The organism is Parabacteroides caeci, from assembly GCF_023656795.1.
GTDB lineage: Bacteria > Bacteroidota > Bacteroidia > Bacteroidales > Tannerellaceae > Parabacteroides > Parabacteroides segnis.
In genome coordinates, this window is the sequence record NZ_JAMOKT010000010.1 from 57,672 (window position 1) to 115,342 (window position 57,671).

The following is a 57,671-nucleotide window of genomic DNA, read 5'->3' on the forward strand; positions in this document are numbered from 1 at the left end:
CCGAACTGTCTACCGAATGAACTACTTCGGCACCGCCACGCATCGCATAGAACGAAAATCCACCGGTGTAGCAAAACATGTTCAGCACCGAATGACCTTTGGCGTACCGTTCCAGCAAAGAACGGTTTTCGCGCTGGTCCACAAAGAAACCGGTCTTTTGTCCTTTCTGCCAGTCCACACAGAATTTCAGTCCGTTTTCAGTCGCAATATCCTCTACTTCTCCGCCATACAGGTAACCGTCTTCACTGCCGAGATTGGCTTTATAAGGAAGAGTCGCTTCCGATTTATAATAAATGTTCTGTAAAGTATCTCCCAGTACCGTTTTTAACGCTTCGGCAATTTCGTGGCGGGCATAATGCATACCGACTGAATGCGCCTGCATAACAGCCGTATGGGCATACATGTCGATAACGAGTCCCGGAAGATTATCTCCTTCCCCATGAATCAGGCGAAAAGTATTATTGTTTTCCACACCTGCCAGTCCCAGTTCGCGGCGAATAGCATAAGCCACGCGGATACGTTCTACCCAGAAATCCGCATCGATCGTAATCGGTTTGAACGATAAGATACGTACGGCGATGCTGCCTATCTGATAATGGCCGATAGCCAGAAAACGCTGGTTCGTTCCGTACACCTCTACCAGGTCGCCCTCTTCAGGATTCCCTTCAATGCTTTGGATAGCTCCGGAGAACACCCACGGATGGAAGCGCAACAACGATTCTTCCTTTTTCGGTTTGAGAAAGATTTTACAATAGTTCATTCTTATTTATCTTGATTCAATTGGTTGTAAATTTTCAGACAAGCCCAGGCGTCCAGGGCTGCATATTTCTTTTGTTGTTCGGTCAGCACATCAGCTTCCCAGTTGCTCAGGCGCTGGCCTTTCGATATTTTCTTGTCGAAAAGGATCGCATAGATCTTTTGCAGGCTGGCATCCTCGATGCCGAACTGTCCCACATAATTCTGCAAATCCAGAAAGTTAGCCGGTTTGATATCCGTCCGCTTCCGCATGGCACCGAAATCATCGCGCAGGGATAACCCGATTTTTAATATTTTATCGTTAACCAGAAAATCTTCAAGCGATTGCGGAATACCGATTCTGTTCAACCGGAACAGGAAGCAAGCCTCGTCTGTCGAAATCTGCATCAACGAAATCTTATAGCGTGTTCCCTTTTTAAAACTGGGACGTGTTTCCGTATCGAAGCCAACCGCTTCGAACTGGGTTAAATAGCTGACGGCTTTATCGGCATCCTTTTCGGTGTCGATAACAAGGATCCGTCCCGGAAATTCTTCTATTTCAAGAAGTGATATCTCTTCTTTTGTTATTGTGTGTGTATATTGTGTCATCATTCCTCGTTCGTTTCAATAATTTCTTCATCGCTGTAACGGATAGTGTGAAGCGCTTTTAGTGCATTTAAGAGTTGCTGTCCCCAGAACTCCTGGAAATTGGCGCGGCATAAAGCAATAGCCTGAAGCATGACTTCCTCATTTCCCTGTCGGAAAAGTGAAACAAAATTTCCTGTGTCCTGGTAAACATCCGCCAGGTTCTCCGAGATAAATGCAGCGATTGGCGTGTCGCTGTATTGCATATCCGGATGAAATGTCTCCAGGTAAGAGTCTTTTTCTCCCAGCAGGGCGGCAATACGGGTCCGCACGGCTTCGTACATATCTTCCGTAACAGTCAGTTCCGGTTCGTCATCTTCATCGTCCACTTCTGCTTCCGGCAACAGTGTCGCTTTCAGATAGAGCAGAGGTAACAGCTTGATTCCTTTATCTATAAAATCAAAAAGGCCGTTTTGTCCGGCTGTTTCAACAAATGTACAAAATTCCAGCGCTACAGTTACAAACTCCAGCGTATTGCGTTCATATATGGGATTATTCTCCTTTTCCATGCTACTTCTTATAGTATACCTATGATTTCTAACTTGCAAAAGTAAGAAATATATTGCGATAATCAGAATTATTAATTCTTATTAAGGTCTAATAAGAGGATGTCGATGAGAAAATTTTCATGTGTGTTGAAGATAATACGCGGGAAACAATAAAATATAAGCGTTCAGGAGGATAATTTCTCCCTTTCTGTTGTATCTTTGATGCTAATGGATTTAGCGGCTGATAATTGTCGGCCGTTTGGTTGATAATTATGTGCCAATCGGTCGATAATTGTGAGCCAAACGGCCGAGGATTATCAACCATTGATTACCTGCCGTACTAATTCAAATTAGTAAGGCATATAGATGAAAAGAGTATGTAACCAAATAAATAATACCATGTCAATAAAATTTAAAGCTTACTACACGCCGAAGCCGAATGGACGTAAAGGCATGCGGTTGACACATGCCCGTGCGATCAGCAGGGGAACTTATAATCTGGAAAAAGTTTGCAGGTTGATAAGCGAACGTTCTGCTGTATCGTCGGCAGAAGTCAAAAGTGTCTTGGATTCATTTGCCTGGGTGGTCGAACTGGCCCTGGAGGACGGCTGCCATATCGAGTTGGATGATCTGGGGTATTTCTCGCCATCATTGAAAACTACTCCGAATAAAGAAAACGGAAACAAGGGAACGGTTTACGTAGATGGAATTAATTACCGTTGTTCCACTTCTCTACGAAAAAAGTTAAGGAAAATCGATCTGGAGTTTGAAAAAGATAAAAAGATACTTGATAACAGGGAGACACTAAAAGATAAATTGTTGAAATACATGAAACATTGGGAAAGTGTGACTCCGCGTGCTTATGCTAAAGAATTTGGTTGTAGCCGTTACCGGGCGGAAATAGATCTGAAGAAGTTCGTGGAGGAAGGCGTACTCGTCAAGGTGGGCTATCGGAATAAGGTGATGTATTTGCTGGCGGCGGATAAGCAGGAAGAATAGTATGTATAAACAGCGCATAACAAACAATCGGATACAGGACTTGAAGCCGGATGAGATTTTTGTATTTGGTAGTAATTTGGCAGGAGCTCATGGTGGAGGTGCCGCTCTCCTGGCTTATCGTAAATGGGGAGCCGTATGGGGACAAGGTGTCGGTTTACAGGGACAAACGTATGCTATACCAACGATGCATGGCGGTGTGGATAAAATCGATCCTTATGTAAAGGATTTTATCTGTTTTGCAAAGCAACATCCGGAAATGACTTTTCTGGTAACAGAAATCGGTTGTGGAATTGCTGGCTTTCTTCCGGAAGAAATTGCTCCTTTGTTTAATGAGGCTATTTGGGTCGGGAACATTTATCTTCCGGAAAGGTTTTGGAAGGTTTTGATGAGTTAGTAGATTGATTAACATAGTAAAAACAAATAATATACCATTGGTTGTGCTCGTTTTCCGAATTGTGGCTATCCGGATTGGAAGTATTAACTGCATATGGAGTATTTGTTTGTTATGAGGTAAGTATTATATGCTTTTTGCTCAATAAAAAAGCATATAATAAAAAAATGGCTATATTTGGAAGCTGAAGTTAACCAGGTGCAGGTAGACACAGGTTAGTCTATTAATGCTTTTATGAATGTAGCTGAAGAAGATATTATAAAAAAATTAGTTCAGGGAGATCGAGAGAGTTTTGACTATATTTATACTTGTTATGTGAATAATTTGTATGCTTATGGGAAAGGGTTCGGTCTTTCGGACGATGAATTGTATGATGTTCTTCATGATCTTTTCCTGTCATTGTTATCTAATACGAAAATTTTTGAAGGCGTTAGAAATATAAAATCTTTTTTGTTTACTTGTTTTAAGAACAGACTTTTGAATGTCTTAAAAATCCCCTATGAATATAGTGACGTAGAACAGTGTGAACATTTATTTGTTGTTGAGGTCGATTTACTGGATGAACTGATAGACCGTGAACAAGCTGCTATGAGAGTACAGAAAGTAAAATCTCTGCTGGATACTTTAACGGATCGGCAACGGGAAGCCATCTATTTAAGGTATATGCAAAAACTTTCCTATGATGAGATTGCAGATATGTTAGACCTGACCCAGAAAGGTGCACGAAAGTTGGTGGCGAGGGGAATTGAACATATGCGTGAGGAGGCAACCTCATCTGTTATTCCGCTATTTTTGATAATCTTTCCTTCTGATTGGATATAAAAAATCATTTTTTTTAATTATTTGAATTTTTGTGGGGGCAAAAAATGAGTGAGGTTGTCTTAATAGTAACAACACTTGTTTTCTTATATGAAAAAGAAAGTAAAAAATGATTTTTGGCAAGATGAGCGCTTTGTCCGTAACAGACTGTTGTCGGATGAAGAATCTACTGCATATTGGGAAGCCTATTTGAAGGAACATCCTGATAAACAGGAACTTTATGAAGAAGCGTGCCATGATTTTGAAAAAATACAATTGAACAATTATTCTTTATCGGAGGAAAAGCAAAAGGAATTATTGGACAAGGTTTATAGAAGCCATAATGCACAAAAGAAAAAACAACATAACCTTTATTTATATGGGGCACTGGTTGCAGCCTGCCTGATCGGAGTTTTGTTTTTGATTCCGGTTTATATGAGTCATGATTCATCTGTCGGTCAAGATAGTTTGGCTGTTCTCCCGGTAAGCGATACTGTTCATACGGAAGTTACTTTAATCACAGATCGAGCGGAAACAATTGAGATTGAAGATAATGCTATTATTGCCTACGATTCTACTGTTTATGTACAGAATGCCAAAGGGCAGAAAAATTATTTATCAGAATCGAAAGTGGACCCGAAGGAAAAAATGGTTTATAATACCTTAGTCGTTCCCCGTGGAAAACGTTCCTCATTGCAATTGCCGGACGGATCGAAAGTATGGGTTAATGCCGGATCTGTTTTACGTTTCCCCTCGACATTTTCTTCTGAAAAGCGAATGATTCAAGTGCAGGGTGAAATTTATATAGAGGTGGTCAGAGACGAGTCGAAACCTTTTTATGTGCAAACTCCTAAATTTACAGTCAATGTGCTAGGGACGAGTTTTAATGTCTCTGCTTATTCTGATGAAGAACTTCAGTCTGTCGTTTTGGTTAAAGGGCAGGTCGCTGTAAAAACAGAGATGAATGAAGAAATAAAATTAATTCCTAATCAGAAACTAGAGATGAACGATCACAAGAATAAAGTCGTACCAGTCGATGTGTACGACTACACTTCATGGAAAGATGGAATTCTTCAGTTTAAGGGAGAAACTGTAGCCGAAGTATTGAAACGGTTGAGCCGTTATTATAATGTAGAGATAAAGTGTGATCCATCAGTGGCCGGTAGGCGATGTGGTGGTGAGTTGATTCTTTTTGATGATGTAAATCAGGTGATGAAGTCTCTTTCTTTGTTATATGAATTTACTTATCGGTTTGAATCGGAGACTATTATAATTGAATAATAACTAAAAATGAAAAGCCTATGTAAAATGTAAAGAGAGTCATTGTTAATCAGTAAAGAATAAGCCCGGATAACGGCAATTATCCAGGCTTGATTGAATTTAAATTTTCCAGTAGTAAATTGAAAAACCTAAAATGTATACAAATGTATGAAAAAAGTAAGTCGTAACAATACAAATCGGTTACGTTCTCTTCTTAAAATGTTTGAAAGTGTGGGATTTATTGTAGTTCTATTATTAGGAGCTACTAATATTCATGCTCACACGGATCATGTTTTCGTATCGATAGAACAACTAGTTAAAGCTAGAAAAACAACCATGTTGGATGTCTTTAAAACGATAAAAGAAAAGACCGGGTATATATTCTTTTATTCGGAAGACATAAAAGCTGAGTTAGAGAAAGAAGTTACTCTAAAGACTACCTCCGGTTCTATAGAGGATATTTTAAAGCCTCTTTTTGTAAATTCTAATCTGACTTTTGAAATTAACGAAAAGCAGGTTATTATTAAACAGAAAATGGATAGATCCGTAACTCCTTCCATACAACAACAACCGATTGAATTGACGGGTGTTGTGGTGGATGAGACAGGAGTACCTGTTATCGGAGCCAATGTGTTGGTTAAAGGAACGACAATGGGTATAATAACGGATGTCGATGGTAAATTTATATTGAAAGTGCCTGCTAACAGTACGTTGGTTGTTTCTTTTATCGGATATAAAACGGTAGAGATAAAACCGGGTAAAAGGAATCATGTCTCTGTAGAACTGGTAGAGGATACGGAACATCTGGAAGAAGTAGTGATCGTTGGATACGGAGTCCAAGAAAAAGAAAGTGTTGTGGGTGCGATCACACAGGTTGGAAATAAGAGTTTGGTGCAATCTGGAGTGTCTGATGTGACTGCTGCAATTGCCGGTAAACTATCCGGTGTATTAACTATGCAGCAATCTGGTCAACCGGGACAGACAACGAATGATATTATTATTCGTGGTGTTTCCAGTTGGAACAGCTCTAAACCTTTGGTTATGGTGGACGGAGTGGAACGTGATTTTGCAGATCTCGACCCGAATGAAATCAATACGATTTCTGTTTTGAAAGATGCGTCGGCAACAGCTGTTTTCGGTGCAAAAGGGGCTAATGGGGTTATCTTGGTGACGACTAAGCGCGGTGTGGAATCTAAACCGAAATTAGATTTTTCAGCTTCTTACGGTATTGAACTGCCGACCCGAATGCCTAGGCATGTTAATTCTTATACGACAATGAGTATGTATAATGTCGGATTGATGAATGCCGGGACTTTTCAGAGCCTAACCCCTCAGAATGTACTTGATGAGTACCGGAACCCTTCTACTCCGTTGAATTCAATCCGTTATCCGGATGTTGATTGGTTTGATGTACTGGCTCGTGATTTTGCGCCGGTAACGAATGCTAATTTTAATATACGCGGCGGTACAAATTTTGTGAAATACTTTGCTTCTTTAGGATATTATCATCAGGGTTCATTCTTTAATTCTTTGAATGAAGGTTATTGCGATACGAGATATAAGTATGATCGTTTTAATTTTCGTGGAAATCTGGATTTTGATTTGACTAAGTCTACTGTTCTATCCTTTAATATCGGAGGAGATATTAGTATACAGAATACTCCAGGTGAAGATCCTTGGAGGCCGGTTTATCAGGCTAGTACAACATTGTATCCAGCCTATTATCCGGCATGGGTTTTGGAGCAGGTTCCGGATCTGGATTATCCGGATGCGTCCGGAGATCGTCTGGCGGCAGCACAGAATGATGCAAGAGGAAATCCTTATTCCGCTCTTCACCAGGGGAAATTTAATGAATATACATCTTCTAAATTATTTACGGATCTTATTCTTAAACAGAATTTGGATATGGTAACGAAAGGACTGTCCGTCCAGGCAAAAGTGTCATTAAGTACGTATTATAAAAATAAATCTCTGACAGCTGATTGGTCGGTTCCTCAATATACGCTTAATTTTGATAAAATAGGGACAGGAATGAATCCTTGGTTCAGGGAAGGTGAAGGAAACGAAAGTTGGACGCAGCCTCCGTTGGATATTAATGTGGGCGGATTGGAAAATGGTTATTACAGTAATTTGTATTATGAGTTTTCATTGGATTATAAACGTTCATTTGGAAAACATAATGTAACGGCACTGGCATTAATGAGCCGTCATCAGAAAAATTCAGGAACAGATTTTGCCTACTATAACGAGAGTTGGGTAGGTCGTGCTACTTATAATTTTGATAAAAGATATTTATTGGAGGTCAATATTGGGTACACTGGTTCCGAACGGTTTGCCCCTTCTAATCGTTTTGGTTTTTTCCCTTCCGGTGCTGTCGGTTGGGTTGTTTCGGAAGAAAAGTTCTTTAAAGATAATATCTCCTGGATGAACAAATTGAAATTCCGTTATTCTGATGGGAAAGTAGGTAGTGATTCCGCTAGTGAACGATGGCTTTATATTGGCGAATATAGTGCTAACGGAAATTATATTTATGAAGATAAAGTACCTAATATATACGCTCAGTGGGAGGAAGCTCGAAAAAGAGACTTGGGTATTGAAATGGCTTTTTTAGATAATATGATAACTGTAGGAGTTGATTTTTTTGATGAAAAAAGAACACATATGTTGTTAAATCCTCAAAGTAATACCATGTTGATTGGTAATAACGGGTTTAAACAATTAAACAAAGGTTCAATGAAAAAGCATGGTCTGGAAGTTGAACTGGGATTTAACAAAACAACTTCGTATGGATTAAGTTATAATTTGAAGGGAATTTTTGGTTTCAATGAAAACCGGATTGTAGATAAAGATGATTTACCCTATGCCCCGGAATATAAAAAAGCGGCTGGAAAACCTTATGGAGCTCAGTTTGATGGGGCTTTATTAACGGGTTCCGGATATTATACGTCTGTGGATGATATTCATAATAATCCGGCTCCAACAACTATAGGCAATATAAATGTAGGTGATTATAAATTTTTGGATTATACGGCTGACGGAAAAATAGATACTTATGATAAGTATGCAATTGACGGAACTCTTTATCCGCCGATAACTTTTTCTTTATCCGGAGGATTTTCCTATAAAAATTTTGATTTTAGTATTTTGTTTCAGGGAAATTCCGGTAAATATGTTGAGTATAATGAAGCATTTGAGGCAGAGTTTACCAGTGGTTCTCTTCGGGTTCATGAGTCTCAATTGGATTATTGGACGCCGATTAATCCTAATGCAAATCATTCGACTTTGCATTATGTGGGACAGGGAAATCCTCCTATGTTATCTTGGGGGGGAGGAGATGCTTATGCCGGATATGGTATAATGATTAAAGATCGTTTTTGGAGAAAAGCGGACTATATTCGGTTGAAAGAGATTTATCTGGGTTATAACATAAAACCGAAATACTTGAAGAAGTGGGTCGGTATTTCTGCCGTTACAGTATATGCTTCGGGAAATAACCTTTTTACGATTACGAGTTTGTTAGAAGGTGATCCGGAAAGAAAAGATTTTGCTCGCGGATTCTATCCTCAGATGAGTACTTATAAAGTTGGTTTGAAAGTCGCTTTTTAAAACTTAAATCAATATGAAGAAATATATATTATTATTTATTGCAGTAATTGGTTTGTCAACACAATTTTCTTGTACGGATTATTTGGATAAAGCCCCGGAGTCTGGTTTATCAGAAGAAGATGTGTTTACTAAACATGTGAATTTTAAGAAATTCTTTTATACCGTTTATGGGGGTAAAGAGAACAAGAATATTACATGTGCTCATGCATTGAGTATCGCGAATTGGGATCAACGTTATGGGCTGGAGGCATTAACAGAACTGGCTGATAATGGACGTTTACTTGGTGGTCAAAGGATAAAAGGCGGAGTGATGGGAACAGATATCAATTTTTTTACCTATCAAACTTCGGCAACCAGAAGACCTATCCTTGATGCTATGTTTAAAGTAATACGGGTCTCGAATATCGCATTGGAAAAAGTTGATCAGATCAAAGATGCTACTCAGGAAGATATTGAAGATTTGAGAGGACAAGCTTATTTCATACGGGGATATGCACATTTTGTATTAAATCGTTATTGGGGTCCGATGCCGTATCTGAATCAGTCGATCGGTGTTTATGATGAATGGGATATTCCGCGTCTTTCCAAAAATGAAAGTTTGAGGTGCGTTGCATTGGATATGGATTCAGCTTTTGTCGCTTTCGAGAAAGCGGGAAAAATACGCCGTGATCCGGGACCAGGAGAACCAGGACATTTGAATGACCCGGATTTGGAGAAACCCAATGGCGTAGCTGCTAAGGCAATGAAAGCCAGAGCGCTATTGTATGCGGCAAGTCCGTTGAATAATGCGAATGGTTCGAAAGATTGGGAAGATGCAGCTGTTGCCAGTTGGGAGGCGATCCAATTGGCACAAAAATATCAGTATGCTTTGATTGACGGAGACAGGTATACGGATAATATGTACGGTGTAAAATATACAAATGAGCAGATATGGGCCTGGCATGCGGGAAATAAAAATTATGGAAATGCTCCGACTGCATTGCAAAATGGAATATTTTCTAATAAGAAAACAATCGTGTCCGGTGAAAATCCAACACAGAATTTTGTGGACATGTTCGAAACACAGTGGGGAGATCCTTTGAATACGGAAGAGGATAGAAAAGAGGCTATCAAATTAGGACATTATAATGAACAAGATCCTTATGTAAGTCGTGATCCTCGTTTTTACCATTGTGTTATTTACAATCAGGCAAATATAATATGGGCGAAAGTGGCAGATGGAGAAGTTAAAAATAAGGCAAATATCTATTATGAGAATGATAATGGAAAATTTAAATATTCTACACTTTTAGATCAGAGTTATGTTGGTGTTAGTCATACAGGGTATTATACCCGGAAATATTTTGGCGATATGAGTGTCCAGAATCAGGTAAATACTTTGACGACAGATCCGTTGATTCGTTTGACTGAATTATATCTTAATTATGCCGAGGCAGCAAATGAAGCCTATGGTCCGTCCGGAAAAGCCCCAGGGGCTTCTATGTCTGCTATAGATGCTATCAACCTGATTAGAGAACGTGTTGATATGGTTCCGGTTAAATCAATTTATACGAAGGATACGGAAACGTTCAGAAAGCATATTAAAAATGAACGTACAATCGAATTATATGGCGAGGGTCATCATTACTTTGATATCCGACGCTGGAAGGATGCTCCGGTAATCATGTCGACAAAATTATATGGAATGGATATTGAGAAAGTGGAGAAAAGCGCTGAATATCCTACCGGATTTAAATATACACGGCAGCCGTTGGAAGAAGGACGTCAGGTCAGATGGCACGATGCTATGTATTATTTTCCGTTCCATTCGGATGATTATTATAAATTGAAAAACTTTGATACCAGTTTGAATCCAATTTGGTGATAAGAACCATAAAAAAAGAAGAATTATATGAATCTATATAAACGACTATATGTCATAACAAAATGCGTAGGTTTGATTTTACTTTTTCTGACCGGCTATGGTAATCTGTCTGCACAGGAAAAAGAAAAATCGAAAGTGTTAGAACTCACCATACGAGTTGTGGATGAGGCTGATGAGACTGTTTCTGATGCAGAAATAGTGGTTGGTGAAGGTTTTACCCATGGGGTAACAGACCAAAACGGTGAATATAAACTGAAAGCGAAACCAACCGATTTTATCACTGTTTCTAAACCGGGATTTGAAAAAGTAGTTACTTCAATGCCTCTGTTGAATAACGACCCTTCGGTTGTATTGAAACACTCCTTACTCTATCGTTCGGAAGATGATCGTATTCAGTTGCCGTACACCTATAACTTTAAAAGGAATACGACGGGCGATTATATTGTTATTACAGGCAAGGAATTGGAAAAATATCCTTCCAATGATCTCCGTAATGCGTTGGTTGGGCTGATTCCCGGCTTAATGATAACGGAAGGGGAAGGATCGACCGGTACGAGTGCGGAAGAAACACGCGGCCAGTTCGGGGTAAAGACGAAAGTTTCTGCTAATATGCGTGGTTTCAGTCCGATTTATGTCATAGACGATATGCAGATCGATATTACGGAAATGCAGTTGGATCCTTCAGAAATAGAAACGGTTACATTTGTTAAAGATGTGGTTGGTAAAGCAATGTACGGACCGCGGGCGGCAAATGGAATTATTTTTATCAAGACTAAAAAAGGACAGGCTAATGACCGGATATTGAATGTGAATGTAGAAGGCGGGGTCAGCACGGTAGATCGTTTCCCGAAATGGGCGACAGCCGGAGAATATGCCCGCTTGAATAATCAGGCACGTATCAACGATGGTTTGTCTCCTTTATATGATGACGCGGCACTTGCCAGTTATGATAGAAATGATCCGTATGATAAAATATATCCGGCTGTTAACTATCAGGATATGATGTTTAATGATCTGAAATCTTATCAGCGGGCTAATGTGTCTTCTTCGGGTGGCAATAACTTTATTAAGTATTATGCTTATCTGGGATATTCGGGTGAAGGTGATAATTTCAAGATTGGAAATAATGCGGATTATAACCGGTTGAATGCCCGGGCTAATCTGGATATGAATGTGAATGATTTTATTAATGTGGAATTCGGATTTTTCGGAGGACTGACAATTCGCCGCTCTCCCAACTATGGATATGATAAAGATTATGGGAAGGATAATAGTGATGATGCGGAACTGGATATTTTTGAATTTAATTCGGCTATAGAAGATGCGACGACAATTGCTCCCAATGCATTTCCTGTATATGCGGCTTTTGATGAAGAATCGGGTTTGCCTTGGTATGGAGTAAGTTCCACTTTTAAAAGAAATCCGATTGGTCATTTGGTAGATAATGGTTACTATAACGAAACGGGGCGTTTGGGCGTTGCCAATGTAGCTTTGAACTATGATATGAATCATTTGGTTAAGGGTCTGAAATCCAGAACGTATGTCGGGTTTAATGCTTATAACCTGACCCGTATCGGAAAGGCGGAACAATTTGCAGCTTATATTGCCACCCCGAATGCTGATAAAACAGATGTAACTTTGGAAAAAGTGTGGGATTTGACGGAAATGTCCGGACAGGCAAAATTGCATGATTATTATTTCCAACAGTTTTCCGGCTATCAGACATTTTCTTATGATCGACTATTTAATGATGTACATGGAATCAACACTGCATTGACTTATCATATTTCCAAATTGACGCGTAACCAGGTAGAGAATCCTTTATGCCAACAAAATGTGAATTGGACGGGTAGTTATACCTATGATAATAAGTATACGTTGCAAGCGGCTGTGACTTTTGCCGGAACACAGAGCCTGATTAGTTCATATCAATATCAGTTCTTCCCTTCTGTCGGTGCCAGCTGGATCATCTCGGATGAACAGTTTATGAAAAACTTGAAATTTATTGATTTTCTTAAATTGAGGGCAGAATATGGAGAACTCGGCTATCAGGCGTTGACTCCGACGCTTTTCATGTATGAAGATAAATGGGGGGTAGACAATAAAGGTACTGCATTTGGACCTCATACGAATAATCAGTGGTTTGGAAGTAATACGGATAACAATATTTACCGTTCGACCTATAACAAACTGGGTAATCCTGATTTGAATTGGGAAACACGTAAAGAGTTTAGTGTCGGTTTGGATGCTCTTATGTTGGATCGTAAATTGTCTGTCAGTGTTAGTTATTATAATACTCTTCGTACTAATGAATGGGTGAAACCGACTAACCGGTATCCGTTGGCTATCGGTTTGCTGGCAACACCTTATGTGAATTTTAATAAAACGCGTTATTACGGAGTGGAACTCTCTGCAAAATATACAGATAAAATAGGTGATTTCCGGTATTCAATCGGTGCGATGGCTACTTTACCGAGAACTGAGCGCATCCAATTCGATCAACCTGATTATCGTAATGAATACCAAAGTCGTATCGGAAAACCGACAGATGCTTATTTTGGATTGGTTCATCAGGGACGGTTTAGTTCGGATGAAGAAGCAAATAAAATACCTCAACTGTTCGATGAAAAATTGAAAGCTGGAGATTTTAAATATGCAGATTTGAATAATGACGGAGTTGTGGATGGTAATGATATGAAACAGATAGGGAATACATCTCCTCGTTTGTTTTATGCATTGAATATTAATCTGGCTTATAAAAATATCGAGTTAACGATTATCGGAGACGGCCGTTCTGGTTTTGATATTCCCTTGACCAGCAAATATTTCCATAACGGTTGGGGTGATAATAATTATTCAAAATATTTAGTGGAGAATGTGGGTACTGATAAGTTACCTCGGCAGACATATTATAAAGTGGAAAACAATTATCAGGCATCTACATTTTGGTTGAAAAAAGGTGATTATTTTAAAATCCAGAATATTGAAATTGCTTATAATCTACCTTTGGCAGCCTCCGCTTTCATGGGTATCCGTAAGGCTCGTTTCTTTGTTCGCGGTGCTAATCTGGCAACAATTTCCGGAATAAAAGATATTGATCCTGAATCTGCAACCTCGGGGATAGATCGTTATCCGCTGAATAGAACGTTTACGGGCGGAGTCAAATTAACCTTCTAAAATTAAGAGTAAGATGAAAAATATAGTAAAAACAAGTCTTTTTGCAGTAGTAGTTATGATGAGCACATCCTGTGCGGATTTTCTGGATCCTTATCCTTACGGCAGATTATCGGAAGAGGATTTTTGGGAGCGCCAGGATGCTGTACAAGGATTAGTCGGACAGTGCTATGACTATATGCAGCGTAATTATAACCATAATAATGGCTTTTTTCTGGATGGGGCGACCGATGATGCGGTAGTAACGAGCTCTACACATGCGATGGCAAAGTTGGCTACCGGAGCTTTAACTCCGTCAAAGGATCCTTTTGAGGCTTATTGGATAGAGGATTATAAAGGAATCGCTTTAGTCAACAAATTTTTGAAAGATCAACATGGGTTTAATACTCGTTTTATGGTAGATGCCCATTTTAACGATCTGGTACGTTATCGTTTACAGGGAGAAGCTTTTGCGTTGCGTGCCTGGTTCCAGTGGGATTTACTTCGGCGTTATGGTGGTATCGGTATAAAGAGTGGCGAGTTGCTGGGGTTCCCTATTATTACCGAACCGGTAAATGTTTTTGAGGACGATATGAACCTTGCACGAGATACGTATGCCGCGTGCGTAAAACAAATAGAGAGTGATTGCGATTCCGCATACGCTTATTTGCCGATCGCGCATCGCGATTTTTTAGTGGAAAATGCGGGCGATCTGGTTTATGCCGGTTCTCGTTATTGGGGCCGTTTAGACGGTATCACAATGACTGCCCTCAAATCGCAAATGTATCTTACATATGCCAGTCCGCTGTTTAATCCGGAGAATGATATGACACGTTGGGAGAAGGCAGCTATATATGCCAAACAGGTGATCGACTTTAAACTAAATGTGGATAATGTAAAAAACGGATTTAATCCGGTAAATAGAGTTGATTGGACTGATCCGAATTTTCCGGGTATAGTTTATGGTTCTCGCTATGATAATAATAATGATGCAATGGAACGTGCTTTGTATCCGGCTGGTTTCCAGGGGAATGGTGCGCTAGGGGGTACTCAGGACCTGGTGGATGCTTTTCCAATGAAGAACGGTTATCCGAAAGATCATCCGGAAGGAGCAAAACTATATGACCCGAAAAATCCGTATGCTAATCGCGACCCTCGTTTTTACAGTGTGATTTTTTATAATAATTCGAAAGCCAACAGAGATAATAATGAGACAAAGCCTATGTATACTTTTGAATGTTGGGAAAATCAAGATGCATTGGGAAAAGATGCCGCAGGAAATAAAGCGACCAGCCGTACGAACTATCATATAAAGAAATATATTTATATGGGACTAAACTGGAGTGATGCGACCGTAAAGAAGATGCCGCATTCCCGTTTCTATATTCGTTGGGCCCATATGGTTCTGAACTTCGCAGAAGCAGCTAATGAAATTGGAGGACCTAATCATACGATTGACGGATTGTCGGCAAAGGAGGCCATGAAATATTTGCGTACCAGAAAAACTTATGATGGGAAAGAGCTTTATACGGACGATGATCCTTATCTGGACGAGGTCGCTACAATGGGAAAAGATCAGTTCAGAAAGTTTATACAGAATGAACGGCGTCTGGAAACTTGTTTCGAGGGTATGCGTTTTTATGATCTTAGGAGATGGTCGAAAGATGGCAGCATTGAAATGTTGAATCAACCTGTCTATAAAGCAAAAATTTTGAAGAATGCGGAGAATACTTTTGATTATGATAAGGATGTTGTAGAAAATAGAATTTATACATCACCTTATCTTCCGTTACCCTATGATGATATCTTGAGAATGGATAAATTGGAACAGAATAAAGGCTGGGATAACTGGCAGTAAAATGAATTTAATAAAAACATAGAAGCATGAAAAAGATAGGAGTTTTTATATTATTGGCTGCGGCTTTGACTTCTTGCTATGACGAATATGTGAAAGATTATGATTATGATGGGGTTTATTTTCCTTATCAGGAGAATGTCAGGACTTTTGTCGTTGGCGAGGGGTTGAAGATCGATGTAGGGACTGTATTGGCCGGGGTTTTGAAAAATAATAAGGACCGTGTTGTTCGTTATCAGATAAAGAATGATCTGGTGACACCGGATGCTTTGGCACGGATGAAAAGCGGACAGAATTATATAAAGAATTCTGTCGCGGGTGTAAATGAACTGTTGCCTATGCCAGCAGATTATTATTCATTAAGTAATTCGGAAGAGATGGTGATTCGTAAGGGGTCACATGGCGGAACAGTTACTGTCTATGCGGATTCTGCTAAATTTCTTTCTGATCCGAAGACATTGAAAGCAGCTTATGCATTACCTTTTTATATAGAGTCGGCTGATGCGGATTCTATCATAGAGCCCATGCGGTATGCTGTGATCGGATTGAAATATGAAAATATGCTTTTCGGTAATTATTGGCATGGAGGAGTTCGGGTTGTAAAGGATGCGGCTGGTAATACGCTGAATACGGTTGCTTACTATACCCAGATACCACAGCCGGAATCTAAAGTCTGGACTTTATCTACAGTCGCTCCTTTCGAACTGGAGACAAACGGTCTGGCAGATGATGCGGATAAAGGTTCTATGAAGTTGACTTTAAATTCGGACGGGACTATTACGGTGGGAAAATCTTCTTCCTCTGACATAAATGTATTGCCGGACGGAGAATCCCGTTTTAATCAGGCCAAACTACTTCAGGATAGAAAAATATTCCTTAAGTATAAATACGATAATGGAGATGGTACTATCTCTTATGTAACGGATACATTAACATTCAGAAACCGTGTAAGAGATGGAGTGAATGAATGGCAGGATGAAAATCCGGGAAACTATGAGTGAGTTTTTTATTTGTGTTTTTTAAAAGAACAGTGTCTTTAAGCAAAGACACTGTTTTATAATATCTAATATCAAAAAACTATATGATTACAAGAAATGTACGAAAAGTTTGTAATACGGCTTTTCTGGCGTGTTGTTTATTAGCAGGAGGAGTGAATGCCCAACAATATAAATGGGACACGCCTCCTTATGCTGAAGATTATGCCTTTATCACAAATGATGGTGCCTGGTGTTGGTTTTCTGATCCCCGTGCGATTTATGTCAATGATAAGATGATTGGCGGATTTGTAGATAAAGAGGGAAGTATCTGGGCTTTTAGTTATGATCCTGCAACTCAGGAAAGACGGCAGTATAAACTGAAAGATAAGTTTGATTACGATGACCATGCGAATCCATCGGTTATGGCACTTCCTGACAATCGAATTGCCATTTTTTTCTCTGCTCATGGCGGAACCAAGAATTCTCCCATTTATTATGCGATATCGAAAAATCCGGCCGATATATCATCATGGAATGAATTACAGCAAGTCGATCCTGATATGCCCGGAAAATTAGGTGTTTGTTATTCCAATCCGGTAATGCTTTCTTCAGAAAATAACCGGACGTATCTCTTCTTTAGAGGACGTAATTTTAAACCGACTTTTATAGCGACAGATGATTTTAAAACCTGGAGTGATCCGGTAACGATTGTAGTCAATGATACGATTTTTGGAGAGAGTGGCCGTCCTTATATGAAAGTTACGACTAATCATAAAGATAAAATTTTCTTTGCTTTTACAGATGCCCATCCTCGTGATAGAGCAACGAATTCGATTTATTTTATGATGTATGAAAAAGGGAAACTGACTAAAGCAAACGGAGAAATTATATCGGATAGCTTTGATAAGCCAGTGATGCCAAGTCAGACCGATAAAGTCTACGATGCAACAAAAACATTCGATAAGGCCTGGATTTGGGATGTGGCTTTCGATCAGGAAGAAAAACCTGTTCTGGTCTATGCCCGTTTTTCTCATGCCAGAAGTACTCATTCTTATTGGTATGCCCGCTGGAACGGGAATGAATGGGAAAATCATAAAATAACGGATGCCGCGCAGTGTTTTATGCGTAATGATTATAATAATAAAAACTATATGGAAACCGAAGAAAATTATTCGGGAGGAGTTTATCTGGATCATCAGAATCCTTCGGTTGTTTATACCTCGCGGCCTATTAATAATGTATTTGAAATAGAGAAATGGACATTTGTTGGAGGAAAGGATAAATGGAAGACAGAGGCGGTAACCCGGGATTCGGAACGTGACAATATTCGTCCTTTTGTTGTTCGTAATTATTCTGGTGATCAACCGAATGTCTTATGGGCTTATAATTATAAATATCCTGGCTTTAAGTCTTATGAAAGTGCTATCCGTGTGAATCAAAAGGCGAAAGGATTTGATAGCAGCCTGAATAAAGAAGCGATTAAAACAGTTGCCGCTAAGGTTGCGGATTGGCAGCTTCGTGATTATAAAACAGCGCCGTTTAGTAGTGGTGTCGCCCGTGGCTGGAGGAATGGAGTTTTATATAACGGAATGTTCGACTGGGCAGAATTGAGCGGTGATAATAAATATTTTAAGTATTTGGAGAATATCTTCAATAAAGAATATTGGCAGGTAGGTAACCGTATGTATAATGCGGATGATATTTGTGTGGCTCAGGCTTATTTGGATATGTATGTAAAGTACAAGAAGGACAATATGTTAATTCCAACATTGGCACGTGCGGAATGGGTACTCGAACACCAACCAAAAGGAAATATCGATATATCGAAAGGAAAAAGTGACCGTTGGTGGTGGTGTGACGCTTTATATATGGCTCCGGCAGTTTATTCCCGTCTGTATGCGATTACCGGCAATAGGGCGTTTATGAAATTTGCCGATAAGGAATTCAAAGCGACTTACGAACATTTATATGATAAAGAAGAGAAGTTATTTTTCCGTGATGGGAATTATCTGGATAAACGTGAGGCAAACGGAAAGAAGGTTTTCTGGGGGCGTGGTAATGGTTGGGTTATGGGTGGCCTGGCTGAAATATTGAAAACCTTACCGGCAGGGGATAAAAAATATCGTCCGTATTATCTACAACTATTCCGTGAAATGAGTGACCGGGTAGCTGAGTTGCAGTGTGAAGATGGTTTTTGGCGGACAAGTATGCTGGATATGGAAACATATCCGGATCCTGAAACGAGTAGTACGGGGTTGTTTGTTTATGCATTGGCTTACGGTATAAATCAGGGATATCTGCCTAAAGATAAATTTTTACCGGTAGTAACGAAAGGTTGGAAAGCGCTTGTCGCTTCAGTAGATACGGAAGGAAAAGTCTGTTGGGTACAACCGGTAGGGCAGGCTCCGAAGAGAATTGAAAAAAGAATGACACAGGTGTATGGGACCGGAGGTTTTCTGATGGCAGCTTGTGAAATGTATAAATTGACAGAATGATAGCTACTTGTTTAGAAGTAGCTGTTACATAATTAGTAGTATGATTGTAAACCTCGAAAGTTTTTATTTACTTTCGAGGTTTATTTGGTTTATAAATAATGACTTTTGCATATTCGATGTTTTTATTTACTTTTGTTTATAGTAAGGAGTTTGTTTTGAGATATCGGATATATTGATGGATTTCGAGAATTTTTACATAACATGGTATTCGCGTGTCAAATATTTTGCACGCGACTATGTCCTTTCTGATGAGGAGGCTGAAAATATCGCACAGGATGTTTTTCTGGAGTTCTATCAAAAGAGAGAGGAACTGGGTTTCCACATAAATCTGGTTGCCTATTTATTTACCTCTGTGAAAAATAAATGTATCGATTATTTACGGCGGAGGTTGATGGAACAGGAAGCTGCTGTTAAAATGCAGGAGGAGTTCGATCTGTCTTTCCGTATGAAATTTGATTCATTGGAGGCTTTTAATATAGAAGGCCTTTCTGAAGACAATATAAAAGACATCATAGAGAAAGCACTTGATACGTTACCCGAACGGTGCCGGGAAATTTTTGTAATGAGTAAAATAGAAGGGAAAAAGCAGAAAGAAATAGCAGAAGAATTGAATGTCTCTGTGAAAACCATTGAAAGCCAAATGACTATAGCTTATAAGAAGTTGAGGGAGGAACTGAAAAACCACTTACCGCTACTCTTGTTCCTTTTATCTTCCTGGGAAAATTGAGATAAACAGAAAAAAAATTGATTTTATTTAGGGGGATTATTTTTCCTGTTCGTTTACTATATAAAGAATCGTACACGATGGATGAAAGAATAATAAAATATTGTCAGGGAAATTTATCAAAAGAAGAACAGGATCAGCTTCTGAAAGAAGCCTACAAAGACCCTGTGCTGAAATCCCGGATAATAGATTATCAACATTTACATAGCTTGCTCGAATTGACTCCCGAACGGATGGACAAGGAGCAGGGCCGGATAAATTATGCCTGTTTCAGAAAGCTGGTTAATGTTCAAAAACGAAAAGTAATGCTGATCTCTTTCAGCCGGTATGCTGCGATCATTGTAATTGCTTTTGTTTCTGCATGGATGCTGGCCTCTTACTATTTTTCGGGGAATCTGGCAGAACAGAAAGAATTGATCGCTTTTCAGCAGGAACTGCTTGTCCCTGCCGGACAGCGTGCGGAACTGACGTTGCCTGACGGAACGAAAGTGTGGCTGAATGCCGGTTCGAAATTATCTTATCCTTCTTTTTTTGAAAAGGAACGAAAGGTTTTTTTATCGGGGGAAGGCTTTTTCAATGTGGCTAAAAACGAAAAAGTACCTTTTATTGTTTCTACCGGAACGATCGATGTAAAGGCTTTGGGTACTCAGTTCAATGTGTTCTGTTATCCGGGGAGTGATTATACCGGTGTTTATCTTCAGCAAGGGTCTGTGAAAGCTTATTTCTCGTCTTTAGAGTCGGAAGGAGTTGTACTTTCTCCGGAACAGTATCTGGTTCAGAAAGGGAAACGGCTGGAACTGTCGACGAAGGATCCGGATGAATTGTTGTGGCGCCAAGGTATTTATACATTTAAAAGGCAAAAGTTAGGAAGCATCATAAAGAAACTCGAGTTATATTATGATGTAAAAATAATTGTGAAAGACCCGGAAATATTAAATTATGAATATGTCGGAAAGTTCCGTCAAAGGGATGGCGTGCTGGAAATACTCCGGTTGATCCAGCGGATACATAAATTTAATATTAAAAAAGATGACGAGTTGAATCAGATCGTTCTGAGTAAGTAAAAAAAAGTATTAACCTTTAAATGTAATATGTATGAGTCCATGACAAATTAAAAAAATCGGCAGATATTGGCGTATCTACCGATTTAGCGAAAAGCAAACCCATTCGTGATCAAAAAAATAGTATTTACTTAACAAAACAAAGATATGAAAATAAATCCTTTGTTAATACATTTCTTATGTCTAAAAAATATCCAAAAGGCATTCAGAATTATGAAAATATCCTTTTTTATTCTTTTTGTTTGTGCTTGTCAATTGTTCGCAGTGAATACAGAAGCGCAAAATGCTGTTATCGAATTGAACTCAAACAAAATTTCGATAGAAGAGCTTTTTAAAGAAATTGAAAAACAGACTGATTATCTGGTAATCTATAGTACAAGCGGTCTTCGTTCAAACTTTGAATTATCATTAACGAAAAAGAAAGCAAAAGTATCCGAATATTTGGAGGAAGCTTTAGCCGGACATAACTTGAAATATGAGTTTGTGAATAATTACATAATCTTGTCGAGTTTGGAAATAAAGAAATCCCAACAGGATAAAAAACAATTGCAAGGAACAGTTTATGACCAGAATGGAGAACCTGTCATTGGAGCGAATGTAATAGAAAAAGGTACTCACAATGGAACAGTCACAGATATTGATGGTAAATTCTCTCTTACCATAGGAAAAAATAGTTCTTTGGAAATTACCTTTATCGGTTATTTGGCACAATCTGTAACTCCTAAAGATAATACAATCAATATTTATCTGAAGGAAGATTTACAAACTCTTGATGAGGTAGTTGTAGTTGGTTATGGTGTACAGAAAAAGGTAAATGTAATTGGGGCTGTAGCTGCAGTTAATTCTGAATCGATCGGAAACAGACCTGTGACTAATATATCCAATGCTATTCAAGGTTTGTTGCCAGGAGTGTCGGTAACTTCTGATACAGGACAACCAGGGCGTGATAACCCCACATTGCGTGTTCGTGGAACTGGAACATTAAATAATTCGAATCCTATGTATGTTGTGGATGGAATGCCTGTAAGCGGTATCAGTGACATTGATCCGAATGATATTGAAAGTCTATCTGTCCTGAAAGATGCTTCATCTGCTGCTATTTACGGATCACGTGCTGCTAATGGTGTAATTCTTATTACCACCAAAAAAGGAACGGAAAGAGCTCCCCGTTTAAAATATGACGGATATGTTGGATGGCAGAATGCAATTAGTTTACCGGAATATCTGTCTTCTGCGGAATATGCAGAGTTGTATAATAAAGCTTTGATTTATGAAGGTAAAGCTCCGAGATATACAACGGAAGAGATCGCTCTGTTCAAAAATGGATCTGATCCGGATAATTATCCGGATACGGATTGGCATGATTTGTTTTATAAGACAGGGTTTATGCAAAATCATAGAGCAGAAATAAGCGGAGGAAATGGTGGAACGTCCTATATGTTTTCGGTAGGTTATTTAGGACAGGATGGTATCGTTAAGAATTCTGAATATGATCGTTATACAGTAAGAGGTAATGTGAATTCGAAAATAAGCAATGTGATTACAGCCGGTGTAAATTTGTCTTTTATGTATGGGGATATGAAAGAACCTATTTCTGCAAAAACAGGGTCGACAGGCTCTTTATTCACTATGATAAATACAATAGCTCCCTTTGTCCCTTATAAATATTCAAATGGCTATTATGGTTATAATTCCGATGGTAATCCGATATCCAATTTGGATATTAATAATATAAATAACGAAAAATGGTACTCGAGTCGTGCTGTAGGAAATATTACTTATGAACCGATTAAAGGATTAAAACTTCAGGAAAATGTTGGATTTGAATACAAAGCGAATGTAGCGGAATGTTTTAAAAAAGATCAGCAGTTCTATAATTGGAAAACAGGTTCTCCTAGTATGTATATTGGTCCTAATAGTCAAACGGATGAACGTAATAATCAATTACGTGTCAATTTGCAAACATTAATTAATTATAATAAGACTTTTGGGTCTCATGATATAGGTATTATGGGAGGATTCGAACAGGAGTACACTCGTTATGACTGGACAAAAGGATATCGGATCAATTTCCTGAATAATGACTTATGGGAATTGAATGCCGGTTCTCCGGATGGACAACAAGCTTCTGGTTCTGCCTATGAAATAGCTCTCCGTTCTTTCTTTGGTCGTTTAAGCTATATTTACGATAACAGATATTTATTGGAGCTCAATATCAGAAGGGACGGAACTTCCCGCATTGCTCAAAGTACACGATGGGGTAATTTCCCTTCTTTCTCTGCAGCTTGGAGAATTATTAATGAATCGTTTATGGAAGGAACCCGAGGTATTTTGTCTGATTTGAAACTTCGTGGAGGCTGGGGTAGATTAGGAAACCAGGCGATATCCAATTATCCTTATCAATCGGTTCTTGCACAGAAGAACTATGCTTTGGGTGGTTCTGTTTATCAGGGGGTTGCTCCTGTAGATGGAGCAAATAAGAACATCAAATGGGAGACAACGGAAACGATCAATTTGGGATTGGATGTTGCTTTCTTATCCAATCAGTTTGTTTTGTCAGTTGATGCTTATAAGAAAAAGACATATGATATATTAATGAAATTACCGGTTAGTCCGCTTTACGGATTATCAGCTCCTTATCAAAATGCAGGAGAGGTTCATAATACAGGGGTTGAACTTCAATTAGGATACAAATATGCACATAAAGATTGGACTGTGGATGTTACAGCGAACACTGCTTATAATAAAAATGAAATCGTTGATTTAAAAAATAACGGTGCACGCATTTGGAACGGATATAAATTCCTGCAGGAAGGGTATTCTATTGATTCCTATGGTGGATTTATTGTAGACGGTATTTTCCAAAATGAGGAAGAAGTCAAGAATAATGCTGTGATAAATAGAGCAAATGCCGGTCCGGGTGATTTTAAGTATAGAGATGTAAAAGAGGATGGCGTTATAGATGCAGAAGACCGTGTTTATCTAGGATGTAGTACTCCTAAATGGATATTTGGTTTAAATTTGTCTGCTACATGGAAAAATCTGGATGCATCGGTATTCTTCCAAGGTGCTGCCGATGTAAAAGGATTTCTTCATTCATGGGCAGTCGGTGAATTAATGGGAGATAAATCAAAGCCCTCTTCTCTGTATCGAGATGCATGGGATGCAGAGACCAATCCTGACGGAAAATTTCCAAGACCGTTGTCTTCCTGGTCGCAGAACAGTAGTGTATATTATAATTCGTCATTTTGGATGAGAAATGCTTCTTATTTGCGATTGAAAAATCTCCAGATTGGGTATACAATACCAAAAGAATGGTTGAATATCCTTAATATAGAAAAAGTACGGTTTTATTATAGTGGTCAAAATATGCTTACCATTACAAAATATCCAAAAGGATTTGATCCGGAAAGAACATATACTGACGGCGGTTCCAATCCTCTGTTAAGAGCGCATACGTTTGGTGTAAATATTGTTTTCTAATTTAATAAGATGAAAAAATGAGAAATATAATTTATTCGATAATGGGTGCGCTGTTTTTATCAGCGTGCAGCAGTGATTTTTTGGAAAGAAATCCATTGGATCAGCCTTCAAACGAAGGATTTTGGAATACGGAAAAAGATGCTGTAGCTGCGGCTATGGGATGCTACGACGGGTGGTTTTCAATGACAGAAGTGATATCTTTAGATTGTGCTTCCGATAATGCACATGATCCGTTCCCTTGGGAAGGATGGTCGGTTCAGGCTTCTGGGTATGCAACTCCTTCTGATCCGGGAACAGATTATTTTGGATATAGCAAAATGGTCCGTTACAATAATTTTCTGGAAAATATTCATCGTCCAGAAATGGATGATGCATTGAGAGCCAGACTGACTGCGGAAGTCCGATTTTTGCGTGCATGGGATTACTTTTGGAAAGTTCTGTTTTATGGTGATGTTCCTTTAGTAAAAGAAGTTTTACCTATAACAGATGCGAATAAACCGCGTAATCCGAAAGAAGAAGTTATTCAGTTTATTTTGGACGAACTTACCGAGATAACACCTCAACTGGAAATTAAATATACAGGAAATGATGTGGGGCGTGTTACTCGTGGAGCTGCATTGACATTGAAAGCGAGGATGTTGTTGTACAATAATCAATATGCAGATTGCCTGAAAGCATGTGAAGAAATTATGAAACTGGGATATTCCTTGTTTCCTAATTACAGAGGCTTGTTTCGAATTTCGAACAAGAATAATCAGGAGATAATCATGGATGTTCAGTATGTTGAAAATTTATATTCTAATGGGACATTGGGAATATTGCCTCCTGCCAGTTGCGGGGGGTGGTGCTCTATCAATCCGACACAAAGTTTGGTGGATATATATGAATGTATAGACGGAAAAACAATAGAAGAATCTCCTCTTTATGATCCTGACCAACCTTATCAGAATCGTGATCCTCGACTTAGTGCCAGTATTTTATGTCCGGGTGACCTGTACGAGGGAAAATACTATGATCCGATAGATCAGAACGATCCCAATGGGGATTATTATGCTCCTTACGGACGTTCAAAAACAGGTTATCTGGTTCGTAAATATGTGGATGATTTGAGTGATTATGCAGATATGTGGAATACGGCAATGAATGCTATTGTAATGCGTTATGCGGAAGTCTTATTAATGTATGCAGAATGTAAAGTAGAGTTAGGGGAAATTGATGCTTCTGTTTATGATGTACTTAATGAACTTCGCAGTCGTGCCGGTATGTGTGAAGTAGATAAAACTGTTTATATAACTCAAGCCAAAATGAGAGAACTCGTGAGACGTGAACGTCGGGTAGAATTGGCTTTGGAAGGATTACGCTGGTTTGATGTTTGTCGCTGGAAAATCGGTGAGGAGGTGATGCCTGGGCAGGTTTACGGATGTCGTTTAGGAACAGTGGATCCTGTAACTGGTAAATTGGCTTTAACAAAGGAACGGATCAAGACGGAAGTTCGGATTTTTGATCCAGCCAAGCATTACCTGTGGCCAATTCCGCAAACAACGATTGATGCAGCTTCTGAGATAAAACAAAATCCGGGGTACTGATAAAATATCCGGTATAACTAATCAAGGCAAAACTGATTGTCTGTTTTGCCTTGACTTTTATAAAAGATCACTATAATGAAAAAAATAATCTGTTGTATTTTTCTACTTTTTTCTTTACATCAGTTTTTAATGTCCCAAACTACCGGACGGATATCGTTAGCCGGAGATTGGCGGTTTGAACTGGATTCGGCTGACATTGGCGAAGAAGAATTATGGTATACAAAAACATTAATCAATAGTATAAAACTGCCGGGTATTACGGATGAAGGTGGTTATGGTCCAGAAGTTATTGAGACAGGAAAACTGTCCCGGTTGCATAAATATATAGGGAAAGCATGGTACCAGATGGATATAAGCATACCTGAAAACTGGAAAAATAAAAATGTATCCCTTTGTTTCGAGCGGATAATGTGGAAAAGTAAGTTGTGGTTAAATGATCAATATATTGATGCGCAGGAATCGTTATTGACACCTCATTATTATTTTTTAGGTAAGTTATCTCCTGGTACTTATAGGTTAACTCTATGTATTGATAATCGGGAAATCTATCCGATAGGAAATGAATGGGGACATAGTTATGGCGAACAGACACAAATTATCTGGAACGGAATAATCGGAGAAATGATCATGTCGTCACATCCGGATGTACAAATCAGCCAGATACGTACTTTTCCGGATGATACGGGACAATTAGATATTGAAATTTCAGTTTTGAATCGATCCCAAAAGGAACAGAAAGCAAAACTGTGTTTTGAATTAAGGGACAGGAAAACTGGCAAGGTGGTTAATACAATGGAGTCGAATTGTCGGATAACTTCCGGAAGAAACAGGATCGTTGAATCTCTTAAAGTCTCTGATGTAAAACTTTGGGATGAGTTTTCTCCTTCTTTATACGAACTGAACTGTTCTTTGATGAGTAAATTGGGAAATGATGTTTATGAACCTGTTATATTCGGATTTCGTTCGATTGGAAAAACAGAGGATTATATAACGGTTAATGGTTTGGAACGTTACTTGAGAGGAAATCTGGATTGTGCCGTTTTTCCATTGACAGGATACCCGGCCACAGACAAAAAGAGTTGGCTTCATATTCTTCGGTCCTATAAAGATTTTGGTTTAAACCATGTCCGTTTTCATTCATGGACTCCCCCTAAAGCTGCTTTTGAAGCAGCAGATGAACTCGGCTTATATATATTGAGTGAAATATTTTGGCGGGATGGATGGATGGGTAAAGAATTGGATATCGAAAAGGTGGAACCTTTTTTACATGCGGAGTTAAGGAGGATAGCTGATTCTTATGGAAATCATCCCTCTTTGGTCATGCTGGCAATGGGGAATGAACTGGGGGGATTTGATCGTAATAAGTTGGACCCCTGGATAAAGGACGTTAAAGAACATGATCCGCGGCATTTTTATACAGCATCGGTCAGACGACCTGTTACAGCGAATTCGGATATCAATTTTCAAGGGGATCTTTCATCTCCTTATCCGTTACTTTTTATTAATGAAGGACGATTATCCACGGATTGGGATTATTCCAGGTGGTATGGAGATGCCTCTCCGTTACCATCTATTCAACATGAAGTCGGGCAATGGGTGTTTTATCCTGACTGGAATGAAGTAAATAAATATACAGGAAATTTGAGAGCGCGATCGATGGAATCATATAAAAAACTAGCCTTGAAGCATGGTGTATATGAGCAAAATAAAGAATTTACACAATCTTCCGGACTCCAATCTCTTACTTTGTATAAGGAGAATGTGGAATCTTTATTGAGAACTCCTTATTGTGGAGGTTTTCAATTGTTAAGTATTCAGGATTTTCCGGGACAAGGAGTGGCTTTGGTCGGCTGGTTGGATTCATTTTATGATAACAAAGGGATTGTTACACCTAAAAAGGTTAGAAATTGGTGTAATACGACAGTTCCGCTTATGCGAGTACCATCTTATATATATATGTCAGTCGATACATTGAAAGTTGGAATAGAAGTTTTTCATTTTGCCAATAAAGATATAGAAGATGCAAGGATCGATTGGCAATTAAGGAATGATAATGGTTATGTATGGGATAAAGGGACTTTCGATCATTATGATATTAAAAATGCGGTATTGAATAAAATAGGATTTTTATCAGTACCATTGAATAAAATAGATCGTTCACAGAAACTGGTTCTGGAGGTCTCAATACGTGATACGGAGTATAAGAATAACTGGAATTTATGGGTATTCACCGAACAGAAGGATTTAAAAGATAATTCAGTGAAAGAAACAACTTCTGTTACAGAAGCTATTGATTATCTTAAAGCCGGAAAGAAGGTCGTTTTGTGGGCACATCGGTTGGGAGGTAATAAAAATGCCGGATATGCTCATTGGAAACCTACTTTCTGGCAGGCGGGAGATCAGGGAAATGAAGGGTTCACGAACGGAGCGGTTATTCGAAACACACATCCGGCATTCAATAATTTTCCGACCGACAACTATTTGGATTTTCAGTGGTTTGAGATTTGTCAGGGTGGACGTGGTTTTGATTTAGAAGGATTTCCGTCCACTATACGTCCTATTGTACAACCGATTCATGATTTTCATTTTAATCGTAAATTAGGTTCCATCATGGAATTTGTAAGTAAAGAAGGAGGACGTATTTTAATATGTGGGTATAATTTGGTGGATTCGTTGGAGAAGAGACCGGCAGCGCGGGCTTTGAAGAACAGCTTGCTACGATATGTCGCTTCCTCTGGTTTTCAACCAAGTGACATTATTGATTATGATTGGATGAAACGTGAATTGTATGATATAAACACATCTTATTTAGCCTCTGGTGAATTTGAAAAGGCGTATCTCTATGTAAAGGCCGGAGGCCGTTGGGAGCAAAACGGAGTAACGGAATGGGCACTTGAAAAGGATGCTTCTACATTTTATGAAACAGATAAATATGGTTATCGTGTTCATTGCGATAATATAATAGTAGATAAATCATTTTCGGCATGGCAGGGAAAGAAGATTGAATTGGACTTGAAATTGCCATTTGATTTTGATGGTGTAATTAAATTATTCCTCTGTAATCCTGATAATAAGGTTAGAAAAGGAACTGTTTTTTTCAATGGAAGAGAAACAATTGTCGATCATATTCCGCGTGAAGGGAAATGGGTTACATTTAAGTTGAATCCGGGAGAAACCTTGTTAGGTAATATCGGTATTACGCTTACAGGCCTTGACGGTAGATCTTTGTTGGTTGGTGAAATAGCCTTGATGCCTAAACAATAATATTTTATGAAGAGCGTGAAAAAGTATATAAATAAGTTTTTAAGTGGGATCATTTTCTTTTGTATGTTTTTTGCGGAAGTGTATGCAGGGAATGTTTCACGGATAAACCTTTCAATGAATACTGACTGGGCTTTTTTTCGGGGTGATATTGAAAACGGTGAATCTATTACGGCTGATGATTCCTGTTGGATGCCGGTTTCAATTCCGCATATTATGCAACTGGAGAGGAAACATTGTGGTGGAGATGTGATTTATGATGGGATAGGTTGGTATCGTCGTTATTTTACTCTCGATCCTGAATATAGAGATAAAAATATTCGTATAGCATTCGAAGGTGTGATGACTTCATGCAAAGTCTATCTGAACGGGTATGAAATAACTGAAAATCATGGTGGATATATTGGCTTTATTGCAGATATCACGGGAAAGGTCAACTTTGATGGAAATAATGTCTTGGCAGTACGGGTCTCCGCAGAATATGATCCGTTGACTCCGCCGGGAAAACCACAGAGCGATCTGGACTTTTATTATTACAGCGGCATATACCGGGATGTGGAAATGATAATTTCAGATAAGCTTTATGTTACGGATCCTCTGGAAGAGAATGAAATAGCCGGAGGAGGAGTTTTTGTCACGTATCCCGAGGTGAGTAGAGAAAAGGCAAAGATACATATAAAGACTCATGTCAGGAATCGGTACAATATTCCCAGAAAAGGATATCTTCTCACTCGTTTGATCGATTCGGATAATAAGGAAATTGTTTGTCAACGGCATCTCTTTTCATTAAAAGCTGGTGCAAGTATTCACTTGGAGCAAGATTTGTCAGTTGATAATCCTTCTCTTTGGTATCCTTATTGTCCTTGTTTGTATGAATTGAGAACAGAAGTGATAGTTGACGATAAAACGGTGGATAAGTAAGGGGGGAAAAACGAAACGTGTAAAAACTGGATTGAATAAAAAACTCCTGATTGCTTTGTAAATAAGCACGTTATATCAGAACAGAAGAGAACCGGCAATAAAAACGAAACGCGACATTTACCTTACATCTGCCTTACATTTGAGGCTCGTTTGAACGCCGTTCAAATGGAAAACCTTACATTGAGGTTCGGATCGCGTCAGATTCTGACAGCTTCAGACGATTTTTATAGAGAATTTGAGTCTGATCGGCTTCCACATGCAAATATACTCAGATTGATCGAGCAAAGCAAGGCATGTTAAGGAAGCCCCCCGGACGCGGCGGTTTCGATCGGTTTTGTTTTGGTCGGTTTATCTTTTTTATTTTATCTAAATGTTCCATATAATTATTATTTGGTATATTTGCGAATGAAATAATACGAAATAGATATGACGAAAGTGATCCATGTACATTTGCTTTATTCAAAGAAAAATTATTACTTCGGTAGTATTTCGGCCATATTCGATACGCTGACAGAAGAAGAGGTCGGTATCACTAAAAGCCGATTGCAGCATTCCGGTTTGAGCGATGGCAGTAGTAAAATAACGAAACGTGCGCTGATAATACAGTCTCACCTGATACGAAGTACCAACAAGGGATAAAACGCTTTAAATCGAACGTTTAAGCCGCTTTCTGCGGCTTTTTTTGTTTCTGTGAGTTTGTCTTGGAAGCGGGTGGTTCTATTTGGATCATTTGAACGATTTGAAAGATCGAAAAATGAAAGAGGTTATTCACTTGGTTATTCATTTGCTTATTCATTTTAGGCGTTGCAAAAACGAAACGTGTTGATTGGTTATGCATTTGGTTATTCATTTTATCCTGTCTCTAATAGTGATTTGTTATGATAAGATGTCTTTTGAACGGTCGTTTTTATCGTTTTTGATATTATTGAATAGGGGAAGTTATATTTTTCAAATATTTATTCACTCCCCTATATTTTAAGATACTTTTCTGTCTGTTAGCTATTTACCGTTTTTAGGGCAGATAGTCCACCAAACACGTTCTAACCTACACTGGCAATAGTGGAACCGTTCGCAGCCGATACAGTATCCCCCAATTCCTTTCTGAGTTGTGTAATTGTTTGTTTTAAAATTCCTATTTCCTCTGCTTGTAATGCTATTTTGTCAATTAAATAATTTTGTTCAGACGATGAGTGTTGTCCTGTGAAATGTTGCATGTATTGCAACATTTCACCTCTTCCTGTAAGAAGCCAATCGGCGGATATGTTATAATGTATACATGTTAAGGCTGCAATATCAACTCCAATATTCATTCGTTTATTCAGAATTTCTGAAAACTTAGACGGCTTTATACCAAGTGTATTGGCTATATCCCCTTTTGACGGGGCTATATTACGCTCTAATAAGGTATTAATCACCTGTAAAAATCTACTGTTAATCTCCTCTTTATTCATAAAACATGAATTTTATTTATGATTTTCTGAAATAAAACTTGTTTAATTCAGAATTTCTGTATTATATTTGCAGCGTATTCACAATGTGAACACGCCTCAAAGCTACGAAAAAGGCCTGAGGTAACAATGAGAACTAAAAAGTTTGAGTATATGAAAGTAAATCGTAAGGCCGGAACTCGTAATAGTTGGCAAGAAATGGACATAGAGAGCCGTCAGGCTGTGTATTTAGCAGAGCGACTGGTAGAAGGCAAACGCGGAGTAGTGATTGGAAAAGAACGTGTCAGCAACTGCACATTAGAGATACGTTACAGTCATAATCTTTATGGCACCGAAATATATATCGCGGATCGTGACAGCTTACAGGTGGCATTTTATTCGAATGGTTACTTCTATGATAGTATTTCGAAGCAACAGGTAGGATTTTTCTAACATTCAAAACAGTATAGATGTATGAAAGCAATCAAGGTGACAGTGGATTTAAGAGAATGGAGTAAGATCGGTGACTTTCTTCGGGATGTCATGAATGAAAACATTTTCGCCTACCAGGTAGATAGTACATCTTTCTTGGTTGTAACAGAAAATGAATACGGCATGGCTTTCTTACGGTCCCTACTGGAAGTCTGGTTTGAAGAAGAATTGATAATAAACGATTTAAAATAGAAGCATGGAAGAAAGGATAATCGTAGCACGTGGAAATGTCAGCCGGATTGCCCGGATGAAAAATTGTAGCCGTGAAATGGTGAGCCACTCTTTGGCATTTCGGAAGAACACCCGTCTGGCCCGTTCGATCCGGAAGCTGGCTCTCGAACTGGGCGGTATTAAAGTCGGTGGAACAGATAAGGAGGAAACAGGCAATGAAAAATGAATGTCAAAAACTGTTTGAATCGGAATTCCGATGGCTGAAAGGCTTGAATAAGGGACAGCGCTTGTATGTGGCTTATTTCTTGCTGAGCTTCATCCTTTTGTTCGCCATAACAGAAAGTGTAGGGTTAATGTTCGCTATCGTGGTGAATTTCGCAAACTCAGCCCGCCTGTTAAAACGAGTACCCTTAGATGGTTTAGAAGATTAAAAATGGAGGGGAGATGGAATATTTCAAAAAAATACTATGTGTCACCTACGAAGAGTTATTGGATATAATGCCAAAAGGGACATTAAACTCGATGATTTATCGTAAAAGAATTCAATGTGTCCATCGTGGTGGTGGCGAAAATTCAGGAGCCTTGTACGCTTATTCCTCTCTTTCCAGCAAGTATCAACAACGCTATGTCGCCAAATACGGCGAGCCTGAAGAAATCATGAAACGCGAGATATTGAGAAGAAAAGTCCGCAAGGACGAGAAAGCGGAAACCTTTTTCGAAGATTACCGTTACGACAAGAACGGTGAAGAGGTATCGCTTCCGGAGGAGACGAAGGCGGAATATATCTGGAACGCCTCAGTGCTGAACACGCTGATCGGAGACATTAACCGCCTCCGTCCCCGCCGTAACGCGCTCGGCATGACCGGAGACTTTTGGGAGATCATCCGGCAGGAAAGCGAGGACCTGCGTACGGAGTACGGCCATACGCTTCCCGGCAGTATAGGCCGTTTGAAGGAACTGATCTCAAAATATAAGCCGGACCGTTACGAGGTCCTTATCAGCGGCAAGTACGGAAACCGTAACACGCTGAAGATCGAGGAAGACCCCGGGCGTTACCTGATCTCTCTCAGACGCAGCCAGATGCCGAAATACACGGTAAGACAGATATTCGAAGAGTATAACCGTACCGCTCCGTCGAAAGGCTGGAAACCGCTCAAAAGTGAACGTGGCCTGAAAGGCTGGTTCGAATCTCCGCGTATCAAACCCCTGTGGCACGATGCCGTATTCGGTGAGATGAAAACGCACCAGCTTTACGACCGCAAGCACCACACGCTTCTTCCCGAGCGCCGGGACACCCTATGGTACGGTGACGGCACGAAGCTGAACCTGTATTACCGTGACGAGAAAGGGAACAAATGCACGACAAGCGTGTACGAGGTAGTGGACGCTTACAGCGAGGTCCTGCTGGGCTATTACATCAGCGACCATGAGGACTATATCGCCCAGTACCACGCTTTCCGCATGGCGATCCAGCGCAGTGGACACAAGCCTTATGAATTGGTATGCGACAACCAGGGAGGACACAAGAAAAATACGGCCCGGGGCTTTTTCTCGAAGATCAGCCGGATCCACCGCCCTACGGCTCCTTACAACGGCGCGTCGAAGACAATCGAAAATATCTTCTACCGGTTCCAGGCGCAAGTCCTTCACAAACGGTTAGGCTTTACCGGGCAGAATGTGACGGCCAAAAAGGAAACGAGCCGTCCGAACCTGGAGTTCATCGATGCGAACATCGCTTCGCTTCCGACACTGGAGGAACTGCATGAGATATACGCCGCCGCCCGTGAAGAATGGAACGAAATGAAACACCCGGCTACCGGCAAGCCCCGGATCGAGATGTACGAAAGCAGCGTAAACGAGGAGACGGATCCGGTCAGCGTTCGTGACATGGTCGACATGTTCTGGTATGTGACCGACGAACCTTCGACGTTTACGGCCAGCGGTATCGAGATCACCATCCGGAAACGGAAATACGCCTATGAGGTATTCTCCGCTCCCGGTGAGCCGGATCTGGAATGGCGCCGCCGGAATACTTACAAGAAGTTCTATGTGCAGTATGACCCATACGATATGACGAGCGTCCGCCTACTTTGGAAAGACAAGGGCGGTGCGATGCGTTTCGAGCGTGTGGCAAAGCCGCCGATCCGCATCCACCGTGCCCAGCAGGAGCAGACAGAGGAAGAAAAGCAGTTTATCCTCCGCCAGCAGGAGGCTATTGTGAACGAGCGCATCGAACGCCAGGTCGCAGCCAAGGAAATCGAATACGAGTACGACGTAGCTCCCGAACAGCATGGCCTCGTAAGCCCGAACCTGAAAGGCCTTACAAAGGAAGCCCAGGAGCAGATTGACCGCCGTACCGGGAAATACAGTCATCCGAAGAACCGCACGATACGTGTTTCACTCGGCCGGGATACAAAAGAGCTGAGTAACGTGACCTGGGACCAGATCGGACGTAAGGAGGTGACGACAAGGAAAGTAGTCGGCAAACTATAAGATATTAATAGATAAAAATTTAAATAAGAAAAAGAATCATGGAAGTAACATTGAAAGAAAAAGAATCTGTTCGGGAGGGCCTGAAGGCATACGTCTCGAAATACCCGAGCCAGACGAAAGCGGTCGGCAGCCTGAAGGGGATCAGCACCGGAACGGTGAGCAACATCCTGAACGGCCGTTTCGAGAATATCAGCGACGAAATGTTCCGCAACGTGGCCTCACAGATTGGAGGTATAGGTACATCCGGATGGCAAATCGTCGAGACAGGAGCCTACCAGGAGATCACGGAGGTATTGAAAGACGCCCAGACGTGGCGCAATGTCACCTGGGTGGTCGGCGAGGCCGGATCCGGCAAAAGCACGACAGCAAACATGTACCGCCAGGAAAAGAAAGAGGTGTTCTATATCCTTTGTTCCGAGGATATGAAGAAAGGCGACTTCGTGCGCGAGATCGCCCGTACGGTCGGTATTCGCAGCGAGGGTTACAACATCCGCGAAACATGGAGCCTGATCCTGGACGATATCATCCAGATGGAAGCCCCGCTTCTGATCTTCGACGAGGCCGACAAACTGACCGAGCCGGTATTCCACTACTTCATCAGCCTGTACAACAAGCTGGAAGATAAATGCGGCATCGTATTCCTTTCGACGGACTATATCACAAAACGTATTATGAACGGCCTAAGGTTCCGTAAGCCCGGCTACAAGGAGTTCTACAGCCGTATCGGCAGGAAGTTTTATGAACTGGAACCGACGGATGCGAATGACGTGTATGTGATCTGCACGGCAAACGGTGTGACGACGAAAAAGGATATCGATGCGGTAATCAAGGAGGCGGCGGCTGTCGACTTTGACCTCCGTCGTGTAAAGAAGTCGATCCACAAGGTAAAACGCATCGGAGGAATAGAGAACCGTTCAAACGCCGTTTGAACACAATTTAAAGGATATGGAAAACAAGTTCGAACATTTAAGGATAGACTGCCGGAAGGAATTATCCGGAGACTGGAGTAATTACCCGACCCTTTCGGATTACGAGGTGATCCCGGTTTTTCGTGAAGGTCCTTATATCATGGATGCCCTTATCGGACAGCAGGACGGCCGGTGGGTAGCCGGCATACGGTTCAAAAGCGGCATATCGGGACATTCTTTTAACCCCGGACGTAAATGGGGAGAGTTCGCTTCGCGGGATAATGCGCTGCTTTGGGTATTGGGCTGGATGCTGACCCGCGAAGAGGTCACCGGTGCCGCCCGCCATGCCGTATTGGTAAGAATAAACGATATCCGTCAGTTAAAACTCTTTTAACTGGTATGAAACGAGCAATAAGCGTCCGGGATATCCTGGACAAGAAATATGAGACTTTCCCCTTCGAGGGAGAATGGCGTGACGCTTTCGATACACCCGAAAGTCGGGGCGTATGGTTTATCTGGGGCAATAGTGGCAACGGCAAGACATCGTTCGTGATGCAGCTTTGCAAGGAGCTCTGTAAATACGACCGTGTAGCGTTCAACTCGCTGGAAGAAGGAACCTGCCTGACAGTGCAAAACAACCTGAAGCGTTTCGGTATGGCAGAGGTAAGCCGTCGGTTGTCGTTCATCAAAGAAGACATCCCGGCTCTGAAGGAACGGCTCCGTCGGCATAAGAGTTTCAATATCGTGGTGATCGACAGCATCCAGTACACACAGATGACGTACAAGGATTATATCCGGCTGAAGGAGGAGTTCCCCGACAAGCTGTTCATCTTCATCAGCCATGCCCGTGGAAAGAATCCGAAAGGTGATGCCGCCACGAGCGTGATGTACGATGCCGACCTGAAGATCTGGGTGGAAGGTTACGTGGCATATAGCAAGGGCCGTTACCGTGGTGACACCGGACAGTATACGATCTGGGAACTGGGAGCCTCAGAAGCAGGTTTGATAAAATAATTTGACAAGCATTAGACCAGATGAGCGAAATAGGAAAAATATTGACGATATGCCCCCCTAAATACCTGGGAAACGGAACCGACAAGGAATCGTTTGTAAGCATCGGCCACAAGTGTCCCAGTTGTGCCGGTAACGGTTGGCATTGGGGGATGGATGAGAACGGGCACGATCGGGAGAAAGTAACCTGTAACGTATGTGGTGGCAGCGGTGAGCTTACTGCGATTGTGAACGTGGAATGGAAGCCATCGGAACGGTAAAATAACGATAATATACAGTATACAAGATTATTAATTAAAAAAGAAAGAAAATGAGAACGGAAGAGAAGAAAGCTGCATTGCTTGAATTACAACAGATTGTAAAGAGATATTCAGAGGAAAACGGTTTAGACGTTTTTATGGTAGGTGCAATCAGCGAGAAGATTTCTTCAAAAGATATCGAACAGGATTGCTGCATGTGTGCAAATGGGACTCCACGGTATATAATTGGTGCTTTGGCTGGAGTTATCCGTGATAGTCCGAAAGTCGGTATGATTTTAGCCACATCTTTAGCGGAAGCAGGTGTCAAAATTATCAGTTTCGATTTGTCTAAAAATTAGAATAACAATAATGAGTTTCAAATCATGGAAGAAACAAAAAAGAAACTAAGCGAAAAAGAGCTTGACATCTTGCGCCAGGCGGTAGCCGACAAAGGAGATATTCTCCTGGATGCGGAAGATTACCATTACGGGGAGTTCGTGATCCCTTGCTGGGTAAAGATGTTTAATATTCCGGTAGAGCACCAGGTTTGCCGGGTAGTGCAGGTCCGGAAAGAGATCGGCCAGTTCGGATCCGATATGTTCTTTGTCCGTCATGCTGACGGTAGTCTTACGACATGGGAGAACCAGATGTTCCATAAGGTAAAGCCGGAATACATTAAGAAGATCGAGACAGTCTACAACCTTCATGACGCGATCGAGATAGACGATGACGAACCTGGAAAGAGTATAGGTTACAACTATCAAGGTAATGAGGAATATATCACAGGGTTTATCATTCCATCGCCTTATCCGGCGGATCATGTAACCCCTATGAAGAGAGTAAAGGTCGGTATCCGGCAGAGAATGGAAAGGATTATGAACCAATCAAACGATTGATATGAAAAGTAGATTGTATATGGGCCTCGTAACGGTAAAAACCAAGGCCCCGAAATATTACCGTCCGTCGGTAATGACGTTTAAATTTGGAGTGTTACTTGACAGTAAAGGCGATAAGCTCCTGGAGAAAATCAAAGCGGATTACATAGGATATGTCAAGAGCCAGTTAGAGATTCAGAACCCGACAATTGACTTGAAATATAAAGCCGACATCATTTTGACCCCGGTATCCGGTTTTTCAGTGAATTATTATCAAATATCACAATCAAAAGTAAAAGACGATGGCAAACATATTTAAACGTTTTGAAGGGCTTACGGTCCGGATACAGATCATAAACGGCATGGGGCTCCCTATCGATCACCAGGGAGTGGTCGAAGTGGAAGATGGCTGGGCGTTCCTTTATACGGGTAAGGGTGACGATAAAAAATATAAGGTAGCGATCAATACGAACAAGAATAACGTCGTGTCGGTCGAGGTAATGGATCATAGACAGTTTGAAAGATAAAGCAAATATTTCAAAATAGTTTTTCCATAAAGTAAATCAGTTAAGACAAGCCATGTAAAGATGGCAACCTATCCCGGTCCGTGACGGATAGGGATAGGAAATTTTAAAATATAGGAGGAAACAGAGATGAAAATAATACAAATGATCCCCAAACGTGGAATCGCAAAGCCGGAGAGTTACTCGTCGTTCTACGGCCTTTTGAAGCTCCTTCCCGGCAGTGATAAGGAAACCCTGAAGGAGGAGATCATTTACCAGTTCACAGGCGGCAGGACACACAGCCTCCGTGAAATGTCACTGTCGGAATATAACGAAGCGATCCGTGCTATGGAGAAGCTGGTACCACCCGGCACAGAGCAGGAAGCGATGAGACAGCTGAAGAAGAGACGCTCCGATGTGCTGCACCAGATGCAACTCATGGGAGTCGATACAGCCGACTGGAAGAAAGTGGATGCCTTCTGCCGGGACCGTCGGATCGCAGGCAAATGCTTCCGCCATTTGGACGACGAAGAATTATCTCAGCTTTTAAAAAAGCTCCGTGCGATCCGCCGGAAAAAGGAAGGGGAGGAATAACGATGGCACGATATATTCCCCTTCAGGACAAACTGGACGAGATCAAGGAGCAGGGCGTAAAACTCCGTCGGAGGCTGGATTATCTCAGTGGCGAACGGGACTTCCTTTGCGACATGCTGCTTACCCGTCCGACAAAGGACATGGAGGCACAACGCCGCCTGCTCCAGGAATGGGACGAAGAGATCGACCATTTACAGCGGTCAATAGATTATCTAAGGCACGAATATTCAAGACTGAAAAGTCTGCAAAGCAATCAACTAAAAACAAGTGAAGTATGAAAACTTTAAAACAATGGGAGAAGTCAGGTAAGGATTTAGAGGATTTTATTCAGCCTGGTGATTGGATAGACGAAGGCTTATTTAATTATATCGGAGAAATCGTTTGTCCATATTATTGTTCAAAGGACTTTACCCAAGGAGGAGATCCGATCAAATCGGAAAATGGGGTATTGTTTTACTGTACCTGCCATCATACCGACGATGATAGATATCTATATCTTGGCATCCTTCCGGAGTTTAAACAATAACTATCACAATTTAAAAAAATGAATGAAACAAAGATCATATTAGACGCTTGTTGTGGCAGTCGGATGTTTTGGTTTGATAAAGAAAATCCTTTGACATTGTTCGCTGATATCAGGGACGAAGAACACATTCTTTGCGATGGCAGGAACCTGAAGGTTCATCCGGATATCATATCCGACTTTACCGATATGCCTTTTCTGGATGAATCATTTAAGCTAGTGGTATTTGATCCTCCCCATCTTCTAAAGGCAGGTAAAGGGAGCTGGTTGGTCAAGAAGTACGGGAAGCTTCCAGAGGATTGGCCAAAGGTGCTAAAGAAAGGCATAGATGAATGCTTCCGTGTTTTGGAAGACTACGGAGTCCTTGTCTTTAAATGGAATGAGGATCAGATAACGGTAAAAGAAGTTTTGAAGGCCATAGGTCGGCAGCCGTTGTTTGGACATACTACTGGAAGGAGCGGTAAAACTATGTGGATGTGTTTTATGAAATTACCTAACAACTAAAAACAATTGAATATCATGGACAAAAACAAACTAGCGGCTATAGTAGCGTTTATCTTCATTTTGCCAGTGTTTTGTCTGGCCGGATTATTCCTGTTAACAGGTTCTGTCATTAAGGCTTTAGGATATATCCTTAGTTTTAATACCGAATGTGCCTGGTCTGAAATGAGAGATGTTGCTGAAAGTGTAAAGTCTTATTGGTGTCAAAATTAAAAAAAATTGAATGTTTAACATGTGCCCAATTTGTAAAACACTTAAAATAAGAGATCAGTTATGAACAAAGACGAATTATTAAAGAGCATGAGCGCCGACGAGCGCCGCCAGTTGCTGCGTGAATTGCAGCAGCAGGACAAGGAAGACCGCCAGGCCCGCCGTGATGCGTACGAGGGCCTTCGCGCAGAGTTTATTCAGGATGTGAAAAACAAGTTGCTGCCGGTTGTGGAAGATGTCAAGGCTTTCCGCGACTGGATCGAGAAGGAAACGGGTGCATTCCGTGAGACGATGCGCGATTACGGCCGCCTTCGCCGCGAGGACCAGTCGAGTTTTACGATCGTGGACGGTGAGATGAAGGTCGAGGTGAAAAGCAACAAGGTGAAGAGCTTCGACGAACGCGCCGATATGGCCGCCGAGCGTCTGGTGGATTACCTGAAGCGTTACGCCATGAGCCGCGAACTGGGTACGGACGATCCGATGTACCAGCTTGCCATGACGATGATCGAGCGTAACCGCCAGGGTGATCTGGATTACAAGTCGGTAAGCAAGCTGTACGAATTGGAGGACCGCTTTGACGACGAGTACACCGAGATCATGAACCTTTTCCGCGAGAGCAACGTGGTCTACAAGACTGCCGTGAACTATTATTTCCACCGCCGTGATGCCAATGGCGTATGGCGCCGTGTCGAACCTTCCTTTTGCCGTTTGTAATGTATGGAAGTAAGGAAGGACATAGCGCCGCACGTTGCGGCGTGTAAGAAGTGCGAAGGGAAAGGCCGTGTGTTTTTTCCCGACCGTAACGGTAACGTGGTAGCCTCAAAGTGCCCGGTCTGCGAAGGTAGCGGCCGAGTAAAGGTCCAGAGCCGGGTCGTAACCCGGATCGAGCCTTTTGTCCCCGGCAAGGACGACATGGAACTGCTTACGATGTGATTTCGTTCAATATGTGAACAGAAAAAGACGCTACCGGGTGAGCCTGGTGGTGTCTTTTGTTTTATAAGCGATTCTAAAAGAGTAAATTTGCAGGAAATAAAAATAATCATGCCAAAAGGAAGGGACAAGACACTTATCGAGTTACGTGACGAAGCGCTCCTGCGCCGGTATTATTACTGGACGGAAGTGCAGCGCCTTCGCTTTGACGACGCGTTAAGGATCCTGTCCCGTCAGGAATTTTTTATTTCGGAGGAGCGTATCATGGCGATCATCCGAAGAAAATGCGACATGTTGGAAGAGATCGCCCTAAAGCCTGTCCCTAAAGTCAAAAAGCCCCGCCTTACAGCCGTCCAGCTTTCCCTTTTTACGGGTGACTGATACGCCGAAGGAACTCATTGGCCTTTCCGCCCTGCATGGCCGACTCGTCGTGTACGGAGAACGAGAAAGCCGTTTCGTAAACCTTTATATTCCCCGGCAGCGCATAATCCCGGCTTTTCACCCTCTGAAGCGGGCTGGAGTTTTCGGTACACCGGAACTCCTGGAGCGTGCGGTACAACTCGGTAGCCATCTCCTGGCGTTCACGTACTTTTTCATACGTTCCGGAGGTGTAGTGCGTGTCATCGTAACAGTCGATAGCCAGGCGTACGACGATCATCGACTCGCTTTTCTGCGCCCCCATTCCAAGGTCTTTCCAGTCGGAATCGGCATACCCTATCAGGACAGCCGGGAAAGTGACCGGGTAGGTTTCCATATCCTCGCGTCCTTCCAGTTGTCCGTAGTCCTCGTCGATCATCGACAACCCTGGCATAGCCTCTGCGATCCTTTCCATGATCGCGATAAAAATATCTCCCATAGCGATTATAAATTAAGAATGTTGTTAAGTTCGTTTTCTATTTTATCCCGGATCTTCTCAGTGAGTTCCTCGCTTTCGCCCAGGAACTGGCGCTGCGGCATCCGGATCTTGCTTTTCTTTGTCAGAGCGAACCGTTTCCAGAAATCCGCCTCCGGGTTTACAAGCGTGGCAGTATTAGCCTTCCCGGGGCGTTTCTTTTGCCCTTTAGCGGCTTTTCTCTCCTTGCCGGATGCCAGGTAGAACATTTTCCAGGCATGGCCCCTCATGCGGTCCGTGACAGGTATCGTTCCACCCCAGTTATGTATCGGAGCGTATACGAGATCGTTCGACACTTTGACGCGGTAATCCGACGGTACGTATTTGATGGAGTCGAAAAGATGGTTATGCCTGGAAAGCAGCGTACTGTAATTACTCGCCGCTCCGGTACCGCCCGCAAGGAGCCTTCCGGGCTTTTGCCAGGGATGTAGCCCCCGGTTCACGAACCCACCCCGTCGGAAGTTGTCCTGGAAGTGGTCTTTCGCCATGCGTCCGACCATTACGGGGAGTTTTCGCTTTTGTAGCTCGTTGATCTCCTTTTGTTTGCTTTTTATGAATGAAAGAAATTCTTTCGTATCCATATTGTTTGTGTTTAAAAAGTTATTACATTTGTGGCAAATACAAACTGTCATGAATGTCCCCCAGCAAGTAAAGGATGCGGCCCGTGATCTGATAGATCAATACGGTGATTCTTTCGATTACCTCGGTAATCTGGAAGGGATCGATTATTTTGTATACAGGTTTCCGGATGATGCCACAACCGGATTCCCGTTCGTCTACCAGTACGGACATGGCCCTATCTTGACAATTACCGGTTTTGAGGCCCTTGACATAATCAACTTACTTGTCAAAGATCTCGAGGAAGTCGACATTGAATAGTTTGTTGTCTATCCTCATTATTCCCCTGCAATTGTGCGAATTCGCAGCACCGCTGTCGCATAAGTATTTGACATCTTTCCATTCTTCGGATGATCCCTTTGAATTGTCATGCTGCGGCTCAATATACCTCAGTTCTCCATTGGTAAACCGTTGCAGGATGGTCGCATGACCTGAACCATGCTTCCAGCCTATGCACAACTCATAAACACCGACCTCTTTGCAGACTTCGTCAAAAAACTCCATATAGCGTTTAGGCGTCATTTTCTGATAGCCTTTAGCCATAAGCCAACTGTTTATGGAGGTATGCTCTGCCGGTGTCCGGTCCATGTTCATCCATACCTCGAAGGCATGCCCTCTACTTAAATAATCCAGTTTCGAGCCCTGTGTGCGCCCTTTGGCAGCCACGTCGAATCCCCTTAACCGTAAAGCATAAGCCGGGGCACAGGTCTGGCAGTTATTGCTGAAACGTTCGTCATAATCCGGATTCTTGCTGAGTCTTTCCCCTGTCAGCCTGTTAAAGTACATACCGTTTGGATCAGGAATATACATGTCCGTGTATTTCGGGTTTGCATTCTGCTTGTCAGCCTCGTCCACGCTCATCGGCTTTCCCTTGGTAATTTGGAGCACTTTTTCTATCTCGAGATTGTTCCTTGCGATAGCCGTCTTTTCGTCATCGGTCAGGTTGTCGGGCATTTCCCGGATCATCTCATCGATGCGCTTCATTAGCTTGTCTACCGCCTCCTTCGCTCCCGGATATGCCTCTTTTTGATACGGATGGTTGTCGGAAAATAGCTTCGCATCGCTTCCCGGATTATTCTCGAGTCCCGGAGCCGGGTCAAATTCCTTTCCACCGCCCGGGATGTCCGTCACCGGCTTATCAGTCGAGCGCAGGCGGCATTTACAGTTCCACCGGTCCCCGGGGCGGTGTTCATTCCAGAACGAATCATCAATCGGGCGAATGGTTCCCCAGAAGATACGGTGGTCCTCTCCGGGATGTACGGAAGTGGACGGTACCCATTCAAGGTTCGGCAGCACGTCCTTCTCGCGCTCAAACTGTCTCCAGTCGGCAGCCCGGTGCGCCCTGATGACTGCCGTGTCGTATTCGGTGCGCAGCCAGTCGATCATCTGGTGGTCCGCAATGGGCATGACCTCTTCCACCCACTTTTCAAATGGCTTTAAATTGCCGTTTTTGTCGAGTAAAAGCCGTGCCATGTCATTTTGCGCCCGGTGTACCTTGAACGCCGCAAAAACGGCGTTGTTACGCTTGATCTCCCGGATAAAGTCCCGGTCCGGATCGTCCGCCGGACGCGCCCCGAAACCTTTATCGGTTGCCAGATCCAATGTTTTCCATACGGCATCGAACATGTTCTCTTCGATGTCGGTCATCGGGTGGAACTTCTTGCTATAAATGTTTTTCAGGGCATCCCGGATCAAATCCCCCGAAAAGGAAAAGGAAGAGGCTACCTCCTTTTCCGGGACAGAGGCCGCATCCCGGTAGAGCGTATCCATCACCATTCTAAAACCGCCCCGTCCTTTTGCGGGGCTTGTCCGAAAAAATCCCGGCGCCAGTTCTTTAGCGTCCTTTGCAGCCATCCGCGCAGTGATACCTTGCCGCCTTTTTTTTCTGGTTCTTCTTTTTGGGGTACTCCTGTAGCCTGAGGCTCTTCCGTTTCCCTGGCATCGTCCCTTTCCGGTGTTTTGGTTTCTTCTTCCTTTGCGGCTGTCGTGGCTACCGGCTTCATTTCTTCCTGCCGTTTCTTCAGTTCCTCATAGTTGTCCGGCTTTTCGATCCCGAATTCCTCATACAGATAATCGTCACTTACGGGAAGACCAAACGTGTTTTTTAATTGTGCGATGATCTCCACTTTGGTCTTTGGTTCGATCACCTTCTGTTCGGGGAAACAGAACTCCCCGGCGGATGTATCTATCCCCATCCGAAGGAATATATCGGTCATGTTGTAGTTCAGTACCTCGAGGACGTCGTGCCGGTCGGCCTGAGCCACCTTGTCCTCGATCTTTTCATGCACGGTTCCGAGCGCCTGCGTGCCTTTGTCGGAAGCCTCGGTGGTCAGCGTATTGCCGAGGAAAAGTTTCGATATCTCATTATTGCACCTTTCGCACAGCCTGTCATACAGGTCCGAGCTTCCGGTCTTGTTCGACGCTTCCCTTAGTTCCATCGATGTGTCGGCGGAGTGTACAAAGACTGCCATACTGCCGGTTGAAGCAGCGTCTTCGAGTGCCCTCTGCCGTGCTTCGTCGTCGTCCGTGGGATAGGTATATTCACGGATAGGTGCCCCGAATACTTCAGCGAACTGCGCCCAGTCGGCCACGTCGCTTCGCTTGTATATCACCCAGATGGCAGCCTTTGCCAGCAGCCCGAGATCGTCGGGATTGCCAACGAAAAGCAAATCCGGGTACTCGTCCCAGGATGTACCGGTGGTATCGGTCTGGTGCCGAAGGATCAGCCGGCGTACCGGGTCGGCATGTTTGCGTGGTACCAGGTCATAGTCGATCCATTCGCCCCGGCGGTAGAACTGCATGAGCGAGAATCCCCATACCTTGGCATCGATGATGTCGGAGACAAGCCGTCGGAACCAGGGGGAACGGATCTGTTCGTTTACCTTCTCGTCGGGTTTCCCGTCACGCCGGAACTCGATCACGGAAGAAAGGACGGCGTTCTTCCGCTTTTCGATGACACTGGTAAGGTGCGGGTCCATCAGTATGTCGCTGAAGAGGTCATAGAGGCGGAACCTTCGGGAATAGTCCACGTTCTCGGCAGCCCGGATGGCCTGCATATAATCGGCGATGTCGATGCCGAAACGTTTAGGCTGGGTAAGGACGATCGTCGCCGGCCCTTTTTGTCCGGGACGTGGCAGGTTCCCGCTGACGGAGATCTTGCCTTTCCTTGTCTTGTAGGCTTTCTTTTTCATCTTACAAATGGTTTACACGTTTAGGATTGCTTTTAAAGAGGAAATTAGCGTTCCGCCGTCTTGTTTCTTCCGGGAGTGGCGGAGCCCCGTCAATGGATATTTCTTCGGCGGCCACTGCCTTCATCCATTCCCTGGCCGCATCGTAACGGTCCTTGCGGATGCCTTTGAGGGTATTGGGGTTATGTATGGAACAAATATGGTAAATGGCGATATCAAGCGCCATCATAAGGATGAGCTGGTGCCGTTTTTCGCCCCTGGCGGCGAATATGCGGTCGCAGTCGTATCGGCGGGAAAGGTAGCTCCTCATTTGTGCAACAGCCCTGTCCTCGCATATCTCGATGACGGTTTCGTCCTGTCTGACGAGCGCGTCGAGAATTTCCTGGTGTATGCTTGCGTTATAGTCTTCAAGCGTGATAAATTGGCTCATGATAAAAATATTTTAAAGTTTATACCCTGTATTTATTGGCCCTCCGTACGGCCCTGCGTGAAACGACAGCCGGCGGGTCCACGTCCCTTGCCTTGCGGTCGATGATCCGGTTTCCCCCTTCCACAGCGTCAGGCCCGTCGGCCGGATATTTGAGCCGCGTGGTAAAGAGCTTGAACTGGTCCTCCAGTTCCTTCATGTGCGGGTTGTCCTTCTCTGCCTCGTTCAGTATGAGGTTTCCTTCCCGGTTGAGCGGCTCGAGGTTGGATTCGATACGGGTTGCCTTGTCGGTCTTTTTGTCCTCGTCGCCGGTGATATAGAGCGATATTTTGCGTGTGCGCCGGATCCGCCGTACGATAGGCTGGAAAACCTGCTGGAAGAAGGGGTCCTGTAGCTTGTTGTTCTCCATGTAGCAGTACACGTTCGTCCGTCCATCCACGTATTCAAGCAGTTTGACATACCATTCTATGAACTCCGAATTGAGTGCCTTATCAAGGAATGTCTTGATGACATAGAGCCGTCCGGAGAGTTTCCCCAGCAGTGATACGGTCTTGAACGACTTCCCTTTCTTCCCCCGGCCTTCGCCCGGAGCCGGGTCGCCATAGATTACGAGGAAACGGAAACGCCTGAGCGGCGGAACCTTGCCATAGGTGATGGTCTTGAATACCTCGCCTTCCGTCACGGGATTGTTGAAATATTCCCCCTGTGCCGCTTTGCGGGTGATTTTGGAGAGCACGCGGTCGATATGTTCCTCAGTGTTCTTTTGGGGCCATGTAGATCGTCCGTCTTTGTCACGTATGTTTACGATGTCCCAATGGTCTGCCATTTCACCGGCGCGTGTGATGCAGCAATCCCTTGCGATGATGTTACCGCAGAAGATGATCAGCGTAGGTTCGGAAATGGAGCGTGTCGGATACAGCGACTTTTCCCACCAATCCCATCTTTTGTCTATGATGTCGGGATTATTGCAATCCTTGTCCGTGTCGAAGTCGTCGATAAGCTGGACGTCGGGCCGGATGTCTTCGTTCCGGGATCCTCTGGGGCTTTGTTCGGCCCCGATGGCCCGAAAAGCCACACCGCTACGGGTGATGAACTCGTCTTCCTTCCAGCTTCCGACGGACTCCTGCCGTCCGTAATAGGCGATGATCCGCCCGTTCGCTTCGAGGTTCGCCCTGTAAGGCGCCAGAAGGCGTACGGCGTTATCCTTGCTATTGGATGTCAGCAGCACGTTCCGTTTTTTCCCTGTAAGCGTAAGGAAAGAGACGATAAACATCGTGATGGTACTCTTGGCCAGCTCACGCGACCAGGAGAGCACCTCGAACCATTCGTCATGCGAGAGGATCCGCCGTATGGCTTTCTTTTGGAAAGGGGCGAATTCGTACTTTGCATATCCCGGATAAAAGAACTTGATCCACTCCAACGGGTGCGCCTCGAGATACATCCGGTGCTTCTCCCTTTCGGCATGCGTCATCTGGCGGTCGACCGGTGTCGACCGTGCGATATTCTCTTTGTACTTTTCCCACTCGAGGAGCGCCGTTTTATCGATGTACTTCATAGGCGGTCCTTTATGAATGCGTCCGCAAGACGCGTTATCTCTTTGGCCTTGTCAAGATCGACAGGACGGAGCCAGTCGATAAACTGTGTGAGTACGCTTATGATGTCCGCAATGCCGGCATCGGTTTCCATTTGCTTGATGGCGGCCGACAGCTTCCCCAGGATATCGGCTTCCTTAGTCGTGGCGAAGCGTTCGCCTTCCGGCCTTTCGAGTATGGCCTTGTTGATTTCCGCCACCTGCCGGTAGAGGTTGGCTACTTGCTGTTCGCGGGTAATGGTAAGCCCCGTTTTCATGGCCTCCCATTTCCCTTTGTTGATCCACCCGTTCACGGTGGGACGTGAGACCCCGACACGCTCGGCGATCTCGGCCTGCGTGAGGTTGTCCTTCAGATAAAGAGTTTTCGCCCATTCCTTTTTTTGGGCCTGAGTCAGTTCCGTCATATTTTGTGCCTCCGTTTTGCCGGCAAAAATGGCATATAAAAGAGGGTGAAAAAAATTGCGTCCGCATGATACCGTTTTATGGCGGCATGATGCGGCTGTAAAGTTGTATGATAAAATCCCGATTTTGCAAAGCGGCGGAAATCAACCTATTTCGCAGCCAGAACCGGCCCCGGAGCCTTTGCCGGGGAAACATAAACAAAACGGACATGAGCAAATTTTTTAACATGATAAAGACAGACGGCACTTGCAGCATCCTGCTTTACGGCGATATCGGCGAGCGGGAGGCAGTACGTAGCGGCGACATAGCCCGTGAGCTGATGGAAGCAGAACGGGATGGCGGAAAAATCGACGTCCGTATCAACAGCGACGGCGGCGATGTTTATACCGGCATCGCGATCTTTAACGCCCTTCGGGGCAGCAAAGCCGACATTACAATCTGGGTGGACGGCATTGCAGCCAGCATGGCCTCGGTGATCGCCCTTTGCGGGCGCAAGGTTTTGATGAGCCGTTACGCCCGGCTGATGCTGCATAGCGTAATGGGCGGCTGCTATGGCAATAAAGACGAAATGCGTCGCTGCATAGAGGAGATCGAATCGCTGGAGGCGACGCTGGCCGAGATGTATGCCGAAAAGACCGGACGGACGGCGGAAGAGATCCGCTCGGCCTATTTCGACGGCGAGGACCATTGGCTTCGTGCCGAGGAAGCGCTTGCCCTTGGATTTATCGACGGCATTTATGATGCGGACCCTGTTCCGGAAGACAGCACCCCGGAAGAGGCCTACAAAATATTTACTAACCGGCTCACAAAGCCACAAAACAAGACGAACATGAATTTAGACGAACTAAGGAAACGTCCCCGCTTTAAGAATTGCGCCACGGACGATGACCTGATGCGCGAGATCGACAGCCTGGAAACGGAGGCCGGAAAGGTTCCGGGACTCGAAAAGGATCTTCAAGCAGCGCAAGGGGAACTGAAGACGTTCCGTGACAAAGCGGCAGCCGACGACGAGGCTGCGAAGGAAAAGCTGCTGGACGATGCCGAGGGTGACGGCCGTATCGATGCCGAAAGCCGCCCGATCTACAAGAACCTCCTGGACAAGGACCGTGAAAACGGCGAAAAGGCGCTCCAGCGTCTTAGACCCAAACGCCGCGTAATGACTGACATCCGCCGTGATCCGGATGGGGAAAGTCCGTGGAACCAGCGCATGCGCGAAATCAAAGAAGGTTTGAACCGTAAATAAATCCTGAGAAATATGGCAATAGTAGTAAGGAACACGAATTACAACGGCGAGGTACTGGAGAAGCTCCTGGTACTTGCCTCCACGGGGAACGACCTGGTCGAAAAAGGTCTTATCATGGTCATTCCCGGCGTGGAAAAGAAAATCAGCCTGCCGCGTATCAAGACCGGCAAGATGTTGCAAAAACGTAAGGAGAATCCACAGTTAGAGGATTCACAGGGTAATTTTAATTACTCGGAGAAATCGCTGGATCCGGAAGACTTTATGGCCTTTACCGTTTTCAACCCGCGTGCCTTCGAGCATGTTTGGCGCAAGTGGCAGCCCAAAGGCAACCTGGTGTTCGCCGAACTTCCTCCAGAAGCGCAGAACGCACTTCTGGAAGAGCTGATTAAGAGCGTGAAGTTCGAACTGGGCTGGCATTACATCAACGGCGAGTTCGGCAGCGATAATGACCATCTTTTTAACGGAATCTTAACGCAGGCCGCAAAGGATACTGATCTTATTGTGGCAAGCTCCGAAGACCCCTCCATGCTGGGGAAGCTGAAAGCTGTCCGCAAGGCTATTCCGAAGGCGCTGCGTGAAAACCCGAATCTCCGCATCCTGATGAGTATCGATGACTTTGACAAGTATGACGATGAACTGACCGAACGGGAAAACAAGAACGCTTCAGAAACGGATGTCAACAAGAAACGCTACAAAGGTATCACTATCGAGACGCTGAACTCTTGGCCTGACGGTCTTATCGTTGCGACAATCTGCTCAATGGGCGTGGACGGTAACCTGTTTGCAGCCGTGAACCTCCAGGACGACGAGGATGTGATCCAGATCGACAAGTGGTCGGCAGCGAGCGAACTGTATTTCTTCAAGCTCCTGATGAAGGCCGATACGAACATCGCTTTCGGCGAGGAGTTCGTCGTGCTGGACAGCCGTGAGGATCCGGTTTTCCGCCCTGTAGAAAAGGTCTTGACGGCAGATGTTACCGAGCTATCATTCAAGGCCGCCGGTGAAAGCAAGGAAATCGTGATTACCGCATCGGGTGATTACAGCGTGGTACGAATCCCGGCAGGTTTTACGGCTGTCGGAACGGAGGATGGCCTGAAGGTAACGGCTGAAATCAATACTACCGGTGCGGAAAAGGCGGGCACGCTTCTCGTTGCGCTCGATGCGGACAAGACGAAGACGCTGGAGATTGGCCTTACGCAGGCAGCCAGTGACAAAGAAGACGAAGGAGGTGGTGCATAATGGCGACCTTGAAATATCTCGTCATCCACTGTACCGCGACGCCGGAAGGGCGTGAGGTCAGTTCAGACGAAATACGCTCTTGGCATACGGCTCCTGTATCGAAAGGCGGTCGCGGCTGGAAGCAGGTCGGTTATACGGACCTCTTCCATCTGAACGGTGGCGTGGAACGTCTGGTCGAAAACAACGAGGATGGGCATGTGGATCCGTGGGAGGTGACAAACGGGGCCGCCGGTTACAACAGCGTAAGCCGCCATATCGTATATGTCGGTGGAGTGGCCCGGGATGGCAAAACTCCGAAAGACACCCGTACCCCCTGGCAACGGAAATCCCTGGAGCGTTACGTTAAGGACTTCCACCGGCGTTTCCCTTCTGTCCGGATTGTCGGGCATAACTTTTTGGCGGCAAAAGCCTGCCCCAGCTTCGACGTAGAGAAATGGCTTAAAGAAATAGGTATTAACCAGTAAAACAACAAAAACAACATGAAACAGAAATTTATCCTGTCCCTTTTGGGGATGATGTTATCGTTTATGGTAAGCCTTCCGGTATTGGCACTGACAGCGCCGGAAGCCGCAGTGGAAACCACCGGGGATTACGATGCCGTATTCCTTTCCCTCTCTGCGATCGTGGCCGTGATCCCACTCATAGTAGAAATCGTAAAAGGCTTTTTCCCCAGCATGTCGGGGGGCGTGACACAGATCGTTTCCTGGGTGGTCGGCATCGGTATTACGATGTTCGGCTGGTGGCAACATTTGGGATTCCTGGATGGGATCGAGTGGTATATCGCACTCCTGTATGGGCTCGGTAGTGGCCTTGCTGCGAACGGTATCGCAGATACGGGGCTCATCGAATGGGTTATCGGCCTTTTCTGCCGTAAAAGTAAAGCTAAAGTGTAACAGACAGGTAAAACGAGCCAAACCATGATGAGCGGAGACTGGGCGGAAATATTCCAACTGCTTGTAACGAGCGGCCTTTTGGGCGGCGGCGTGGGATGGCTCGTAAACCGCACCCTGCGCAAAGCCCGTACGGCCAAAGAGGTGCATGACACCTACAAGGCCATGTACGAGGACATGCGCGGTACGCTAATAGAACTGAGGAATGACAACGAAAAGTTATACTCCCGTATCGGCCTTTTGGAGAATGTCGTCCACCGTGCGGCTACTTGCCGCCATTGGCCTTCTTGTCCTCTGCGTCCAGAGCTGTCACGTACGAAAAAGTACAGGGGAGAGCCGGATGGAAACCATCCTTACAGGGGACAGCCTCGCATCCGTAATCCGGGGTATGATGACGATGCCGGTTGCGAAGGAGGAGGTGACACTGACGATCCCGACGGCAAGCCTCCTTGACCTTCCCCCCTCGTCCTCGTTCCATAAGAGGAACGGGCGGGCCGATGTGGAAGTAAGGCGTGAGGGCGACTCGATCGTCGTCGAGGCTTCATGTGACAGCCTCCAGCGTCTTGTCTGGTGGTATGAGGCAGAATTGGCACGTGTGAAGAACGAAAACCGGAAGAAGGAAGAAACCCTTCTTAGGGAGGTCAAACAGGGAACAAACCCCGTTAAAACGGGGATCATATCATTTATCGCCGGCTTTGCGGCCGGCATAGTAACAATCATCATAAAAAGACGAAAACAATGAACGAAAATTTCATTTATGGCATAGCGGTCGTGAAGTTCGAAGACTTCATAATCGGCTGGATCGAGAAAGGATCGTGGGATTGGGGCGGCACGAAACCCGAAAGCGTGGACATAGAGGCCGAACAGGTTCCGGACGCGCCGGTACTGACACTGCTCCAGAAGAACGGTCAGATAGCGCCGACGTTCAATTTGATCCAACTCAACTATAAGAACATCCATGCCGTAATGGGCGGCACGCTGGTAGGCGGCGAAGATGCCCCGACAGGATGGAACGCCCCGACGGAACTGGTGCAAAAATCCGGCAAGTGGACGGTCGACTTCGTTTCAGGCCAACGGATGACCATCCCGAACGGGACGATCGCAGCCAACCTGGCCGGCAAGCTGACGCTGACCGAAGTATCGAAGATCGAATGTCAGCTGAAGGTGAACAAGCCCACGGACGGTTCTTCCCCGTACAGCATTACGAATCCGACCGGAGAGGGCGAATAACGTATGGACGAGGCTGCGATCCGTGAGGTCCAGAAGGAGGCTGCTGACGCGTTGCTTGACGTCGGCGTCTCCATACCCATAAAAGAATGGAGCCTTCCTTTCCGCCGTAAACCGCTCAGATTACGCGTCACGCTTCGTCGTCCGAGAATGAACGGGGCTATAAGGTTGATGCGTATATGTTTGGGTATCGGTGTTACGAGCCATGAGATGGAAAGCTATACGCCGGAAGAGAACATGCGCTTCATGGTGGATCATGGTGCAGAAGTCTCGCTCATGCTGGCCTATACGATTGCCCGGGGGGCCGTATCGAGACGTGTTCTTCCCAAAGTGATCGCATGGCTACTGCGCGAACTGGTAGAAGAACGTTACCTCATGGGCGCTTACCGGACGTTCTACCGCCTGATGGGGACGGACCGTTTTACGAATATTATCAGATCGGCCGAGCGGATGAACCCGATGAAGCTGAGACTGAGCCAAAAAAGGAAGGGGAGTTAAGGACTGAGTACGAACCGTCCCATAGCCCCTTCGGATTTATCTGGCAAGTGGCTTCGGCCACGGGCTGGAGCGTGGAATATATACTAAAGAGAGTCAATTACCAGACGCTTATCATGATGCTCTCGGATGCCCCGCGCTATGTAAGGCGCCGGGGGGAAGAAACACCGGAAAAAAGCGGGAATGCGGCTGACAAGCCTGAAATGGTAAACAAGGAAGCCGCCCGGGCGGAGGCTGACGGTATCGTATCATTTTTTCAAAGCAATTTAGAAGTATAAAGAGGCGATGAAACCAGTAGAGATCGAATTTCTGATGAAGGACAACCTGACGGGTTCCCTTGACAAGGCCGGTCTGGCGGTCGACATCTTGCAGCAAAAGGCCGTGAAGGCCGCTGACGATATCGGGCGTAAGATCACGGACCAGAAAGGCGTCATATCCGGGATAGAGTCCGACCTTCGCCGTATGGAATCGGCCCTTACCGGCATGAAACCCGGTACGGCCCAGAAGGAACTGGCGCTCGATGTCGCCGCCTGCCGTAAGGTGCTGGACGAGGAACGTTCCTCGCTCCTGGCACTCGAAAAGGAGCATGCGGCGGCGGAAGCCTCTGTCCGGAAGTTGAAACAGGAATACGATGCCCTCTCCTCTTCCCAGCGTTCTGCCGGAGGCACGACGGTCAACCTGAAAGAACGCCTCCGTGAGCAGAAAGCGGTAGTCAAGCAAGTAGAGTCGGATGTGAAGGCCCTGGAGAAAGCCTACAAAAAAGCCGGGGCCGGTGGTCCTAAAATAGAGGCTGCAAGGGATTTGAACGCCGCCCGAAAGGCTCTTGAAGAGGAAAAAGCGATCCTTTCCGAGCTCCAGAGGGAGTATGACCGTACGAAAGATAGTTCAAAGCGCCTTACGATGCAACTTCGTGAAATGCAGGATGCGATGGCCCGCATGCGCCTCAGTGGTCAGCAGAACACCGAAGAGTACCGGAAAATGGCAGCGGAAGCAGCGAACCTGTCGGACACGCTCCAGGATTTGAATACCCAGACGCGGATCCTTTCGAACGACGATGCCAACCTCCAGGGATTCATGTCGGGTATGAGCGGACTTGCCGGTATACTGACGACGGCGACCGGTGCCCTGTCGCTTTTTGCCTCGGAGAACGAGAACCTGCAAAAGATCCAGACACGGCTTCAGAGCGTGATGGCGGTCACGATGGGGCTCCAGCAGGTATTCAACACCCTGAACAAGGATTCGGCGTTCCGCCTTGTGACGGTCGTAAAAATGAAAAACCTTCTTACTACGGCCACCACCCGTCTTTCGGCCGCGCTTGGAATATCGAATGTGGCGGCAAAGGCACTGATGGGAACCTTAACGCTGGGGCTATCGGTTGCCGTGAGCGGCCTTATTTACCTCTGGGACCGTTATTCTTCGGCCCAGGAAAAGGCGGCGGAGAAACTGCGCGAAAGGGTGGAGATCGAAAAGGACGGCCGGGCCGAAATGATAAAAAGCCGCTTCGAGATCGAAAGCACGCTGAAAAACCTGAAGGAATTTACCGGCACGAAGGAAGAGGAGAAAGCAAAGGTTGCAGAGCTTAACCAAAAATACGGCGAGAGCTTCGGTTATTATACGACACTTTCCGAGTGGTACGACGTATTGCAGGAAAAAGGCGAGAAGTATATCGAGATGCTTTTCTTGCAGGCAAAGGTCCAGAGCCTCGTTAATAAGGCGGCCGAAGCCGACGAGGAGGTGAACCGCCTCAAGGCGATGAAACCGGAAGACGTCGAAGGCAGCCACGGCGGCGTATACCGCTTTTTCGCAAAACTGGGAGCCGTGAATACGGGAATGACCCCGAAAGAAATGGACCGCCTCATAGACGAGGAGAACCTGAAGAACCAGGCAGCAAAGGTTAATGCTGCAAAGGCAAAGGTAGATGAATACCTTGCCGAAGCCCGCAAGGCACAGGAGGAATATAATGCCATCGGACGGGAAAACAGTATCGGCGGCCATGTAAAGCCGGAAGACAAAACAAAGGAGGCCGAAAAAGAATTACAGGCGGAAAAAGAGCGCTGGGAGAAGCTGCGTTCCATCCAGGCGGAGAACCGGGCTTCGCTCCTGGCCCTGCAAAAGGAATCGGCCGAGAAGAAACGAAAGGAGGTGCTCCTTGAGTACGATAATGAAATAGACGCCGTCAAGCGAAAAGAAAAGGAACTTCTTTCGCTCTATGACCGGGAAGGCACAGCCGGCAAAATGCTGAAGGCATTCGGCGGTGGCAACGTGGATGTATTGGCCCGTCCGCTGGTCGATGCGGCGCGCCTTGTGGAAAAAGGCTGGGAAGATGCGGGTGAAGGGATCGCGACGGTCTTTAGCAGCAGTTACGGCGTGGAGGATGCAGGTGGTAGTTCCCACGAGATACTCGTAACGCCGATCCTGCCGGATGGGACCGTCCTTTCACCGGGGGAACTGGAGGAGTATATCGATACGGTCTTAAACGGCGCGGAAGATATTCTTTCGGCTGATAAAAAAGGACTTGTCATTAAGGTCGACGCAGAAAGCAGCGAGGGTGAAACGCTCCACAAGTTACAGGAAAAGTTCTACGACGTACCCGAAAAGGTATTGAGGGAACTTGCCGCCCTTTATCAGAATGCTGCCGACAGCCGTGACAAGGCGCTGGAGAATATCACTTTGGATGAGTTTCGCTCCGAACGTGACGCCCTTAACGACTACCTGAAAGAATACGGCACTTACCAGGAGCGCCGGCTGGCCATCGCCACGGAGTATGCCGAAAAGATCCGGAAGGCGGAAGAGGCCGGTAGGCCAAATGAAGTAAAGCGCCTCGAAAAGGAACAGTCCGTAAAGCTGGCTTCACTGGAAGCGGAGGCCATCCGTCAGGATATCGACTGGACGACGGTCTTCGGTGGTTTTGGCGGCATGTTCCGTGATGTAATACGTGACACGCTTGAAAAAGCGGAAAAATATACCCGCACGGCAGACTTTAAAAATGCCGGTGCGAAGGATCAGGAAGCGGTAACGGGTGCCATCATGCAGATGAAAAAGGCGCTCGGCACGAATGGCAGTCTGGATTTTAAAAAGTTGGGAAAGGATGTGGATTCCTACCGCCAGTCAATGCGTGAAGTCGAAGAAGCCAGGGAAGTAGAGCGTGAAGCCCTGGAAAATCTCCGCCGAGCGCAGAAGGATTACGAGGAAACTCTTCGAAGCGGGACGGAAGAAGAGAAGACGGCTGCTGAAACTGCGCTCGAAACGGCCCAGATGAACGCCGAGGCCGCATCGTCATCTGTCCGGGCGGGTGAAGCGAAGGTAAAAGAAAGCCAGAGGGTGGTAAGTGAGACGGCGACGAATCTCAGCGCGAGCATGCAGGATGTGACGGAAGGATTGCAGAAACTTTCCTCTGGCGGACTTAAAAGTGCCTACGACGGCCTGATCCAGGCAGGACAGGGATTGGGCGGAACATTCGGAGAATTGGCCGACAGCCTGGAGAGCGTGCCGATTATCGGCTGGATCCTGTCGATCATTGACATACTAAAGGATGGCCTTAGCAACCTTGTAGGCAGCCTGATCGATTCGGTACTGGGCGCAGTGGACGGAATTATCAGCGATGTTCTATCGGGGAGCCTTGTAAAAACGGTGTTCTCCTCGGTCGTATCGGGTGTCGGCGGTGTCCTGGACGCCCTGACCTTCGGACTGTTTTCTTCGCATGGAAACGCCGACGAGGTGAACAGTCTGGTGGAACGTCTGACAACATCAAACCGGTATCTCACAACGGCGATCGAAAAATTGACCCAGCGTATGGAAGAGAGCGGAGGAGCCGAATCTACCGCTTATTATAACGACGTATACCAGAAACAAAAGGAAAAGATCGAAAACGACCGCCAAATGCTGGAGGCAAAAATGGGTTATTGGAGTGCTCACCATTCCAACAACTATTATATCGACAAGGCTTTCAGCCGGAGCGACTGGCAGAAGGCTTCCGATTACATAGGCAAGGACCTTAACACGGTCTCAGACCTTTGGACGCTTTCTCCCGAGGATCTTGCCCGGCTCCAGGAACTGCCGGATATCTGGGAGAAAATTAACAGTGGCAAATATGACCAGGGTGAATACCTGGACGAATATATATCGGACGCGAACACCTTGATCGAGCTTCAGGAGCAGTGGCAGGATGCGATAACGGACACATCGTTCGACAACATAAAAAGCGGCATGAAGGAGCTCCTGAAGGATTTTGAGACGGATTCGAAAGATGTGATCGCGAGTGTGGACGAATTCATGCAAAA

At 44.2% G+C, this 57,671-nt stretch carries 59 protein-coding genes (2 of these 59 cut by a window edge); 48 read left to right on the forward strand and 11 right to left on the reverse strand.

Annotation, left to right across the window (positions count from 1 at the left end; translation table 11 throughout):
* The 3 genes in view from NBH15_RS07095 to NBH15_RS07105 are tightly spaced (at most 2 nt apart) and all read right to left on the reverse strand, a layout consistent with a single transcriptional unit that may run on beyond the window.
* Positions 1-760: the 5' portion of a class I SAM-dependent rRNA methyltransferase gene (locus tag NBH15_RS07095; protein ID WP_250822295.1), read on the reverse strand. The gene continues 425 nt to the left of window position 1, outside the view; only the first 760 of its 1,185 coding nucleotides appear in the window; its start codon is at positions 758-760; its stop codon lies beyond the left edge, outside the window.
* A gap of 2 nt (positions 761-762) precedes the next feature.
* Positions 763-1,347, reverse strand: coding sequence for a 3'-5' exonuclease (locus NBH15_RS07100; protein WP_007657374.1), 585 nt, complete (start codon positions 1,345-1,347; stop codon positions 763-765).
* Positions 1,344-1,889, reverse strand: a complete 546-nt coding sequence (locus NBH15_RS07105; RefSeq protein ID WP_250822296.1) for a DUF5063 domain-containing protein — start codon at positions 1,887-1,889, stop codon at positions 1,344-1,346. The genes NBH15_RS07100 and NBH15_RS07105 overlap by 4 nt, the downstream gene beginning before the upstream one ends.
* Before the next feature lie 378 nt (positions 1,890-2,267).
* Here NBH15_RS07105 and NBH15_RS07110 point away from each other — a divergent pair, with 378 nt between their 5' ends.
* From NBH15_RS07110 to NBH15_RS07190, 17 genes are all read left to right on the forward strand, one after another.
* Positions 2,268-2,867, forward strand: coding sequence for an HU family DNA-binding protein (locus NBH15_RS07110; protein WP_046145182.1), 600 nt, complete (start codon positions 2,268-2,270; stop codon positions 2,865-2,867).
* 1 nt (position 2,868) lies between these two features.
* Entirely contained in the window at positions 2,869-3,261 is a 393-nt protein-coding gene (locus NBH15_RS07115) for an A1S_2505 family phage non-structural protein (protein ID WP_046145181.1), read from the forward strand.
* Between the two features lie 231 nt (positions 3,262-3,492).
* Positions 3,493-4,080 carry an RNA polymerase sigma factor gene (locus NBH15_RS07120; protein WP_046145180.1) on the forward strand — a complete coding sequence of 196 codons (588 nt, stop codon included), beginning with the start codon at positions 3,493-3,495 and terminating at the stop codon, positions 4,078-4,080.
* 87 nt (positions 4,081-4,167) lie between these two features.
* On the forward strand, positions 4,168-5,337 hold the full coding sequence (locus tag NBH15_RS07125; protein ID WP_046145179.1) for a FecR family protein: 1,170 nt from the start codon (positions 4,168-4,170) through the stop codon (positions 5,335-5,337).
* 147 nt (positions 5,338-5,484) lie between these two features.
* Complete coding sequence (locus NBH15_RS07130; protein ID WP_250822297.1) at positions 5,485-8,922, forward strand: TonB-dependent receptor; 3,438 nt, start codon at positions 5,485-5,487, stop codon at positions 8,920-8,922.
* Between the two features lie 13 nt (positions 8,923-8,935).
* Positions 8,936-10,786, forward strand: coding sequence for a RagB/SusD family nutrient uptake outer membrane protein (locus NBH15_RS07135; RefSeq protein ID WP_250822298.1), 1,851 nt, complete (start codon positions 8,936-8,938; stop codon positions 10,784-10,786).
* A 27-nt stretch (positions 10,787-10,813) separates the two neighbouring features.
* Entirely contained in the window at positions 10,814-13,963 is a 3,150-nt protein-coding gene (locus tag NBH15_RS07140; RefSeq protein WP_250822299.1) for a SusC/RagA family TonB-linked outer membrane protein, read from the forward strand.
* A gap of 13 nt (positions 13,964-13,976) precedes the next feature.
* Positions 13,977-15,797 (forward strand): RagB/SusD family nutrient uptake outer membrane protein, encoded by a 1,821-nt coding sequence (locus NBH15_RS07145; protein WP_250822300.1) that lies wholly within the window; start codon positions 13,977-13,979, stop codon positions 15,795-15,797.
* Between the two features lie 26 nt (positions 15,798-15,823).
* Entirely contained in the window at positions 15,824-16,795 is a 972-nt protein-coding gene (locus tag NBH15_RS07150; protein ID WP_250822301.1) for a DUF1735 domain-containing protein, read from the forward strand.
* 80 nt (positions 16,796-16,875) lie between these two features.
* Entirely contained in the window at positions 16,876-19,266 is a 2,391-nt protein-coding gene (locus tag NBH15_RS07155) for a glycoside hydrolase family 88 protein (RefSeq protein ID WP_250822302.1), read from the forward strand.
* Between the two features lie 175 nt (positions 19,267-19,441).
* Entirely contained in the window at positions 19,442-19,993 is a 552-nt protein-coding gene (locus NBH15_RS07160) for an RNA polymerase sigma-70 factor (protein ID WP_007657398.1), read from the forward strand.
* Positions 19,994-20,070: 77 nt separating this feature from the next.
* Positions 20,071-21,054 (forward strand): FecR family protein, encoded by a 984-nt coding sequence (locus NBH15_RS07165; RefSeq protein ID WP_250822303.1) that lies wholly within the window; start codon positions 20,071-20,073, stop codon positions 21,052-21,054.
* Positions 21,055-21,198: 144 nt separating this feature from the next.
* Positions 21,199-24,534, forward strand: coding sequence for a TonB-dependent receptor (locus NBH15_RS07170; RefSeq protein WP_250822304.1), 3,336 nt, complete (start codon positions 21,199-21,201; stop codon positions 24,532-24,534).
* A 17-nt stretch (positions 24,535-24,551) separates the two neighbouring features.
* Positions 24,552-26,120 carry a RagB/SusD family nutrient uptake outer membrane protein gene (locus NBH15_RS07175; protein ID WP_046145170.1) on the forward strand — a complete coding sequence of 523 codons (1,569 nt, stop codon included), beginning with the start codon at positions 24,552-24,554 and terminating at the stop codon, positions 26,118-26,120.
* Between the two features lie 129 nt (positions 26,121-26,249).
* Positions 26,250-29,384: a DUF8487 domain-containing protein gene (locus tag NBH15_RS07180; protein ID WP_250822305.1), complete on the forward strand. Its 3,135-nt coding sequence runs from the start codon at positions 26,250-26,252 to the stop codon at positions 29,382-29,384.
* Between the two features lie 15 nt (positions 29,385-29,399).
* Positions 29,400-30,302 (forward strand): sugar-binding domain-containing protein, encoded by a 903-nt coding sequence (locus tag NBH15_RS07185; protein ID WP_250822306.1) that lies wholly within the window; start codon positions 29,400-29,402, stop codon positions 30,300-30,302.
* Positions 30,303-30,728: 426 nt separating this feature from the next.
* Positions 30,729-30,941, forward strand: a complete 213-nt coding sequence (locus tag NBH15_RS07190; protein WP_250822307.1) for a hypothetical protein — start codon at positions 30,729-30,731, stop codon at positions 30,939-30,941.
* Positions 30,942-31,342: 401 nt separating this feature from the next.
* Here the strand turns inward: NBH15_RS07190 and NBH15_RS07195 are convergent, their stop codons facing one another.
* A complete protein-coding gene (locus tag NBH15_RS07195) occupies positions 31,343-31,753 on the reverse strand; it encodes a helix-turn-helix domain-containing protein (RefSeq protein WP_250822308.1) in 411 nt (136 codons plus the stop codon).
* A gap of 150 nt (positions 31,754-31,903) precedes the next feature.
* Between NBH15_RS07195 and NBH15_RS07200 the strand changes: the two genes are divergently transcribed.
* The 20 genes from NBH15_RS07200 (at position 31,904) to NBH15_RS07295 (ending at position 41,560) form a co-directional block, all read left to right on the forward strand.
* Positions 31,904-32,182, forward strand: a complete 279-nt coding sequence (locus NBH15_RS07200) for a hypothetical protein (RefSeq protein WP_250822309.1) — start codon at positions 31,904-31,906, stop codon at positions 32,180-32,182.
* Between the two features lie 21 nt (positions 32,183-32,203).
* A complete protein-coding gene (locus NBH15_RS07205; protein ID WP_250822310.1) occupies positions 32,204-32,413 on the forward strand; it encodes a hypothetical protein in 210 nt (69 codons plus the stop codon).
* A gap of 4 nt (positions 32,414-32,417) precedes the next feature.
* The gene (locus NBH15_RS07210) at positions 32,418-32,618 is read left to right on the forward strand and encodes an ArsR family transcriptional regulator (RefSeq protein WP_250822311.1); all 201 of its coding nucleotides are present in this window, start codon (positions 32,418-32,420) and stop codon (positions 32,616-32,618) included.
* Positions 32,608-32,823, forward strand: coding sequence for a hypothetical protein (locus tag NBH15_RS07215; RefSeq protein ID WP_250822312.1), 216 nt, complete (start codon positions 32,608-32,610; stop codon positions 32,821-32,823). The genes NBH15_RS07210 and NBH15_RS07215 overlap by 11 nt, the downstream gene beginning before the upstream one ends.
* A gap of 13 nt (positions 32,824-32,836) precedes the next feature.
* A complete protein-coding gene (locus NBH15_RS07220) occupies positions 32,837-34,885 on the forward strand; it encodes a transposase family protein (RefSeq protein WP_250822313.1) in 2,049 nt (682 codons plus the stop codon).
* Positions 34,886-34,923: 38 nt separating this feature from the next.
* A complete protein-coding gene (locus tag NBH15_RS07225; RefSeq protein ID WP_250822314.1) occupies positions 34,924-35,814 on the forward strand; it encodes an AAA family ATPase in 891 nt (296 codons plus the stop codon).
* Positions 35,815-35,830: 16 nt separating this feature from the next.
* Entirely contained in the window at positions 35,831-36,187 is a 357-nt protein-coding gene (locus tag NBH15_RS07230; RefSeq protein WP_250822315.1) for a hypothetical protein, read from the forward strand.
* 5 nt (positions 36,188-36,192) lie between these two features.
* On the forward strand, positions 36,193-36,807 hold the full coding sequence (locus tag NBH15_RS07235; RefSeq protein WP_250822316.1) for a P-loop NTPase family protein: 615 nt from the start codon (positions 36,193-36,195) through the stop codon (positions 36,805-36,807).
* Between the two features lie 20 nt (positions 36,808-36,827).
* On the forward strand, positions 36,828-37,064 hold the full coding sequence (locus NBH15_RS07240) for a hypothetical protein (protein ID WP_250822317.1): 237 nt from the start codon (positions 36,828-36,830) through the stop codon (positions 37,062-37,064).
* A gap of 50 nt (positions 37,065-37,114) precedes the next feature.
* Positions 37,115-37,402: a hypothetical protein gene (locus tag NBH15_RS07245; RefSeq protein ID WP_250822318.1), complete on the forward strand. Its 288-nt coding sequence runs from the start codon at positions 37,115-37,117 to the stop codon at positions 37,400-37,402.
* A gap of 24 nt (positions 37,403-37,426) precedes the next feature.
* A complete protein-coding gene (locus NBH15_RS07250) occupies positions 37,427-37,939 on the forward strand; it encodes a hypothetical protein (RefSeq protein WP_250822319.1) in 513 nt (170 codons plus the stop codon).
* A gap of 1 nt (position 37,940) precedes the next feature.
* Positions 37,941-38,237, forward strand: a complete 297-nt coding sequence (locus NBH15_RS07255; RefSeq protein WP_250822320.1) for a hypothetical protein — start codon at positions 37,941-37,943, stop codon at positions 38,235-38,237.
* Entirely contained in the window at positions 38,221-38,445 is a 225-nt protein-coding gene (locus tag NBH15_RS07260) for a hypothetical protein (RefSeq protein WP_250822321.1), read from the forward strand. Before NBH15_RS07255 ends, NBH15_RS07260 begins: the two co-directional genes overlap by 17 nt.
* A gap of 126 nt (positions 38,446-38,571) precedes the next feature.
* Positions 38,572-39,015: a hypothetical protein gene (locus tag NBH15_RS07265; protein ID WP_250822322.1), complete on the forward strand. Its 444-nt coding sequence runs from the start codon at positions 38,572-38,574 to the stop codon at positions 39,013-39,015.
* A gap of 2 nt (positions 39,016-39,017) precedes the next feature.
* Complete coding sequence (locus tag NBH15_RS07270) at positions 39,018-39,293, forward strand: hypothetical protein (RefSeq protein WP_250822323.1); 276 nt, start codon at positions 39,018-39,020, stop codon at positions 39,291-39,293.
* Entirely contained in the window at positions 39,290-39,541 is a 252-nt protein-coding gene (locus NBH15_RS07275; RefSeq protein ID WP_250822324.1) for a hypothetical protein, read from the forward strand. The genes NBH15_RS07270 and NBH15_RS07275 overlap by 4 nt, the downstream gene beginning before the upstream one ends.
* An 18-nt stretch (positions 39,542-39,559) precedes the next feature.
* Entirely contained in the window at positions 39,560-40,042 is a 483-nt protein-coding gene (locus tag NBH15_RS07280) for a TRM11 family methyltransferase (protein WP_186960133.1), read from the forward strand.
* A gap of 15 nt (positions 40,043-40,057) precedes the next feature.
* Entirely contained in the window at positions 40,058-40,252 is a 195-nt protein-coding gene (locus NBH15_RS07285; RefSeq protein WP_250822325.1) for a hypothetical protein, read from the forward strand.
* A 60-nt stretch (positions 40,253-40,312) separates the two neighbouring features.
* Positions 40,313-40,963, forward strand: coding sequence for a DUF3164 family protein (locus NBH15_RS07290; RefSeq protein ID WP_250822326.1), 651 nt, complete (start codon positions 40,313-40,315; stop codon positions 40,961-40,963).
* A gap of 327 nt (positions 40,964-41,290) precedes the next feature.
* Positions 41,291-41,560 (forward strand): transposase, encoded by a 270-nt coding sequence (locus NBH15_RS07295; protein ID WP_250822327.1) that lies wholly within the window; start codon positions 41,291-41,293, stop codon positions 41,558-41,560.
* Here the strand turns inward: NBH15_RS07295 and NBH15_RS07300 are convergent.
* Entirely contained in the window at positions 41,547-42,035 is a 489-nt protein-coding gene (locus tag NBH15_RS07300; RefSeq protein WP_250822328.1) for a hypothetical protein, read from the reverse strand. The two genes, NBH15_RS07295 and NBH15_RS07300, sit on opposite strands and share 14 nt — an antisense overlap.
* A gap of 5 nt (positions 42,036-42,040) precedes the next feature.
* Positions 42,041-42,652: a phage virion morphogenesis family protein gene (locus tag NBH15_RS07305; protein WP_250822329.1), complete on the reverse strand. Its 612-nt coding sequence runs from the start codon at positions 42,650-42,652 to the stop codon at positions 42,041-42,043.
* A 28-nt stretch (positions 42,653-42,680) separates the two neighbouring features.
* On the opposite strand from NBH15_RS07305, the gene NBH15_RS07310 reads away from it, so the two are divergent.
* Entirely contained in the window at positions 42,681-42,950 is a 270-nt protein-coding gene (locus NBH15_RS07310) for a hypothetical protein (RefSeq protein ID WP_250822330.1), read from the forward strand.
* On the opposite strand, the gene NBH15_RS07315 is transcribed toward NBH15_RS07310, so the two are convergent.
* The 5 genes from NBH15_RS07315 to NBH15_RS07335 are packed head-to-tail and all read right to left on the reverse strand — an operon-like array spanning position 42,912 to position 48,299.
* Positions 42,912-44,465 carry a phage minor head protein gene (locus NBH15_RS07315; RefSeq protein ID WP_443146936.1) on the reverse strand — a complete coding sequence of 518 codons (1,554 nt, stop codon included), beginning with the start codon at positions 44,463-44,465 and terminating at the stop codon, positions 42,912-42,914. The genes NBH15_RS07310 and NBH15_RS07315 overlap by 39 nt on opposite strands.
* The gene (locus NBH15_RS07320) at positions 44,459-45,880 is read right to left on the reverse strand and encodes a phage portal protein family protein (RefSeq protein WP_250822331.1); all 1,422 of its coding nucleotides are present in this window, start codon (positions 45,878-45,880) and stop codon (positions 44,459-44,461) included. Before NBH15_RS07320 ends, NBH15_RS07315 begins: the two co-directional genes overlap by 7 nt.
* Before the next feature lies 1 nt (position 45,881).
* Positions 45,882-46,307 carry a phage protein Gp36 family protein gene (locus NBH15_RS07325; protein ID WP_250822332.1) on the reverse strand — a complete coding sequence of 142 codons (426 nt, stop codon included), beginning with the start codon at positions 46,305-46,307 and terminating at the stop codon, positions 45,882-45,884.
* Between the two features lie 19 nt (positions 46,308-46,326).
* Positions 46,327-47,859 (reverse strand): hypothetical protein, encoded by a 1,533-nt coding sequence (locus NBH15_RS07330; protein WP_250822333.1) that lies wholly within the window; start codon positions 47,857-47,859, stop codon positions 46,327-46,329.
* Positions 47,856-48,299 (reverse strand): helix-turn-helix domain-containing protein, encoded by a 444-nt coding sequence (locus tag NBH15_RS07335; RefSeq protein WP_250822334.1) that lies wholly within the window; start codon positions 48,297-48,299, stop codon positions 47,856-47,858. The genes NBH15_RS07330 and NBH15_RS07335 overlap by 4 nt, the downstream gene beginning before the upstream one ends.
* A 206-nt stretch (positions 48,300-48,505) precedes the next feature.
* Here NBH15_RS07335 and NBH15_RS07340 point away from each other — a divergent pair, with 206 nt between their 5' ends.
* The 10 genes in view from NBH15_RS07340 to NBH15_RS07385 are tightly spaced (at most 46 nt apart) and all read left to right on the forward strand, a layout consistent with a single transcriptional unit that may run on beyond the window.
* Positions 48,506-49,540 (forward strand): head maturation protease, ClpP-related, encoded by a 1,035-nt coding sequence (locus tag NBH15_RS07340; protein WP_250822335.1) that lies wholly within the window; start codon positions 48,506-48,508, stop codon positions 49,538-49,540.
* A 12-nt stretch (positions 49,541-49,552) separates the two neighbouring features.
* Entirely contained in the window at positions 49,553-50,779 is a 1,227-nt protein-coding gene (locus tag NBH15_RS07345; RefSeq protein ID WP_250822336.1) for a BACON domain-containing protein, read from the forward strand.
* Entirely contained in the window at positions 50,779-51,243 is a 465-nt protein-coding gene (locus NBH15_RS07350; protein ID WP_250822337.1) for an N-acetylmuramoyl-L-alanine amidase, read from the forward strand. Before NBH15_RS07345 ends, NBH15_RS07350 begins: the two co-directional genes overlap by 1 nt.
* A gap of 15 nt (positions 51,244-51,258) precedes the next feature.
* Positions 51,259-51,672, forward strand: a complete 414-nt coding sequence (locus tag NBH15_RS07355) for a hypothetical protein (protein ID WP_250822338.1) — start codon at positions 51,259-51,261, stop codon at positions 51,670-51,672.
* A 24-nt stretch (positions 51,673-51,696) separates the two neighbouring features.
* Positions 51,697-52,122, forward strand: coding sequence for a hypothetical protein (locus NBH15_RS07360; RefSeq protein WP_250822339.1), 426 nt, complete (start codon positions 51,697-51,699; stop codon positions 52,120-52,122).
* 46 nt (positions 52,123-52,168) lie between these two features.
* Positions 52,169-52,411 (forward strand): hypothetical protein, encoded by a 243-nt coding sequence (locus NBH15_RS07365; protein WP_250822340.1) that lies wholly within the window; start codon positions 52,169-52,171, stop codon positions 52,409-52,411.
* Entirely contained in the window at positions 52,408-52,899 is a 492-nt protein-coding gene (locus NBH15_RS07370; RefSeq protein ID WP_250822341.1) for a hypothetical protein, read from the forward strand. Before NBH15_RS07365 ends, NBH15_RS07370 begins: the two co-directional genes overlap by 4 nt.
* Before the next feature lie 3 nt (positions 52,900-52,902).
* Positions 52,903-53,394 (forward strand): hypothetical protein, encoded by a 492-nt coding sequence (locus NBH15_RS07375; RefSeq protein WP_250822342.1) that lies wholly within the window; start codon positions 52,903-52,905, stop codon positions 53,392-53,394.
* A gap of 38 nt (positions 53,395-53,432) precedes the next feature.
* Positions 53,433-53,669 carry a hypothetical protein gene (locus NBH15_RS07380; protein ID WP_250822368.1) on the forward strand — a complete coding sequence of 79 codons (237 nt, stop codon included), beginning with the start codon at positions 53,433-53,435 and terminating at the stop codon, positions 53,667-53,669.
* 7 nt (positions 53,670-53,676) lie between these two features.
* Positions 53,677-57,671 carry the 5' portion of a coiled-coil domain-containing protein gene (locus tag NBH15_RS07385; RefSeq protein WP_250822343.1) on the forward strand. It continues 469 nt past the right edge of the window, so the window shows 3,995 of its 4,464 coding nt (coding positions 1-3,995); its start codon is at positions 53,677-53,679; its stop codon lies beyond the right edge, outside the window.

Coding starts and splice junctions, on each gene's coding strand:
- NBH15_RS07305 (WP_250822329.1), bottom strand. CDS start 42,652: ATGGATACGAAAGAATTTCTTTCATTCATAAAAAGCAAACAAAAGGAG.
- NBH15_RS07165 (WP_250822303.1), top strand. CDS start 20,071: ATGGATGAAAGAATAATAAAATATTGTCAGGGAAATTTATCAAAAGAA.
- NBH15_RS07275 (WP_250822324.1), top strand. CDS start 39,290: ATGAAAACTTTAAAACAATGGGAGAAGTCAGGTAAGGATTTAGAGGAT.
- NBH15_RS07285 (WP_250822325.1), top strand. CDS start 40,058: ATGGACAAAAACAAACTAGCGGCTATAGTAGCGTTTATCTTCATTTTG.
- NBH15_RS07320 (WP_250822331.1), bottom strand. CDS start 45,880: ATGAAAAAGAAAGCCTACAAGACAAGGAAAGGCAAGATCTCCGTCAGC.
- NBH15_RS07270 (WP_250822323.1), top strand. CDS start 39,018: ATGGCACGATATATTCCCCTTCAGGACAAACTGGACGAGATCAAGGAG.
- NBH15_RS07175 (WP_046145170.1), top strand. CDS start 24,552: ATGAGAAATATAATTTATTCGATAATGGGTGCGCTGTTTTTATCAGCG.
- NBH15_RS07295 (WP_250822327.1), top strand. CDS start 41,291: ATGCCAAAAGGAAGGGACAAGACACTTATCGAGTTACGTGACGAAGCG.
- NBH15_RS07250 (WP_250822319.1), top strand. CDS start 37,427: ATGGAAGAAACAAAAAAGAAACTAAGCGAAAAAGAGCTTGACATCTTG.
- NBH15_RS07125 (WP_046145179.1), top strand. CDS start 4,168: ATGAAAAAGAAAGTAAAAAATGATTTTTGGCAAGATGAGCGCTTTGTC.
- NBH15_RS07330 (WP_250822333.1), bottom strand. CDS start 47,859: ATGAAGTACATCGATAAAACGGCGCTCCTCGAGTGGGAAAAGTACAAA.
- NBH15_RS07110 (WP_046145182.1), top strand. CDS start 2,268: ATGTCAATAAAATTTAAAGCTTACTACACGCCGAAGCCGAATGGACGT.
- NBH15_RS07370 (WP_250822341.1), top strand. CDS start 52,408: ATGAACGAAAATTTCATTTATGGCATAGCGGTCGTGAAGTTCGAAGAC.
- NBH15_RS07190 (WP_250822307.1), top strand. CDS start 30,729: ATGACGAAAGTGATCCATGTACATTTGCTTTATTCAAAGAAAAATTAT.
- NBH15_RS07150 (WP_250822301.1), top strand. CDS start 15,824: ATGAAAAAGATAGGAGTTTTTATATTATTGGCTGCGGCTTTGACTTCT.
- NBH15_RS07210 (WP_250822311.1), top strand. CDS start 32,418: ATGGAAGAAAGGATAATCGTAGCACGTGGAAATGTCAGCCGGATTGCC.
- NBH15_RS07350 (WP_250822337.1), top strand. CDS start 50,779: ATGGCGACCTTGAAATATCTCGTCATCCACTGTACCGCGACGCCGGAA.
- NBH15_RS07230 (WP_250822315.1), top strand. CDS start 35,831: ATGGAAAACAAGTTCGAACATTTAAGGATAGACTGCCGGAAGGAATTA.
- NBH15_RS07290 (WP_250822326.1), top strand. CDS start 40,313: ATGAACAAAGACGAATTATTAAAGAGCATGAGCGCCGACGAGCGCCGC.
- NBH15_RS07280 (WP_186960133.1), top strand. CDS start 39,560: ATGAATGAAACAAAGATCATATTAGACGCTTGTTGTGGCAGTCGGATG.
- NBH15_RS07100 (WP_007657374.1), bottom strand. CDS start 1,347: ATGATGACACAATATACACACACAATAACAAAAGAAGAGATATCACTT.
- NBH15_RS07240 (WP_250822317.1), top strand. CDS start 36,828: ATGAGCGAAATAGGAAAAATATTGACGATATGCCCCCCTAAATACCTG.
- NBH15_RS07325 (WP_250822332.1), bottom strand. CDS start 46,307: ATGAGCCAATTTATCACGCTTGAAGACTATAACGCAAGCATACACCAG.
- NBH15_RS07355 (WP_250822338.1), top strand. CDS start 51,259: ATGAAACAGAAATTTATCCTGTCCCTTTTGGGGATGATGTTATCGTTT.
- NBH15_RS07145 (WP_250822300.1), top strand. CDS start 13,977: ATGAAAAATATAGTAAAAACAAGTCTTTTTGCAGTAGTAGTTATGATG.
- NBH15_RS07160 (WP_007657398.1), top strand. CDS start 19,442: ATGGATTTCGAGAATTTTTACATAACATGGTATTCGCGTGTCAAATAT.
- NBH15_RS07335 (WP_250822334.1), bottom strand. CDS start 48,299: ATGACGGAACTGACTCAGGCCCAAAAAAAGGAATGGGCGAAAACTCTT.
- NBH15_RS07245 (WP_250822318.1), top strand. CDS start 37,115: ATGAGAACGGAAGAGAAGAAAGCTGCATTGCTTGAATTACAACAGATT.
- NBH15_RS07265 (WP_250822322.1), top strand. CDS start 38,572: ATGAAAATAATACAAATGATCCCCAAACGTGGAATCGCAAAGCCGGAG.
- NBH15_RS07170 (WP_250822304.1), top strand. CDS start 21,199: ATGAAAATAAATCCTTTGTTAATACATTTCTTATGTCTAAAAAATATC.
- NBH15_RS07155 (WP_250822302.1), top strand. CDS start 16,876: ATGATTACAAGAAATGTACGAAAAGTTTGTAATACGGCTTTTCTGGCG.
- NBH15_RS07120 (WP_046145180.1), top strand. CDS start 3,493: ATGAATGTAGCTGAAGAAGATATTATAAAAAAATTAGTTCAGGGAGAT.
- NBH15_RS07300 (WP_250822328.1), bottom strand. CDS start 42,035: ATGGGAGATATTTTTATCGCGATCATGGAAAGGATCGCAGAGGCTATG.
- NBH15_RS07105 (WP_250822296.1), bottom strand. CDS start 1,889: ATGGAAAAGGAGAATAATCCCATATATGAACGCAATACGCTGGAGTTT.
- NBH15_RS07225 (WP_250822314.1), top strand. CDS start 34,924: ATGGAAGTAACATTGAAAGAAAAAGAATCTGTTCGGGAGGGCCTGAAG.
- NBH15_RS07345 (WP_250822336.1), top strand. CDS start 49,553: ATGGCAATAGTAGTAAGGAACACGAATTACAACGGCGAGGTACTGGAG.
- NBH15_RS07235 (WP_250822316.1), top strand. CDS start 36,193: ATGAAACGAGCAATAAGCGTCCGGGATATCCTGGACAAGAAATATGAG.
- NBH15_RS07375 (WP_250822342.1), top strand. CDS start 52,903: ATGGACGAGGCTGCGATCCGTGAGGTCCAGAAGGAGGCTGCTGACGCG.
- NBH15_RS07195 (WP_250822308.1), bottom strand. CDS start 31,753: ATGAATAAAGAGGAGATTAACAGTAGATTTTTACAGGTGATTAATACC.
- NBH15_RS07115 (WP_046145181.1), top strand. CDS start 2,869: ATGTATAAACAGCGCATAACAAACAATCGGATACAGGACTTGAAGCCG.
- NBH15_RS07205 (WP_250822310.1), top strand. CDS start 32,204: ATGAAAGCAATCAAGGTGACAGTGGATTTAAGAGAATGGAGTAAGATC.
- NBH15_RS07200 (WP_250822309.1), top strand. CDS start 31,904: ATGAAAGTAAATCGTAAGGCCGGAACTCGTAATAGTTGGCAAGAAATG.
- NBH15_RS07260 (WP_250822321.1), top strand. CDS start 38,221: ATGGCAAACATATTTAAACGTTTTGAAGGGCTTACGGTCCGGATACAG.
- NBH15_RS07315 (WP_443146936.1), bottom strand. CDS start 44,465: ATGGTGATGGATACGCTCTACCGGGATGCGGCCTCTGTCCCGGAAAAG.
- NBH15_RS07360 (WP_250822339.1), top strand. CDS start 51,697: ATGATGAGCGGAGACTGGGCGGAAATATTCCAACTGCTTGTAACGAGC.
- NBH15_RS07135 (WP_250822298.1), top strand. CDS start 8,936: ATGAAGAAATATATATTATTATTTATTGCAGTAATTGGTTTGTCAACA.
- NBH15_RS07130 (WP_250822297.1), top strand. CDS start 5,485: ATGAAAAAAGTAAGTCGTAACAATACAAATCGGTTACGTTCTCTTCTT.
- NBH15_RS07215 (WP_250822312.1), top strand. CDS start 32,608: ATGAAAAATGAATGTCAAAAACTGTTTGAATCGGAATTCCGATGGCTG.
- NBH15_RS07340 (WP_250822335.1), top strand. CDS start 48,506: ATGAGCAAATTTTTTAACATGATAAAGACAGACGGCACTTGCAGCATC.
- NBH15_RS07255 (WP_250822320.1), top strand. CDS start 37,941: ATGAAAAGTAGATTGTATATGGGCCTCGTAACGGTAAAAACCAAGGCC.
- NBH15_RS07180 (WP_250822305.1), top strand. CDS start 26,250: ATGTCCCAAACTACCGGACGGATATCGTTAGCCGGAGATTGGCGGTTT.
- NBH15_RS07220 (WP_250822313.1), top strand. CDS start 32,837: ATGGAATATTTCAAAAAAATACTATGTGTCACCTACGAAGAGTTATTG.
- NBH15_RS07140 (WP_250822299.1), top strand. CDS start 10,814: ATGAATCTATATAAACGACTATATGTCATAACAAAATGCGTAGGTTTG.